43 protein-coding genes, 1 pseudogene and 1 riboswitch (2 of these 45 cut by a window edge) are annotated in these 57671 nt (G+C 71.6%); of the genes and pseudogenes, 6 read left to right on the top strand and 38 right to left on the bottom strand.

All coding sequences use genetic code 11. The features are described 5' to 3' along the window. The 25 genes from dnaE to JKJ07_RS19935 form a co-directional block, all read right to left on the bottom strand. A protein-coding gene (gene dnaE / locus JKJ07_RS20055) for a DNA polymerase III subunit alpha (RefSeq protein ID WP_202993104.1) crosses the window boundary here: on the bottom strand, positions 1-1025 show its 5' end (the start). The gene continues 2509 nt to the left of window position 1, outside the view; 1025 of the gene's 3534 nt are visible here — the first part of the coding sequence; the start codon lies at positions 1023-1025; the stop codon falls past the left edge of the window. A gap of 79 nt (positions 1026-1104) precedes the next feature. After that, complete coding sequence (locus JKJ07_RS20050; protein ID WP_202993329.1) at positions 1105-2589, bottom strand: MinD/ParA family ATP-binding protein; 1485 nt, start codon at positions 2587-2589, stop codon at positions 1105-1107. A gap of 143 nt (positions 2590-2732) precedes the next feature. Then, positions 2733-3716, bottom strand: a complete 984-nt coding sequence (locus tag JKJ07_RS20045) for a hypothetical protein (RefSeq protein WP_202993103.1) — start codon at positions 3714-3716, stop codon at positions 2733-2735. Between the two features lie 19 nt (positions 3717-3735). Continuing rightward, positions 3736-4620, bottom strand: a complete 885-nt coding sequence (locus JKJ07_RS20040; RefSeq protein WP_236029601.1) for an RluA family pseudouridine synthase — start codon at positions 4618-4620, stop codon at positions 3736-3738. Positions 4621-4661: 41 nt separating this feature from the next. Continuing rightward, positions 4662-5279 carry a signal peptidase II gene (gene lspA / locus JKJ07_RS20035; RefSeq protein ID WP_202993101.1) on the bottom strand — a complete coding sequence of 206 codons (618 nt, stop codon included), beginning with the start codon at positions 5277-5279 and terminating at the stop codon, positions 4662-4664. After that, on the bottom strand, positions 5252-5686 hold the full coding sequence (locus tag JKJ07_RS20030; RefSeq protein ID WP_202993100.1) for a TraR/DksA family transcriptional regulator: 435 nt from the start codon (positions 5684-5686) through the stop codon (positions 5252-5254). Before JKJ07_RS20030 ends, lspA begins: the two co-directional genes overlap by 28 nt. Positions 5687-5975: 289 nt before the next feature. Beyond that, the gene (locus JKJ07_RS20025) at positions 5976-7520 is read right to left on the bottom strand and encodes a potassium/proton antiporter (protein WP_202993099.1); all 1545 of its coding nucleotides are present in this window, start codon (positions 7518-7520) and stop codon (positions 5976-5978) included. Between the two features lie 166 nt (positions 7521-7686). Further along, on the bottom strand, positions 7687-8586 hold the full coding sequence (locus tag JKJ07_RS20020) for a hypothetical protein (protein ID WP_202993351.1): 900 nt from the start codon (positions 8584-8586) through the stop codon (positions 7687-7689). Positions 8587-8625: 39 nt separating this feature from the next. Next, complete coding sequence (locus JKJ07_RS20015) at positions 8626-9438, bottom strand: DivIVA domain-containing protein (protein WP_202993098.1); 813 nt, start codon at positions 9436-9438, stop codon at positions 8626-8628. A 43-nt stretch (positions 9439-9481) separates the two neighbouring features. Continuing rightward, positions 9482-9787, bottom strand: a complete 306-nt coding sequence (locus JKJ07_RS20010) for a YggT family protein (RefSeq protein WP_184952809.1) — start codon at positions 9785-9787, stop codon at positions 9482-9484. Positions 9788-9832: 45 nt separating this feature from the next. Continuing rightward, the gene (locus JKJ07_RS20005; protein ID WP_202993097.1) at positions 9833-10531 is read right to left on the bottom strand and encodes a cell division protein SepF; all 699 of its coding nucleotides are present in this window, start codon (positions 10529-10531) and stop codon (positions 9833-9835) included. 249 nt (positions 10532-10780) lie between these two features. Further along, positions 10781-11488, bottom strand: coding sequence for a YggS family pyridoxal phosphate-dependent enzyme (locus tag JKJ07_RS20000; RefSeq protein WP_202993096.1), 708 nt, complete (start codon positions 11486-11488; stop codon positions 10781-10783). Then, on the bottom strand, positions 11485-12630 hold the full coding sequence (gene ftsZ, locus JKJ07_RS19995) for a cell division protein FtsZ (protein WP_202993095.1): 1146 nt from the start codon (positions 12628-12630) through the stop codon (positions 11485-11487). Before ftsZ ends, JKJ07_RS20000 begins: the two co-directional genes overlap by 4 nt. A 297-nt stretch (positions 12631-12927) precedes the next feature. Beyond that, positions 12928-13689, bottom strand: a complete 762-nt coding sequence (locus JKJ07_RS19990) for a cell division protein FtsQ/DivIB (protein ID WP_202993094.1) — start codon at positions 13687-13689, stop codon at positions 12928-12930. 7 nt (positions 13690-13696) lie between these two features. Further along, complete coding sequence (gene murC / locus JKJ07_RS19985) at positions 13697-15124, bottom strand: UDP-N-acetylmuramate--L-alanine ligase (RefSeq protein ID WP_202993093.1); 1428 nt, start codon at positions 15122-15124, stop codon at positions 13697-13699. A gap of 22 nt (positions 15125-15146) precedes the next feature. Then, positions 15147-16259, bottom strand: a complete 1113-nt coding sequence (gene murG / locus JKJ07_RS19980) for an undecaprenyldiphospho-muramoylpentapeptide beta-N-acetylglucosaminyltransferase (protein WP_202993092.1) — start codon at positions 16257-16259, stop codon at positions 15147-15149. Further along, entirely contained in the window at positions 16259-17632 is a 1374-nt protein-coding gene (locus JKJ07_RS19975) for an FtsW/RodA/SpoVE family cell cycle protein (RefSeq protein ID WP_202993091.1), read from the bottom strand. Before JKJ07_RS19975 ends, murG begins: the two co-directional genes overlap by 1 nt. 65 nt (positions 17633-17697) lie before the next feature. Further along, positions 17698-18801: a phospho-N-acetylmuramoyl-pentapeptide-transferase gene (gene mraY, locus JKJ07_RS19970; protein WP_202993090.1), complete on the bottom strand. Its 1104-nt coding sequence runs from the start codon at positions 18799-18801 to the stop codon at positions 17698-17700. After that, the gene (locus JKJ07_RS19965) at positions 18798-20183 is read right to left on the bottom strand and encodes a UDP-N-acetylmuramoyl-tripeptide--D-alanyl-D-alanine ligase (RefSeq protein WP_202993089.1); all 1386 of its coding nucleotides are present in this window, start codon (positions 20181-20183) and stop codon (positions 18798-18800) included. Before JKJ07_RS19965 ends, mraY begins: the two co-directional genes overlap by 4 nt. After that, on the bottom strand, positions 20180-21694 hold the full coding sequence (locus JKJ07_RS19960) for a UDP-N-acetylmuramoyl-L-alanyl-D-glutamate--2,6-diaminopimelate ligase (RefSeq protein WP_202993088.1): 1515 nt from the start codon (positions 21692-21694) through the stop codon (positions 20180-20182). Before JKJ07_RS19960 ends, JKJ07_RS19965 begins: the two co-directional genes overlap by 4 nt. A 54-nt stretch (positions 21695-21748) precedes the next feature. Next, positions 21749-24055 (bottom strand): peptidoglycan D,D-transpeptidase FtsI family protein, encoded by a 2307-nt coding sequence (locus tag JKJ07_RS19955; RefSeq protein ID WP_307834327.1) that lies wholly within the window; start codon positions 24053-24055, stop codon positions 21749-21751. Positions 24056-24130: 75 nt separating this feature from the next. Then, a complete protein-coding gene (gene ftsL, locus JKJ07_RS19950; protein ID WP_202993086.1) occupies positions 24131-25048 on the bottom strand; it encodes a cell division protein FtsL in 918 nt (305 codons plus the stop codon). After that, entirely contained in the window at positions 25045-26103 is a 1059-nt protein-coding gene (gene rsmH, locus JKJ07_RS19945; protein ID WP_202993085.1) for a 16S rRNA (cytosine(1402)-N(4))-methyltransferase RsmH, read from the bottom strand. Before rsmH ends, ftsL begins: the two co-directional genes overlap by 4 nt. Before the next feature lie 346 nt (positions 26104-26449). Beyond that, the gene (mraZ, locus tag JKJ07_RS19940) at positions 26450-26881 is read right to left on the bottom strand and encodes a division/cell wall cluster transcriptional repressor MraZ (protein ID WP_202993084.1); all 432 of its coding nucleotides are present in this window, start codon (positions 26879-26881) and stop codon (positions 26450-26452) included. 934 nt (positions 26882-27815) lie between these two features. After that, positions 27816-28631, bottom strand: a complete 816-nt coding sequence (locus JKJ07_RS19935) for a C40 family peptidase (protein WP_202993083.1) — start codon at positions 28629-28631, stop codon at positions 27816-27818. 6 nt (positions 28632-28637) lie between these two features. Continuing rightward, a riboswitch (cyclic di-AMP (ydaO/yuaA leader) is annotated at positions 28638-28808 on the bottom strand. 465 nt (positions 28809-29273) lie between these two features. Here JKJ07_RS19935 and JKJ07_RS19930 point away from each other — a divergent pair. From JKJ07_RS19930 to JKJ07_RS19920, 3 genes are read left to right on the top strand one after another with little or no spacing between them, the layout of a single operon-like run. Next, on the top strand, positions 29274-30494 hold the full coding sequence (locus JKJ07_RS19930) for a MurT ligase domain-containing protein (RefSeq protein ID WP_202993328.1): 1221 nt from the start codon (positions 29274-29276) through the stop codon (positions 30492-30494). Then, the gene (locus JKJ07_RS19925; RefSeq protein ID WP_202993082.1) at positions 30484-31197 is read left to right on the top strand and encodes a type 1 glutamine amidotransferase; all 714 of its coding nucleotides are present in this window, start codon (positions 30484-30486) and stop codon (positions 31195-31197) included. Before JKJ07_RS19930 ends, JKJ07_RS19925 begins: the two co-directional genes overlap by 11 nt. A 34-nt stretch (positions 31198-31231) precedes the next feature. Next, a complete protein-coding gene (locus JKJ07_RS19920) occupies positions 31232-31963 on the top strand; it encodes a TVP38/TMEM64 family protein (protein WP_202993081.1) in 732 nt (243 codons plus the stop codon). A gap of 49 nt (positions 31964-32012) precedes the next feature. Here the strand turns inward: JKJ07_RS19920 and leuS are convergent, their stop codons facing one another. Both leuS and JKJ07_RS19910 read right to left on the bottom strand, forming a co-directional pair. Beyond that, complete coding sequence (leuS, locus tag JKJ07_RS19915; protein ID WP_202993080.1) at positions 32013-34823, bottom strand: leucine--tRNA ligase; 2811 nt, start codon at positions 34821-34823, stop codon at positions 32013-32015. Between the two features lie 183 nt (positions 34824-35006). After that, entirely contained in the window at positions 35007-37877 is a 2871-nt protein-coding gene (locus tag JKJ07_RS19910) for a M36 family metallopeptidase (protein ID WP_236029343.1), read from the bottom strand. Positions 37878-38191: 314 nt separating this feature from the next. Here JKJ07_RS19910 and JKJ07_RS19905 point away from each other — a divergent pair, with 314 nt between their 5' ends. From JKJ07_RS19905 to JKJ07_RS19895, 3 genes are read left to right on the top strand one after another with little or no spacing between them, the layout of a single operon-like run. After that, positions 38192-39241, top strand: a complete 1050-nt coding sequence (locus tag JKJ07_RS19905) for an AAA family ATPase (protein ID WP_202993079.1) — start codon at positions 38192-38194, stop codon at positions 39239-39241. A 2-nt stretch (positions 39242-39243) separates the two neighbouring features. After that, complete coding sequence (locus tag JKJ07_RS19900; protein ID WP_202993078.1) at positions 39244-40542, top strand: DUF58 domain-containing protein; 1299 nt, start codon at positions 39244-39246, stop codon at positions 40540-40542. After that, complete coding sequence (locus tag JKJ07_RS19895) at positions 40539-42980, top strand: transglutaminaseTgpA domain-containing protein (RefSeq protein ID WP_202993077.1); 2442 nt, start codon at positions 40539-40541, stop codon at positions 42978-42980. Before JKJ07_RS19900 ends, JKJ07_RS19895 begins: the two co-directional genes overlap by 4 nt. 222 nt (positions 42981-43202) lie before the next feature. On the opposite strand, the gene JKJ07_RS19890 is transcribed toward JKJ07_RS19895, so the two are convergent. The 11 genes and pseudogenes from JKJ07_RS19890 to JKJ07_RS19840 form a co-directional block, all read right to left on the bottom strand. Next, complete coding sequence (locus JKJ07_RS19890) at positions 43203-43592, bottom strand: SCO2097 family morphological protein (protein WP_202993076.1); 390 nt, start codon at positions 43590-43592, stop codon at positions 43203-43205. 100 nt (positions 43593-43692) lie between these two features. After that, on the bottom strand, positions 43693-44988 hold the full coding sequence (gene dinB, locus JKJ07_RS19885; RefSeq protein WP_202993075.1) for a DNA polymerase IV: 1296 nt from the start codon (positions 44986-44988) through the stop codon (positions 43693-43695). A gap of 810 nt (positions 44989-45798) precedes the next feature. After that, a complete protein-coding gene (locus tag JKJ07_RS19880) occupies positions 45799-46971 on the bottom strand; it encodes an alkaline phosphatase family protein (RefSeq protein WP_438871422.1) in 1173 nt (390 codons plus the stop codon). Positions 46972-47017: 46 nt separating this feature from the next. Further along, on the bottom strand, positions 47018-47764 hold the full coding sequence (locus JKJ07_RS19875) for a methyltransferase domain-containing protein (RefSeq protein WP_202993074.1): 747 nt from the start codon (positions 47762-47764) through the stop codon (positions 47018-47020). Positions 47765-47784: 20 nt separating this feature from the next. Beyond that, a complete protein-coding gene (locus JKJ07_RS19870) occupies positions 47785-48180 on the bottom strand; it encodes an SSI family serine proteinase inhibitor (protein ID WP_202993073.1) in 396 nt (131 codons plus the stop codon). 32 nt (positions 48181-48212) lie between these two features. Continuing rightward, on the bottom strand, positions 48213-51563 hold the full coding sequence (locus JKJ07_RS19865) for an error-prone DNA polymerase (RefSeq protein WP_202993072.1): 3351 nt from the start codon (positions 51561-51563) through the stop codon (positions 48213-48215). An 8-nt stretch (positions 51564-51571) separates the two neighbouring features. Further along, positions 51572-53413 (bottom strand): DNA polymerase Y family protein, encoded by a 1842-nt coding sequence (locus JKJ07_RS19860; RefSeq protein ID WP_202993325.1) that lies wholly within the window; start codon positions 53411-53413, stop codon positions 51572-51574. Between the two features lie 745 nt (positions 53414-54158). Beyond that, positions 54159-54941, bottom strand: a pseudogene (gene imuA', locus JKJ07_RS19855) (DnaE2-dependent mutagenesis accessory factor ImuA'); the annotation flags it as partial. A 168-nt stretch (positions 54942-55109) separates the two neighbouring features. Then, positions 55110-55511 carry an SAV_6107 family HEPN domain-containing protein gene (locus tag JKJ07_RS19850; RefSeq protein ID WP_202993324.1) on the bottom strand — a complete coding sequence of 134 codons (402 nt, stop codon included), beginning with the start codon at positions 55509-55511 and terminating at the stop codon, positions 55110-55112. A gap of 871 nt (positions 55512-56382) precedes the next feature. Then, the gene (locus JKJ07_RS19845; protein WP_202993071.1) at positions 56383-57498 is read right to left on the bottom strand and encodes an NAD(P)-dependent alcohol dehydrogenase; all 1116 of its coding nucleotides are present in this window, start codon (positions 57496-57498) and stop codon (positions 56383-56385) included. Between the two features lie 76 nt (positions 57499-57574). Next, positions 57575-57671, bottom strand: partial view of a response regulator gene (locus JKJ07_RS19840; RefSeq protein ID WP_202993070.1) — the final stretch only. It continues 566 nt past the right edge of the window; 97 of the gene's 663 nt are visible here — the last part of the coding sequence; the start codon falls outside the window, past its right edge; its stop codon occupies positions 57575-57577.

The raw sequence follows: 57671 nt of genomic DNA, 5'->3' as shown, positions 1-57671 counted from the left end.
TATTCCGCCTGCTTGACGTGCGTCTCGGGGATGCCGCCGGGGAACCGGTTGCGCAGGCCCTCGAACGCGACGTGGCGGAAGTACTCCTCCTCGGTGTAGCCCTCGGGGATCGGGAACCGGGGCATCAGGTTCTTGAAGGTGAACATCCCCTCGGTGTCCACCTTCTCGGCCACCAGCAGCGTGTTGCGGCAGCCCTCCTGCCAGGCCTCGGACGAGTCGACCGCGCGCATCTGGTCGGCCGACTTCACGAAGTAGCCCGCGCCGTCGAAGCGGAACCTGTTCGGGTCGGCCACGTTGCTGCCGGTCTGCACGCACAGCAGCACGTCGTGGGCGGAGGCCTGCGCCTCGTGCGTGTAGTGCGAGTCGTTGGTGACCAGCGGCGGGATGCCGAGCTTGTGGCCGATCTCGAGCAGGCCGTCGCGGACCCGCTTCTCGATGGACAGGCCGTGGTCCATGATCTCGAGGAAGTAGTTGTCCTTGCCCAGGGCTTCCTGATAGCGCGCGGCGGACTTGAGCGCCTCGTCGAACTGGCCGAGCCGCAGGCGGGTCTGCACGGCGCCGGACGGGCAGCCGGTGGTGCCCATGATGCCCTCGGCGTGCTCGGCGATGATGTCGAAGTCCATGCGCGGGTATTTGCCGAGCTGGCCCTCGATCGAGGCGCGCGAGTTGAGGCGGAACAGGTTTTTCAGGCCGACGGCGTTGCGCGCCCACATGGTCATGTGCGTGTAGGCGCCGTTGCCCGAGACGTCGTCGCTCTTCTGCTCGGGGCGGCCCCACTTGACGCGGCTCTTGTTGTCGCGCGAGTCGGGCGCCACGTAGGCCTCGACGCCGATCACCGGGATGACCTCGGCCGCCTTGGCCTGGGTGTAGAAGTCGTAGGCGCCGTGCATGTTGCCGTGGTCGGTGATGGCCGCGGCCGGCATGCCCAGCCGTCTCGCCTCGGCCAGCAGTTCCTTGACCCGGGCAGCCCCGTCGAGCATCGAATACTCGGTGTGCACGTGGAGATGCACGAACGAGTCAGACACTCCGGGCCCCCTTAAGTTGTGTGACGACCCGAGCGACTCTAGTCGGCCCCACCGACAATCCGGGAGCCCACGCGCGGGGCTACTCCGCGAATGGCTCGATCATCACAGAGGCCGCCTTGAGCCACGCCGTACGCGTCTCCTGCTGAAGATCCCCGTACTCGATCGAGGAGCCGACCTCGAGCGCCTGGTCGTAGGGCACGATCGCGACCGCGCGGGTGCGGGTGGCGAAGTGCTTGGCGAAGTCGTTGAGCAGCGGCAGCGGCCCCGGCGAGGGGCACGAGATCAGCGTCACGGCGTTGGAGACGAGGTCGCCCATGCCGCTGTCGTCGAGCACGTCGAGCATCCAGTCGGCGGTGAACGCGGCGTCCTCGCGGGGCACCGTGGTGATCACCAGCTGGTCGGCCTGGCGCATGACGGTCTGCCAGTTGACGCTCTCGACGTTGTTGCCGGTGTCGACGCAGATCACGTCGTGGGTGCGGCGCAGCAGATCCATCACCCGGCGCACGGTGGCCTGGTCGAGCCGGGCCGCGAACCGCGGATTCTCCTCGCCCGCGAGCACGTCGTAGGACCCGTCGGAGGCGTGCCGCAGATAGCCGTCGAGCTCCTGCAGCAGGCCGTCGCCGTGCAGATTCTCGATCTGCATCAGGTCGGCCAGCAGGTGCTTGATCGTGCGGGCGTGCCGGGCGCTGCCGGCCCGCAGGCCGAGGGTGCCGCGCAACTCGTTGTCGTCCCACGCGAGCACGCCGCGGCCGCGGACGCTGCCGATGGTGGCCGCGGCCAGCACGGTCGCGGTGGTCTTGTGCACGCCGCCCTTGGGGTTGGCGAACGCCAGCACGCGGGGCTTGCCGAGCTTGCGGCGCATCACCGAGATCGCGCGCTCGAGCTCGTCGTCGGTGCGGCCCTGGCGCCACTCGATGCGCGCCGGGGCGGGCGAGGTGGGCTGCGGGGCGACCGGCGGCGGCTGCACCGGCATCATGGGCGGGGGCGCGGCGGGCATGACCGGCTGTTGCAGGGGCCGCACGGGCGGCGGCTGCACGGGCATCACCGGGGCCGCGGCCGAGGCCCGCACCTGCGGATAGTCACGGCCGGGAGGCGGGGCCGCGGGCGGGCGCGACGACGGGCTGAAGAAGCTGTGCGGCTCCTCGACCGGTGGCGGGGCCGGGGCGGCGGGCGGCGGGGGCGCGGCGCGACGGCCGCCGCCGTTCGGCTCGGGTTGCCGGCCCTGCCAGCGCGGGTCGAGCGGGTTGATCGGCCGCTGCGGCATCTGCCGCTGCTCGGGCTGCGGCGCGGGCTCGGGCTGCTGCGGCTGCTCGTAGCGACCGCCGCCGTACTGCCCGCGGGCCTCGAGCGGGTTGACCGGGCGGCGGGTCGGCAGCGGCTGCCCGTACTGCTGGGCGGGCGGCTGCTGGCCCGGCGGGGCCTCGCGCTCCGGCTCCGGCTGCTCCTCGGCCTGGCGGGAACCGTGCCGGGCGCGGTCGAGCAGCGCCCGCCATCGCGGGGCTGGTTCCGCAGGCCGGCCCCAGCCGGTCTCGGTCCCGTCCACGGCTCGTCCTCCCTGCACAATGCTTTCGGTGATGCCCACGCCCGGGCCCTCGCCCCTGACAGGCTACGGAGCCAACCCCGTTCGGGCCACTGCCTGTTCGGAAGATCCGAAGCCGTCTTCGGCCACCTCACCGGCGGCCGAAGGAACTAACGTCCGGGCGGGGTTCAAGGTGCTGCCGAACGACTGGTCGCATCGTGAGCAGGAGTCGCGTCCGAGGCAGAGGGTACGGCAGAACGCTCCTCGGTGGCCGGGGTGGAAGGAGTGCTCGTGCGTCCGGCGACGCTCGATGAGGCAGATGTCACAGGCGCCCCGGGCGACGACACTATCGGCGCGGACGGGCGCGAGGCAATGCCCGGAGTCCCCATTGGCACAGCGGGCGAACGGGACGGTTCGGGCGGCACCGTGCCGTTCTGCTCGGGCTGCGGCGGCCGGAACTCCGTCCGGTCCAGGCTCCTGACCTCGGGGGCCGGGTCGACGGCGCGCACGCCGGGCCGATCGGCCAGCTCCCGCAGCGCCGACGGCGCCGCGCGCACCACGGCCGCGAAGACGCAGGAACAGCCCGACCGGTACGCCGAGGCCTCCTGGGCCGCCGTCCGGGCCGCCGTCGCGTACGCCCGCCGGGCCCGCTGCTGATTGTCGTCGTCGCCGGTCAGGCGCCGGGCCAGCTGCTCGTACTCGGCGTGCTCACGATCGCGGGCCAGGGCCGTGTCGAGCATCCCCGACATCACGTCGGCGGGCAGCCGATAGACCGGGATGCGGACCACCGGCGTGTGCGTCTCGGGCAGCGGCACCCGGGCGTACACCTGGGCCACCGCCGTGCCCGCGAGCAGGCCCGGCAGCAGCCCGGGTCCGAGATAGCCGTCCAGGCTGACCAGGGCCCACGTCTCGCCCGCGGCGGGCGCCGACGGGTCGGTCAGGGCGGCCAGCTCGCCGCGGGTCGCGTCGAGATAGCCGGGCACCGACTGCCCCTGGACGACCCCGACGCGGACCACGTCGCTGCGGTCCTCCGGCGGCACGACGTCGCGCCGGCTGACCCAGATCAGGCCGAGCAGCAGCACCCCGGCCGAGACGGCCGCGACCGTGGCGACCATGCGCACCGCGGGGGCGCCGCCCAGGATCGGCCCCCGTACTCGTTCCGCGGGCGCCACCGGTGACCGCTTCCCCTGATCAGCTCGCGTCCTGCAGCAGCGCCAGCGCGTGCTTCAGGTCGTCGGGGTAGTCGCTGACGAAGCGCACCTCGTCATGCGTGCGCGGGTGCAGGAACGACAGCTCGCGGGCGTGCAGCCACTGGCGGGACAGCCCCAGCCGGGCCGCCAGCGTCGGGTCGGCGCCGTACTGCTGGTCGCCGACGCACGGGTGCCGCAGCGCCGAGAAGTGCACCCGGATCTGGTGGGTGCGGCCGGTCTCGAGCTTGACGTCGACCAGGCTGGCCGAGCGGAACGCCTCGACCGTGTCGTAGTGGGTGACGCTCGGCTTGCCCGTCGACATCACCGCGAACTTGTAGTCGGCGGTCGGGTGCCGGTCGATCGGCGCGTCGATCGTGCCCCGCAGCGGGTCGAGGTGGCCCTGCACGACCGCGTGGTAGCGCTTGTCGACCTCGCGCTCCTTGAAGGCCCGCTTGAGCGCGCTGTACGCCACCTCGCTCTTGGCCACGACCATGATGCCGGTGGTGCCGACGTCGAGCCGGTGCACCACGCCCTGGCGCTCGGCGGCGCCGGTGGTCGCCACGTTCTGCCCCATCGCGGCCAGCCCGCCCACCACGGTCGGGCCGGTCCAGCCCGGGCTCGGGTGCGCGGCCACGCCGACCGGCTTGTTCACCACCACGATGTCGTCGTCGCTGTAGATCACCTGGAGGCCGTGCACCGGCTCGGCCACCAGCGCGGGGGCCGCCGCCGGGGCGGGCAGCGTGACCTCGAGCCAGGCGCCCGCCGAGACCTTGTCGGACTTGGGCCGCGGGATGCCGTCGACCAGCGCGTCGCCCGACTCGACCAGGGTCGCGGCGGCCGTGCGGGACAGCCCGAACAGCCGGCTCACGGCCTGGTCGAGACGCATGCCGTCGAGCCCGTCGGGCACCGGGAGGGACCGCTGCGAGCTCACTTGGCCTCGTCCTTCTTCTTCCGCACGGAGACGCGGCTGCCGTCGCGCTGCCGGCCGGTCAGCTCGAGCACCACGGCGAGCACGACGCCGACGCTGAGGCAGCTGTCCGCGATGTTGAACACGGCGAAATACTCCGCGTACGGCCCGAACAGGCTGATCATGTCGACCACGTGCCCGTGCAGCGGGCCGGGGGCGCGGAACAGCCGGTCGCCGAGGTTGCCCAGCGCGCCGCCGAGCACCAGGCCGAGCGCGACCGCCCAGGGCACCGAGCGCAGCCGGGTCGCCATGTAGCCGATCCAGCTGACCACGATGAGGGTCACCACGGGGAAGACCCACGTGTAGTCGCTGCCGAAGCTGAAGGCGGCCCCGGCGTTGCGCAGATACGACAGATAGATGAGGCCACCGAGAATGCGGACCGGGCTCCCCTCGTCCAGATTCTCGGTGGTGAGCCACTTGGTCCACTGGTCGATGGCCACCGCGATCACCGCGGTGACGCCCAGCACCGCCACAGCACGGCCGCTGAACCGGGGCCTCGGCTCCGGCGCCGGCTCGTCCACCGTGGGGGCTGCCGCCTGGTCGTCCGCGTTCAGCGTCGTTCCTCCAGCTGCTTGCATGACACACAGAGGGTCGCGGACGGGAACGCCGCCAGTCGCTCGACCGGGATCGCGTTGCCGCATCGCTCGCACCAACCGTAGTTGCCCTCGCCGAGCCGGTCGATGGCGCGTTCCACCTGTGTGATGCGCTCCAGCAGATTGTTCGCCAGGGTGATCTCCTGCTCACGCTCGAACGTCTTGGTGCCCGTGTCGGCCTGGTCGTCGCCGGCCGAGTCGTCGAGCCGGCCGCGCTGCAGCTCGGTGATCTCGGTGAGCGAGGTGTCGTACTCGGCCTGCAGCTCGTCACGCCGCTCGACCAGGGCGACCCGGATCTTCTCGGTCTCGGCGGCGCTGCGGGTCTTGCGGGCGGCGCCCGTCTGCCCGGTCTTGCTGCTCGCGGCCGCTTTGGTGCCGGTTGCCTTGGCCATCGTCGCTCCCTCAGCCGCGAGCCCCGCGGCGATCAGCGTCCCTTGAGCCGGTGACGTCCCCCTGGCGTCCGCCGGCTTTTCCTTCTTCGTTTCTGCCCACCCGGCGACCGGCTCACGCCCGATCCCGCGCGCCGCGCAGTAGATCTTGCCCCACCTGCACAAACGGCGCGGCCGAACGACCAGCCGCGCACTCTTCGAGGGTGGCAAGGATACGGAACGTATACCGCACCGACAACAGCCCGTACCGGATCATGCCCCGCAATCGGCATGAAACGCCGCGAAAGACGGGTCACATACCCGACGCGGGATGCTCGCCGCCCTCCTCGCCGAACCAGCGGGCCAGCCGGCCCCGGCGGCTCACCGCCCGCAGGCGCCGCTCGGCCACATCCCGTACGGCCGCGGTGGCCACGATCAGCAGGGCGTCACCGGTGCGCAGCCGGGTGTCCGGGCCCGGCACGAAACCGGCCCCGGCCCGCACCACCAGAGTCACCGAGGCACCCTCGGGCAGGCGCAGCTCGTCGATGTGGACGCCGGCCAGCCGGGAGCCCTCGGCCACGTCCAGCTGCAGCAGGTCGGCGTTCATCCGCTCCAGCGGCGCGGTCTCGATCCGCACCTCGGCCGCCTCGCCGGGGGCGGTCACGCCCAGCCGGCGGGCGGCCGGGCCCAGGGTGCTCGCCTGCAGCAGCGTGAAGATGATGACCAGCACGAACACGGCGTCGAAGAGGCCCCGCGCCCCCGGCGTGCCGGCCGAGAGCGGGATCGTGGCCAGCACGATCGGCACCGCGCCGCGCAGCCCCGCCCACGACAGGAACGCGCTCCCCCGCCAGCCGACCCGGTTGCCGGGCCGCCGCGGGCCGCGTACCGGGCGGGCCAGCACGGCCGAGATCACCACCGACAGCGGGCGGGCCAGCAGCACCAGGGCCACCCCGGCCACCAGCGCCGGGCCCAGCGCCTCGTCGAGCCGGCTGGGCGAGCTGAGCAGCCCCAGCAGCACGAACAGGCCGATCTGGGCGACCCAGGCCAGGCCGTCGGCGAACCCGAGGATGGCCCGGCGGTGCGGGACGCGGCCGTTGCCCAGCACCACGCCGGCCACATAGACGGCGAGGAACCCGGAGGCGTGGGCGACGGCCCCGGCGGCGTACGCGAGAACCGTGAGACCCACCGCCGCGATCGGATAGAGGCCCGCCGACGGCAGGGCCGCGTTGCGCAGCAGCCACCGCCCGGCCGCGCCGACCGCGAACCCGACGGCCGCGCCGGCCAGCAGCTCGTAGGTGACGATGCCGAGCTCGTACCACCACGGGTGCATCTCGGAGACGTCCGCGCTGAGCAGCACGACCAGCAGCACCACGGGGGCGTCGTTCATGCCGGACTCGGCCTCGAGCGTCGCCACCAGGCGCGGGGGCAGCCGCAGCCGGCGCAGGGTGGCGAAGACCGCGGCGGCGTCGGTCGAGGACAGCACGGCGCCGTAGAGCAGGGCCAGCTGCCAGGGCAGGGCGAGGATCACGTGAACGGCCAGGCCGACCACCGCGATGCTGACCGCCACCCCCACCGTGGCCAGCGAGGCGGACAGGCCCAGCACCGGCCGCAGCGTGCTCCAGCGCGCGGTCAGGCCGCCCTCGGCGATGATCACGATGAGCGCGCAGAAGCCCAGCGAGCGGGTGAGCTCGACGTCGTCGAAGCGGATGCCCAGGCCACCCTCGCCGATCACCATCCCGATCGCGAGATAGACCAGCAGGCTGGGCAGGCCGAGCCGGGTCGACACGCGGACGGCGGCCACCGCCACCAGGAGGACACCGGCGCCGATCAGCAGCGCGAAGTCCAGCCCACCGGTCACCGGCCGGCCGGACCGTCCCGCAGCGCGGTCAGGCTGTTCTCGTCGGGCGGGGGCACGCGGCGCTTGACCATGCCTCATTGTGCCGATCGGCGCCGGTCCGAGGGAGGCCCGATTTCTGTGCCCTTTTCCGCCGCTCCCGCTGCCCGTTGAAACGGAGCGCGGTGGGTCAGCGGCGGGCGGCCGCGGCGACCAGCCGGTCGACCGGGCGGCACAACCCGCACGGACTGAAGCCGAGCTCGACCGCCTCGCCCACCGGGATCGGCTCGGCGAGCCGGCCGACGAGGCTCGGGCACTCCGCCACGTGATAGCGCGGGCGCCCGTCCACCACGAGCACCTCGGCGTCGAGCCGGGCCACCCGGACGGCGTCGGCGGGCTGCACGGCCTGCGGCAACGGCTCGTCGTCGGGATCGTCGGCGTCGGCCTCGGCGAACTCGCCGGCCTCCGGCACGGTCGCTCCCGTGCCGCCGGGCTCCGCATCCTCGTGCTGCCGGCGCCACGTGTCCTCGTCCGGCGTCCCGCTGCGCGCCGCGTTGATCGCATCGGACGCGCGCTCGTAATCCGGAGTCTCGCGCTCGTACTCCGCCTCGTCGTCGGCAAGATCCCGGCGTCGGGCATCATCTGCGGACAAATCGCCCGCCGGGTCGGCGCCGGCCTGATCGGCGAACGCGGCGGGACCTTCCGAGGCCGCCGCGAAGTCGGGACCGGCCGAGGGCCGTGCCGCGGCGACGTCACCCGGGTCGAACTGGACGGTGTCGCGCCGGTCGTCGAACGACGGGTCCTCCGGGGCGGGGCGGCGCACGCCGGCCTCCTGGGCCGCGGCGGCGAACTCGGGCTCGGCCACAAAGACGGAATTTTCGTCGGCGGGGGCGGCCGGCTCCTCGTCCAGGGGAGCGGCCGGCGTCGCCCGCCGGGTCGCGGCGGCCCGACGCGCGCCGATGACCAGGAAGACCGCGGCCACGAGGCTGGCCACGATGGAACTGATGAGCAGGATGCTCGATCCGCCGGTGAGGCCCAGCACGAGCAGCGTCACCGCGACGAGGATGAGCAGCAGGCTAACAACGATCATGGCTCATCCTCGTCGAGGTGCCGGAGGGAGAGAGGAGACTCAGCGTCCGGATTCGATGGCGTTGCGGCCACCGTACGAACCGGCGAGACCGGCCGCGGCGAGACCCCCGCTTCCGCCGACGGCACGACCGGAGTCGGCGCGCGACATCTCGGCCTCGAGGCCCTGGCCCCGGCCGTCGAGGTCGCGCAGCTGGCTCTCCAGATACGCCTTCAGGCGGGTGCGGTACTCCCGCTCGAACTGCTTGAGCTCCTCGATGTGCTTCTGCAGCGCGGAGCGCTTCGCGTCGAGGCCGCCCATGGCTTCCTGGTGGCGCTGACGGGCGTCGCGCTCGAGGGCGTCGGCCTTGGCGCGGGCCTCGCGGGTGACCTCTTCGGCCTTGGAGCGGGCGTCGGAGAGAAGCTTGTCGGCCTCGCGGCGCGCGTCGGCGACGTGGTCGTCGGCGGTGCGCTGGGCCATCATCAGCACCCGCAGGGCCTGCTGCTCGCCGTCGGCGCCGGCACCGGTGGAGCCGCCGCCGACCGGGCCCTGGGCCCGGACCTGCTCGAGCTCGGCCTGCATCTGGCGCGCGGCCTGCTCGGCCTGCGACTTGTCACGCTGAACGCGGTCGAGTTGTGCCTTGACCTCGTTGAGCTCGGCCGCGAGGCGCGGGTCGGCGCTCGGACCGGCTGGCGCGCCACCCCGACCGCCGCGCTCCACCTGGGCGCGCAGCTCGTTGTTCTCCTCGATCAGACGGGCGAGCTCACGCTCGACCTCGTCCAGGAAGGCGTCAACCTCCTCCTCGTCATACCCCCGCTTGCCGATGGGGGGTTTCTTGAAGGCGACGTTATGCACGTCGGCCGGGGTCAGCGGCATCGAAACTCCTCGGGTCAGTCGCGGCCGCGGTTGGGGCTGCTGTTTAGCTGAAGTTCAGGATCAATCTTTGAAGCACGAACCTCATGAGCACGAACAGGATAACCAGCAGCACGATGGAAGCCAGGTCCAAACTCACGTTACCAATGCGCAGCGGGGGGATCACACGCCTCAACGCCTTGAGGGGCGGATCAGTGACGCTCCACACCGTTTCCAAAGCCGCCGACGCCCCACGACTGGGCTGCCACCGACGACCGTATTGGAGTACCGCACCCAGCACGAACCTGGCAAGCAGGACGAGGAAGAAGATGTAAACGACTAAATACAATATTTGGAACACGATCGAGAGCACTCGTGCGGATCCCCCATCTGGGTGGCGGGCTGCGCGCGGCCCGCCTCAGGCCTGCCCGAAGAACCCGCCCTCAGCGATCTTGGCCTTGTCCTCCGCGGTGACCTGGACATTTGCCGGTGAGAGCAGGAAAACCCGGTTGGTAACGCGCTCGATCGTACCGCGTAGGCCGAAGGCGAGTCCGGCGGCGAAGTCGACCAGCCGGCGGGCGTCACCTTCATCCATCTCAGTGAGATTGATGATGACCGGAACGCCGTCGCGGAAGTGCTCCCCGATGGTGCGCGCCTCGCGATAGGTGGTCGGGTGCAGCGTGGTGATCTGATACCGCTGCTCCTCCTCGACCGGGCGCGGACGCGTCTCCGGCTGGTGCACCGGCTGCGGCGCGAGTGCCAAGTTCTCCCGCGTGGAGTAGCTCAGCGCGGACGAGTTGTCACTGACCGTGCTCGGCCGAGTGATCGAACGGACACTCGCGCGCTCGCTCCGCTCGGCACGTTCCACCCGTTCGTGGTCGTCCACGTCAGCATGGGACGACAGCCGGTCGGACGGGCGGCTGCGCTCCGTGCGCGCCCGCGGCACCGGACGCTCCTCCTCGACGTCTTCCTCGTCGGCGAACTCGTCCTCGGCGTACCGGCTTCCCGAATACCGGCTGCGAGGACGGTAGGAGCTGTCGTCGTAATCGTTGTAACCGCGGTCGTCGTCCTCCTCGACGAGGCCCAGCCACACGCCCGCCTTACGAAGCGCGCTCATGCGACCACCCCATCACGCCACCGCGAGTTGACCCGACCAGCCATGTGCCCCCACCTTCGTCCGCTGCTGCGGAACGCACCCCCTCGGCGTTACCGCATTCCCCCTTTGCACGGTCAGAAGGTCTCGGAAGCCCCTCGTCCCGCAACGTGCCGCGCCGTCGACGCTTACCCCCCGCCGCACGAACCAGAACCCTGGTCGCGGACGGTGTCGCGTAAACAACACCCATGTAGTTTGCTGCCCGCCGCAAGGCTACCGCAGCGGGTTTCGCATTCCGAGCAAAGAAGTGCCGATTCGGACGTGTGTCGCGCCGTGCCGGACGGCCGCCTCGAGGTCGCCGCTCATGCCGGCCGAGATCGCGGTGGCGCCCGGATGGGTCTTGACCAGGCGATCCGACAGCCCGTGAAGCGCCTCGAAGGCCCGGTCGGGCGCCCAGTCCATCGGGGCCACCGCCATGATCCCGCCGAGCCGCAGCGTGTCGGCGGCCGCCACCGAGTCGGATACCCGCCACAGGTCGTCGCCGGCCGCGCCGCCACGCGCCGGATCGCCGTCGATGCTCACCTGCACCAGCACGTCGAGCGGCTCGGAGCGCCCGGCGGCGGCCCGGGCCAGCGCCTCGGCCAGGCGCACCGAGTCGACCGACTCCACGACGTCGGCGTACCGGACGACCGAGCGGGCCTTGTTGCGCTGGAGCTGACCGATGAAGTGCCACCGCGGGGTCGCCCCCTCGGCCCGGGCCAGCTCGGCCTTGGGCGCCGCGTCCTGGTCCTTGTTCTCCCCGACGTCGGTCACGCCGAGCCCGGCCAGCAGCACCACGTCGCTCGCCGGGTAGGTCTTGGTCACCGCGACGAGGGTGACCTCGGCCGCGGGCCGGCCGGCCGCCGCGCACGCGCGTTCGATCCGGTCGTTGACCTGCCGCAGGGCGGCGGCCAGCTCGGCCCGCCGCCCCTCGTCGGTCACGAGCCGTTCTTGAGGAAGTCCGGCACGTCCACGTCGTCGAAGAGCACGCGCCGCGGCGGCGGCGTGGCCTGGGCCGGCGCGGGCGGAGGCGTCGCCCCGGCCGCGGCGGTGGCGGGCGCGGGCGGCGTGACCGCCGTACGCTCGGCCGGCTGCTGCACGACCTTGCGGGCCGGCTCGGACGGCTTGTAGGAGGGTGTGCCCCCGTCGAAGCCGGCCGCGATCACGGTGACCCGCACCTCGTCGCCCAGCGCGTCGTCGATGACCGCGCCGAAGATGATGTTCGCGTCCGGGTGGGCCGCGTCGGTGACCAGCTGGGCCGCGTCATTGATCTCGAACAGGCCCAGGTCGGAGCCGCCGGCGATGGAGAGCAGCACGCCGCGGGCGCCGTCCATGCTCTGCTCGAGCAGCGGGCTCGAGATCGCCTTCTCGGCCGCCTCGACCGCGCGGTTGTCCCCGCGGGCGCTGCCGATGCCCATGAGCGCGCTGCCGGCCCCGCTCATCACGCTCTTGACGTCGGCGAAGTCGAGGTTGATCAGACCCGGGGTCGTGATCAGGTCGGTGATGCCCTGCACGCCGGAGAGCAGCACCTGGTCGGCCTGGCGGAACGCGTCCATCATGCTGATGCCGCGGTCGCCCAGCGCGAGCAGCCGGTCGTTCGGGATCACGATGAGCGTGTCGCACTGGTTGCGCAGCTCGTCGATGCCGGACTCGGCCTGCACCTGGCGGCGCTTGCCCTCGAACGAGAACGGCCGGGTGACGACGCCGATGGTGAGCGCGCCGAGCTTGCGGGCGATGTTCGCGACCACGGGCGCGCCGCCGGTTCCGGTGCCGCCGCCCTCGCCGCACGTCACGAAGACCATGTCGGCGCCCTTGAGCACCTCCTCGATCTCGTCGCGGTGGTCCTCGGCGGCGTTCTTGCCGACCTCGGGCTGCGCGCCGGCGCCGAGGCCCCGGGTCAGCTCGCGGCCGACGTCGAGCTTGACGTCGGCGTCGCTCATCAGCAGCGCCTGAGCATCGGTGTTGATCGCGATGAACTCGACGCCCTTGAGCCCGACCTCGATCATTCGGTTGACGGCGTTCACGCCGCCGCCGCCGATCCCGACGACCTTGATGACCGCCAGGTAGTTGTGGGGAGGTGTCATGGGCTCAGCCTTCCCTTCCAGGGTTAGTGGGTGTCGTGGGCCCCGTGCGGTCCGGCCAGAACGCACCTTCGCCACCCGCTGCCGTACAAGGGAGGGCGAGGAAACCCTCACCCTCTACTAGAGGGTGAGGGTTATGTCAACCACTCAACCTCTGGTGGCAACGTAAGCGGACATCCCACGTCAACCAAAGAACCGGCGCGGCGTGTCGGCGTCCGCTTACGTGGCGAAAATCCGACCGACCCGTAACCTCGACCAAAATATGGCGTTTCCGCCCCGATGTCCGCTTAGCCCCTGATATTAGCGGATCGTCACGACCGAGGGTGCGGAGACGTCGATCTCCTTGCCCGCCCGTTTCAACAAAGCGGTCGCGACCTGGCTCTTGGTGTCGCTTTGGGTGTCGTCGCCCCACACGACCGTACGTTCCTTGACCAGCTCGAGCCTGATCTGGGCCGGGGCCGCCACCGAGACGGCCACCACCTGCTCGCGCAGCTCATCGCTGAGGGCGGCCAGCACGGTCAGCGCCGACTGCGTGTTCACGTCGGAGGCGCTCGGGAAATCAACCCGGACGAGTGGCAGGTTCGCCGGCTTCTGCTTGACCGTCCGATACGCCACCCCGGCCCGGTCGATCAGCGAGAACTCCCCGCCCTGCGGCACGGCGGCCACCGGCGTACGCTCCACGACCTCGACGACCAGCGTGGACGGCCAGCTGCGCCGCACCACGACCCGCTCGACCGGCGGCAGCTCGCGCACCCGGGCCCGCACGCCGTCGAGGTCGACCCGGGCCAGCGGCTCGGCGTCGGGCACCGCGGCGGCCTGCTCGATCTGCGAGACGGCGACGAACTGGGTGCCCACGACCTTGACCTCGCGCACACTCAGCACCGACGTGCCGTAGACCAGCCAGAGCACGCCCCCGGCCACGAGCAGCACGCCCGCGGCCACGGCCCAGGGCAGCGCGGCGCGCATCCGGCGCTGGCGGGCCCGCGCCATGAACCGGCGCGCGGACGACGGCACCGCGTCGGTGTCGGCCCGCACCAGCCTCCAGTTGCGCCCGCCGCTCATGCTCCTCCTACGCCCGATCCGCCTCGTCCAGCGCGGCCAGCAGCTCGTCGCCCATCAGCGAGATCGGCGGGGCGCCCATGGTGACCACCACATCACCCGGCCGGCTGCGCCGCACGACCTCGGCCGGCACGTCCTCCCAGTCGGGGACGAAAACCTTCTGCTCGGCGGGCAGGTCGACGGCCGCCGTCAGCGCCACCCCGCCCTCGCCGGGGCCGCGCACCTCGCCCGGCCCGAAGACCTCCATGCAGATGACCTGGTCGGCGATCGCCAGCCCCTCGGCCAGCTCGGCCTGCAGGTCGCGGGTGCGATAGACCCGATACGGCTGGAAGACCACCAGCAGGCGCCCGTCGCCGGCCACCTCGCGCAGCGTGCGCAGCGCGGCCTTGACCGAGGTCGGGTGGTACGCGTATTCGTCGTAGACCCGCACGCCGGCCGCGATGCCCTTGCGCTCGAAGCGCCGCCGCACCCCGGGGAACGACGCCAGCGCCTCCACGATCTTGTCGAGCGGCAGGCCCAGGCGCAGCGCCGTCAGCACCGCGGCCGCGCTGTTGAGGCCCATGTGCCGGCCCGGCAGCGCCAGCTTGATCTCGCCCAGCGGCTTGCCGTCGAGCTCGGCGGAGTAGCGCACGCCGCTGACGGTCGAGACCACCTCGCTGATCCGCAGGTCGGCGCCGGGCGTCTCGCCGTACGTATAGACGGTCTTGCCCTTGGCCTTGAGCGCGGCGATCAGATCTTGCGTGCCGGGGTCGTCGGCGCAGGTGACCACGAAGCCGCCGGGCGCGGCGAGCTCGGCGAACTGCAGGAAGCCCGCCTTGAGCCCGTCGAGGTCGCCCCAGTTGTTGAGGTGGTCGCCCTCGATGTTGGTGACGATCGCGACGTGCGGCCGGTAGATCAGGAACGACTTGTCGCTCTCGTCGGCCTCGACCACGAAATGCGGGCCGGTGCCGTGGTGGCCGTTGGAGCCGGCCTCGCTGATCTCGCCGCCGATCACGAACGACGGGTCCTGACCCGCGTGCTGGAAGATCACCGTCATGATCGACGTCGTGGTGGTCTTGCCGTGCGTGCCGGCCACCGCGATGGCCTGCCGGTTGGTCATGGCCGCGGCGAGCGCCTCGGAGCGGTGCAGGACGCGCAGGCCGCGCCGGCGGGCCTCGGCCAGCTCGAGGTGGTCGTGCGGGATGGCGGTGGAGTAGACGACCGTGTCGACGCCGTCCAGATTTTCGGCGACGTGGGACATGTGCACCGTGCCGCCCAGCGCCCGCAGCCCGGCCAGGGCCGGCCACTCGCGCAGCTCGCTGCCCGAGACCGGGACGCCCCGGGTCAGCAGCAGGCGGGCCAGCCCGGCCATGCCCACCCCGCCGATGCCGATGAGGTGCACGCTGCCCAGATCCTCGGCGGTCAACTCGCCGGCCGGCCGCAGCTCCGCCGTGTTCACTGGTCTGCTCCCTTGGTCACGTTCACTTGGCCTTGGCCACCGCTTCGAGAACGAACTCGAGCAGCGCCTCGTCACCGTCGCGACGACCGTACCGGGAGGCCGCATGGCCCATCGCGGCGAGGCGGTGCCTGTCCCGCGCGAGCGGGATGACGTTCTGCTCGATCCACTCGGGGGTGAGATCGCCGTTGTCGACCAGGATGCCGCCGCCCGCCTGCACGACCGGCTGCGCGTTGCGCGTCTGCTCCTGGTTGCTGAACGGATAGGGCACATAGATCGCGGGGACGCCGAGCGCCGTGGTCTCGGCGACCGTGATCGCGCCGCCGCGGCACAGCATCAGGTCGGCCGCCGCGTAGCCCAGCTGCATGTCCGACAGATACGGCACCACTACATAGGGCACCGGGAGGTCGGTCGGCACCTCGAACGGGTCGTTGCGGCCGCCCTGCACGTGCAGCACCTGCACGCCGGCGTGGGCGAGGCGCTTGGCCGCGGCGGCCACGGCCAGGTTGATCGTGCGGGCGCCCGAGGAACCGCCCGAGACGAACAGCACCGGCAGGTCGGGGCGCAGGCCGAACTGGTAGAGCGCCTGCGGGCGCAGGGCCGCGCGGTCGAGATGCGTCAGGGCCGTGCGCAGCGGGACGCCGACGACCCGGGCGTCCTTGAGCGACTCGGCCATCTGTGGCTGCTGCGGGAAGCCGACGGCCACGTTCTTGGTGAACTTCATGCCCATCCGGTTGGCCACGCCCGGCGGCACGTTGACCTCGTGGATCACGATCGGCACCTCGCGCCGCCAGGCCGCCAGATAGGCCGGCACCGACACGTAGCCCCCGAAGCCGACCACCGCGTCGGCCTGAACCTCGTCGAGGATCTTGCCGGCCGCGTGGGCCGACTTCCACATCCGGTCGGGCGTGCGGATCAGGTTGAGGTTGACCGAGCGCGGCAGCTGGAAGGCGGGGATCACGCGCAGGTCGTAGCCGGCCGCCGGGATGAGCTGGTTCTCCATGCCCTGCGGGCTGCCCAGCGTGGTGATCCGGACGTCGGGGAAGTGCCGTTTGACCGCGTCGGCGAAGGCCAGCAGCGGATAGATGTGACCACCGGTGCCTCCCCCGGCGAGCACGACCGACCGCAGCGAACCCATCACCGTCTCCTCTCTGCCCCCGCGGTCTCCCGGACGGCGGGGCTGGGCCGCCGCGAAGGGGGAAGCGGCGGCAGCGGGGCCCAGACTAGCCGTACCCATCTCGCGGGCGGACGCGCGTTCAGGGCGAGTGACGCCTGCGGTTCGGCGCGGGCGAAGGAGGCCAGCATGCCGATCGCCGCCATGGTCACGACGAGGGCGCTGCCACCTGCGGAGATGAAGGGCAGCGGCAGACCGGTGATGGGCAGCGTGCCGGTCACGCCGCCCATGTTGATCACGGCCTGGGACACGAGCCACGTGGTGATCGCGGCCGCGGCGAGCCGGCGGAACGGGTCCTGCGAGCGCCGGGCGATCCGGAAGCCGGTGTAGGCCAGCACCCCGAACAGCGCCAGGATGACCGCGCAGCCGACCACCCCGAGCTCCTCGGCGACCACCGCGAAGATGAAGTCGTTGTCGGCCATCGGCAGCCAGTTCCACTTGAGCGCGCCCTTGCCCAGGCCGACCCCGAACCAGCCGCCCTCGAAGATCGCCGAGCGGGCCTGGATCAGCTGATAGCAGGGGCCGGCGAGGTCGCACTGGTCGATCGGCTGCAGGAAGTTGGTGAGCCGGGCCAGCCGGTAGTTCTCCTCGCCGGCCTGACCCGAGCCGGCGCCGCCGGACGCGGCCGCGATCAGCAGGCTGATGCCGGCCAGGCCGAGCACGCCGAGCGCGGCGAAGATCCGCAACCGGACCCCGGCCGCCCAGAGCAGGCCGACGATCAGCGCCAGCAGCACCAGCATGCTGCCCAGGTCGTTATAGCCGACCAGCACGAACAGGAGGCCGACGACCGGGAACAGCGGGCGCGACAGCTCCTTCCAGTGCCCCAGCGCCGGGCCCTTGCGGGCGATCACGTCGGCGCCCCAGAGCACCATGCCGAGCTTGGCGAACTCGGCGGGCTGCAGACCGATCGGGCCGAAGTAGAGCCAGAGCAGGTCGGCGCGGACCGGGCCGATCTTCGCGGACGGCAACAGGCCGACCGACTTCAGCGCCCCGAGCAGGTCGAGGATGATCAGCAGCACGATGGCCAGGCCGAGCACGAACTTGCCGAGGTCGCGCAGGGTGCCGGCGGGCAGGCGCTGGCAGACCCAGAAGGCGAACAGGCCGAGCAGCGCGAAGACGGCCTGGTTGGCGATCGCGCTGAAGGCGTTGCCGTTCTCCGCGTACGCCTTCACGCTGGTCGCCGAGAAGACCATGGTCAGGCCGATCAGCAGCAGCAGACCCGAGCCGGCCAGCAGCAGATAGTACGACGAGAGCGGCCGTGCCAGCAGCCCGTGCACCGCGGGCAGCAGCTGCCGGCTGAGTGACGGGCGGGGTGCCTGTTCTGTCCGTTCCGCCATTCACTCATCTTCGTCTCGGCGACACGCCAACCGGCGTATGGCGCTTGGCGTGTCGCGAGAGATATCTATCCCATGATCGCGAGGAAGTCTGAATAGAACAGTCCCAGTCCGATCGCGACGCAGATGCCCGCCACGATCCAGAACCGCACCACGATGTTGACCTCGCTCCACCCGGCCAGCTCGAAGTGGTGCTGCAGCGGCGACATCCGGAAGACGCGCTTGCCGGTGGTCTTGAACGAGATGATCTGGATGACGACGGACATCGTGATGATGACGAACAGGCCGCCGATGATGACCGACAGCAGCGTCGTGCGGGTGGCCACGGCCAGGCCGCCGATCAGGCCGCCGAGCCCGAGCGCGCCGGTGTCGCCCATGAAGATGCGGGCCGGCGACGTGTTCCACCACAGGAAGCCCACACAGGCGGCGGCCGCCGCGGCCGCGATCATCGCGATCTCCAGCGGGTCGCGCACCTGGTAGCAGTAGTCGTTGACCCGGGCGTAGTCCGAGTCGCCGCACCAGTGGCGATACTGCCAGAAGCCGATCAGCGCGTACGCCCCCAGCACGAGGATCGAGGCGCCGGTGGCCAGGCCGTCGAGGCCGTCGGTCAGGTTCACGCCGTTCGACATGGCCATGATGACGAAGACGAAGACCATGACCGAGCCGACCTTGCCCACGTCCAGCAGGTCGATGTCGCGGATGAACGAGATCTTCTCGCTGGCCACGGTCTCGCCGTTGGTGCTGGGCACGTAGAGCGCCACGACCGCGAACGCGCCGCCGACGATCAGCTGGCCGAGCAGCTTGCCCTTGGCGCTCAGACCGTCGGAGTTGCGCCGGCGCACCTTGAGGAAGTCGTCGAGGAAGCCGACCACGCCGCAGAACACGAACAGGCCGAGCAGGACCAGCGCCGTCATGGTCGGCGACTCCTGCGCGATCTGCCGCTCGGGCAGCGTCGTCAGGGCGATGTGCCCCGCCACGTACGCGAAGACCGTGGCGATGATGAAGGCGACACCACCCATCGTGGGCGTGCCCTTCTTGCCCTGGTGGGTCGCCGGCCCGAGGGTGCGGATCGGCTGACCGGCCTTGAGCGCCGTGAAGACACGGATCGCCACCGGGGTGCCGAACAGCGAGATGATGAACGCGACCGCGGCCGCGACGATGACTGCCCTCACGGGCGAACCTCCTCGGGGCGCAGCGCGTCCACCACGTCCCACGTGCGGTATCGGGAACCCTTGACCAGCACGACGTCGCCGCCGCCGAGGTCGCCAGTGAGAAGGCCGAGGGCGGCGGCCTGGTCGGGCACGACGGTGGCCACGCCCTTCCACCCCTCGACGCCCAGCGCGCCGTCCGCGATGGGCGCGGCCTCGGGGCTGACCACGATCAGCCGGTCCACGCCCAGCTCGGCGGCGAGCCGGCCGACCTCCGCGTGCCCCGGGACCTCGTGCTCGCCGAGCTCGGCCATGTAGCCGAGCACGGCGGTGGTGCGGCGCCCGCCGGCCATCGCGGCCAGCGCCTGCAGGGCGGCCGCGGTCGACGACGGGTTGGCGTTGTAGGAGTCGTCGATCACCGTCACGCCGTCGGGCCGGGTGAAGACGTCCATGCGGCGGCCGGAGACGATGCCGACCTCGCCCAGCGCGGCGGCCAGGTCGTCGAACCGCATTCCGGCCGCGAGGGCCACGGCCGCCGCCGCCAGGGTGTTCGCGACCTGGTGCCGACCCGCGACGCCGAGCGTGACTCTTGCCGAACGGCCCTCGAGGTTCAGGGTGTAGGACGCGCGGCCCCGCGGGTCGAGACCCACGTCCGTAGCTCGCAAATCGGAAATGTCGGATTCGCCGACGAGACACACCTGAGCGCGAGTCCGGGACGCCATCCCCGCCACCAGGGGGTCGTCGGCGTTGAGCACCGCGACACCGTCGGCGGGCAGCGCCTCGACCAGCTCACCCTTAGCCCGCGCGGTGCCCTCGACCGACCCGAACTCGCCGATGTGGGCCGCCCCCACGTTGAGCACGGCGCCGATCGACGGCCGGGCGATCTCGGTCAGGTAGCGGATGTGCCCGATCCCGCGGGCGCCCATCTCGAGCACCAGGAAGCGAGTCTCCTCGCCGGCCTGCAGCACCGTGTACGGGAAGCCCAGCTCGTTGTTGAGCGACCCGGCGGGCGCGATCGCGGGCCCGACCCGGGAGAGCAGCTGCCCGATGTAGTCCTTGGTCGTCGTCTTGCCCGACGATCCGGTCAGCCCCACGACGGTGAGGTCGCCCAGCCGCGAGACCACCACGCGGGCCAGCGCCGCCAGGGCCTCGAGGGGCTTCTCGACCACCACGCCCGGCTGCCCGGTGTCACGGGTGCTCAGCACGGCGGCCGCCCCGGCCTCGACCGCGGCGCCGGCGAACTTGTGGCCGTCGACCTTCTCGCCCTCGAACGCGACGAACAGGCCGCCCGGTCCGATCTTGCGGGAGTCGTACTCCACTCCCCCGGTGACCGCGAGCCCCGGTTCCGCGTTGACGACGCGGCCGCCGGTGCTCTGCGCGATCTCTTCCAGCGTCAGACGAATCACGAATTACCCCCGGCCGCGGCGGTCAGCGCCTCGGCGAGCTCGATGCGGTCGTCGAACGGCAGCATCTGGCCGTCCACCTCCTGGCCCCGCTCGTGTCCCTTGCCCAGCAGCGCGATCACGTCGCCGGGGGCGGCCAGCCGTACGGCCTCGTCGATCGCGGCCCGCCGGCCGGGGACTTCGATGATCTTCGCAGCCGCCCCGGACTCCTCCGCGCCGGCCCGCACGGCCGCCCGTACGGCCGCGGGGTCCTCGGTCCTGGGGTTGTCGTCGGTGATGATCACCAGGTCGGACCCGCGGGCCGCGGCCGCACCCATCAGCGGGCGCTTGCCCTTGTCGCGGTCGCCCCCGGCCCCGATCAGGCCGATCACCCGGCCGCCGCGCCCGTGGGCCAGCTCGCGCAGCGCGGCCAGGGCGGCCACGATCGCGTCCGGCTTGTGCGCGTAGTCGACCACGCCCAGCACCTCGCCCGGGGCGGTCACCTGCTCGAGCCGGCCGGGCACGCCGGGGCAGGCCGCGATGCCGTCGGCCGCCGTCCGGGCGTCGACCCCCGCGGCCACCAGCGCGGCCAGGGCCAGCAGGGCGTTGGCCACGTTGTGCCGCCCGGGCAGGGCCACGCCCGCCTCGACCTCGACCCCCGGCCCGTGCGCGACGAACCGCTGGCCGAACTCGGACGGGCGCACGTCGGAGGCCCACCACGTGGCCGCCGGGTCGCCGGCCGCCGAATAGCTGATCGTGGCCGGCTTGAACAGCGGGCGCAGCGCCGCCTCGTCGAGGTTGAGCACCTCGAACTGGCAGCGGCCGTCGAACAGCTTGGCCTTGGCCGCGAAGTAGTCGTCGGCGTCGGCGTGGAAGTCGAGGTGGTCGAGGCCGAAGTTGGTGTAGCCGCCGACTGTGAAGCCGATGCCGCCGACCCGGCCGACCGCGAGGGCGTGGCTGGACACCTCCATGACCACGGCGCCGACCCCGCGCTCGAGGCCCGCGGCCAGGATCGCGTGCAGGTCGGTGGCCTCGGGAGTGGTGCGCACGCTAGGCACGACCAGGTCGCCGATGCGGGTCTCGACCGTGCCGATCAGCCCGGTGGTCAGCCCGGCCGCGCGCAGGCCCGACTCCACCAGGTATGCCGTCGAGGTCTTGCCGGCCGTGCCGGTGATCCCGATCATCGTGAGCCGGCCCGACGGGTCGCCGTAGATCGCGGCCGCGGCCGTGCCGAGCACCGCCCGCGGGTCGTCGGCCACCAGCACCGGCAGCCCGGCCGCGGTGGCCGCGGCGTGCCCGGTGGCGTCGGTGAGCACGGCGGCCGCGCCGGCCGCGGCGACGTCGCCGGAGAACTCGGCGCCGTGCCGGTTGGCGCCGGGCAGCGCCGCGTAGAGATCGCCCGGACGGACCGCGCGGCTGTCGTGCGTGACCCCCGTGACCTCGGTGTCGGCGCCGGTCAGGGTGGCCGGCAACAACGCCGCCAACCGGGCCAGACGATACGGGGCAACGGTTTCGGGACGGGGAATGCCGGGCACGGCGTCAGACCCTACCCCGTGCCCGGCTCCACCCGGAAAACGCCATGCAGAGGGTCATGGATGGATCTTGAACTTCGGCGCCGGCGTCGAGGACGGCGGCACCCGGTAGTGCAGCATCGCGTACGACATCATCTCGGCGAAGGCCGGAGCGGCCACGTCGCCGCCGGTGCCCTTGGGCACGTCGGCCGACACCGCGATGACGTACCGCGGGTTCTCGGCCGGCGCCATGCCGATGAACGAGCCGTAGTTGGCGCTCGTGTACTGCCCGTCGATCAGCCGCTTGCCGGTGCCCGTCTTGCCGGCCACCCGATAGGCCGGAACCGCGGCCTGGGTGCCGGTGGCGCCCTCGCCGTCGACGACGGACTCCATCATCTCGCGCAGCTGCGCCGCCACGCCCGGGTCGAGCACCTTGTGCGACAGCGGCTGGGCCGCCCCGGTCACCTTGCCGTCCTTGCCGGAGATCATCGACTTGATCAGGTGCGGCTGGATGTACGTGCCGTCGTTGGCGATCGCCGCGTACCCGGCCGCCATCTGCACCAGCGTCGCGTCGACGCTCATGCCGATCGGCACCGACCCGTACGCCGAGCCGCTCCACTCCCCGGGCTCCAGGATGCGGCCCTCGGCCTCACCGGGCATGCCCTCGTTGGTCGACTTGCCCAGCCCGAACTTGCGCTGGTATTCGACGACCTTCTCCTTGCCGAGCATCTCGCCGATGAGGATCGTGCCCACGTTGGACGAGTAGGCCAGCAGGCCCGGCATCGTCATCTTGGTGCCCTTTTTCTGCATGTGGCTGTCCTGGAAGCGATAGCCACCACGCTCCACGGCGGGCCCGATGGTCAGCGTGGACTCCGGCGTGATCAGCCCCTCCTGCAGGGCCGCGCCGAAGATGAACGCCTTGTGCACCGAGCCGGGGTCGGCCACGATGCTGCTCGGCGCGTCCTCACGCTCGGTCGGCGTGTAGTCGCCCGGCTTGGCCGCGTTGTACATCGGGTAGCTCGCCTGGGCCAGCACCTCGCCGGTCTTCACGTCGATCACCACGGCGCCGGCCATGGTCGCCTTGGTCCGCTTCCCCTCCTCGGCCAGGATGCGCTGCACCTCGTACTGCAGCTTGCTGTCGATGGTCAGCTGCAGCGACGTGCCCGGCTGGGGCTCGGTGTACTTCTCGAACCCGCCCGGGATCGGCTTGTTGAGGTCGCCCTTGCCGATCTCGAACTGCCGCTCGCCGTCGGTGCCGCGCAGCAGCGAGTCGTAGCGGGCCTCGAGCCCCTCCAGGCCGGAGTTGTCGGCGCCGGTGAAGCCGATCAGGTTGGCCGCCAGGTTGGCGTTCGGCACGTCGCGCCGCTCGTCCTCCTTGACCACGATGCCGGGCAGCTTCATGGCCGCGATCCGGTCGCCGACCGAGATGTCGACGCCCTGGGCCAGGAACTCGAAGCGGGCGTCCATGCCGTCGGGCCGCTTGTGCGGCTTCATCAGCGGCTCGAGCTTGGACTGGGCGACGCCGATCATCGGGCTGAGGATGGCCGCGGTGTTGACCGGGTCCTCGATCAGCCCCGGGTCGGCCGCCACGAACCGGGCCTCGACGCTGTGCGCGAGCACGGAGCCGTCCCGGTCGATGATGCTGCCGCGCGGGGCCGGCAGGCGCACCTCGGCCAGCCTGTCCTTGCGCAGGGCGACCAGCCGCTGGGCCTCCTCGGGGGACGCCGCGACCTGCAGAATCACCAGCCGGATGCCGATCATCGCGAACAGGGACAGCGCGACGACGGCGCCGACCCGCAGGCGCCGGGTGCTGTTGGCGAGGCGGGGCGGTTCGGGCGCGACCGCGCGGACGGCGCGGTCGACCCGCGGTCCGCTCACGGTCCGCCGGGTGCCGGCCGCTTTCCCCGTACGAGGTGAGGCAGCCTTCCCCGTACGCGGTGAGGTCGCCTTTCCCGTACGCGGTGAGGCCGTCGAGCGGGCCGGCTTGGCCGCGGTCGTCCGGGCCGGCCGGGACGCGGTGGTGCGGGCCCGCTCGCGGTCGGCGACGATGCGCCCAGCCGGTCGGCGCGCGGGACGGACCTCGTCCTCGTCGTCGTCCTCGACCTCGGGGCGGCGGCTGCGCGGGGGCTGCTTCTTCTCCGGCGTCTTCTTCTCGGGCTTGCCGGGTGGCTCCTCCGCCGCCGGGCGGCCACGGCGGGGCGGCTGACCGCCGTCGAGCACCTGCAGCGCGGGCCGGAACGGGTCGGACGTGCGCCCGGCCCGCGGCGAGCGGGTGCGCTGGTCGCGCTCGGCCACCGTGCGGCCGCGTGGGGTGTAGGCCCGCGCGTCGCCGATGCCGCCGAACCCGCGGCTCTGCTTCGGCGTCTCGTCGCCCTCGGCGGGCACGTCACGAGACGTACCGCGCCGGGGCTGAGCGCCCCGGCGCGGTGGAGTGTCGTCGGCTCGCGGCGGCATCGCTGGCTACCGCCCCGCGCCGCCGGCGGGCGAGATGTTCTCGCCGCCCTTGTCGGTCACCGCGTCGGGCTGGGTGATCGACGGCGCGCCGTGCACCGGCTTCGGCACCCGAATGATCTTGCCGTCGGGCAGCCGCAGCTGGGCCACGTCCTGAATGTCGGCCCGCACCAGGCCGAGCCGGCGGGCCGCGGCGTCCAGGTTGCCGATGCTCGACGCCTCGACCAGCTGCTGGTCCAGATCCTGCCGCTGGTTCTCCAGCGCGCTGTTCTGCTTCTGCAGGTCGGCGATGCGGAACGAGTTCTCGTTGGTCTTCGTGTTGATCAGCAGGATGCCGAGCACCCCGACGATCACCACGCCGATGACGCCCGCGACGAACGGGGCCCGCGGTCCACCGTGGATCGGCGGCGGCGGAGCGACCCGCAGGCGTGGCGCGGCCGGCACCTCACCCGTCGTGCGCAGCGGCTCGGCCGCGGTCACCTCGAGCTGCAGCGCGGCGGCACCGTCGACCGGAGCCTCGACCGGCTTGCGGCCGCGACCCCGGTCGCGCACGCCCTCGGTGTCCCGCTTCCCGGCCCGTACGCCCTCGGTGTCGCGCGTCTTGGCCCGCGCGGCCCGCTCGCGGCTCGCGCGGCCGGCCCGCTCGTCACGACCCGGCCGGTCGTCCCGGGCCGCCCGGCGCTCCTCCCGTTCGCGGCGCGCCTCGGCCGGCGTCCGCGCCTCGTCCCTGCTGCGGGTCCCTGACCGGCGCGTGCCGGACCGGCGAACCCCGCCGTCCTCCGCTCCGGCGAACTGCCGCGCCCCCCGGCCGGCACTTCCCGGGGCGTCCGCATCGCGGCCCGACCCCGGCTGGCGCCGCCCGGTGGCCGGACGCTGCTCGTCCGCGGTCCGGCCCCCCGACCGCGGCGCGTAGGTGCGCTCGCTCATGCTTTCCCCTCCCCCTCTTCACGTTCCCCCGGGCGTAACCGCCCTTGTCCCCCGTGCGTTGTAGTCATTCGGGGCCGTTCGCGGGCGGCCCCGGGTGTTGCCTGGTGGTCGAGGCGCTCGACCGCGCGCAGCTTCACCGAAGCCGCTCGCGGGTTGGCCGCGACCTCCTGCTCGCTGGGCGGCTCCGACCCCCTTGTCAGCAGCCGCAGTGTCGGACCGGTCCCGGGCAGTTCGACCGGCAGGTCGACCGGCCCGGTGCTGCGCGACCTCGCGGCGAGGGCACGCTTGACGATCCGGTCCTCCAAGGATTGGTAGCTCATCACCACAAGGCGCCCCTTCGGCGCCAAAGCGTCCAAAGCCGCCGGGACGGCGGCCTCGAGCGTGGCGAGTTCGCCATTTACCTCAATACGTAGCGCTTGAAACGTTCTTTTTGCGGGATTTCCACCCGTTCGTCGCGCGGCGGCCGGGATCGACTCCTTGACCAGCTCGGACAGTCGCGCCGTCGAGGTGATCCGGCCCCGCTGCCGCTCCCGGACGATCGACGAGACGATCCGCTGCGCGAACTTCTCCTCGCCGTACTGCCGCAGGATCCGGACCAGCGCGCCCGGCTCGTACTCGTTCACGACCTGCTCGGCGGTGAAGCCGGAGGTCTGGTCCATCCGCATGTCGAGCGGGGCGTCCTGCGCGTACGCGAAGCCGCGATCCGCCTCGTCCAGCTGCAACGACGAGACACCCAGGTCGAACAGGCCGCTGTGGAACTCGGCCAGGTCGAGCTCGTCGAGCACCCGGGGCAACTCGTCGTAGACGGCGTGCACCAGCTGCGCCCGCTCGCCGAACCGCGCGAGCCGGTGCCGCGAGTGCGTCAGCGCCTCGGTGTCCCGGTCGAGTCCGATCAGGACGACGTCCGGATAGCGCTCGAGGACCGCCTCGGCGTGACCGCCCAGGCCCAGCGTGAAGTCGACGTGCACGGCACCCGGCAGTCGCAGCGCGGGGTCGAGCAGCTCGAGGCAGCGCTCGAGCAGCACCGGCACATGCGTGCCGCGAAGCTCCCCCATTACGACCCCCATCGCCCCACCCCGACTGTCCGCGCGCCTTGCCCGGCACCGACCTGCCGGTTGTTCGTGCCGACGCCCGCGTACGTCACCCGTTCCGCGGCATTTCCCGGACGCCCGCCCGTACCGCCAGATCCCCATCCGCTCGTGCCCGTTGCCATTCGGGCTCGCCCTAAGGCCTGTTTGACAACTGGGGTGGCAGCGAGGCCGGGTCCAGTTCTCAAACAAGCCTTAGGCCGGACACGCGCCTGGCGCCGGGGAAGAGGCGCCAGGAGCGGGAGCGGCTGGAGATCTCGCAGTACGGAAGCGGCAGCGTCCGGGCCTTCGCGGGCCCAGTCGAGTGCCGTGCCTACAGTCCGCCGGGCAGCACCCCCTCCTCGATGTCGGCGAACTCGTCTTCGCTCGCCGCGAGGTATTCCTCCCAGGACTGCTTGTCCCAGATCTCCACCCGAGTGCTCGCGCCGATGACGACGAGCTCACGATCGAGGGCCGCGTATTCCCGCAGGTGACCGGGGATGGTGACCCGCCCCTGCTTGTCGGGGACCTCGTCGTGCGCGCTGGCGAAGAAGACCCGGCTGTAAGCCCGGGCCGCCTTGTTGGTGACCGGCGCCTCGCGCAGCTGGCCGGCGATGCGCTGGAACTCCGGCATCGGGAACACGTACAAGCAGCGCTCTTGCCCCTTGGTGATCACGACACCTCCCGCCAGCTCATCACGGAACTTCGCCGGAAGGATCAGCCGCCCCTTGTCGTCGAGGCGCGGAGTATGCGTGCCGAGAAACATCGGCCCCTACCCCCTGCCCCGGGCGGTTCGCGGTCCGCCTGTCAACTCGGGCCGGCAGGCCCCTCAGGTCTAGTTCGACTTCGGCCCTGCCACTGCGCTCCACTCTACTCCACTTCCCTCCACCCGCAAGCCGAATGAGCGGCATCGCGAAGCCCATTCGCACACGAAACCGCAGCTCAACGAGGTGGGTGAGAAGTGGAGGGCGAGAGCATGATCAACGACGTCCGGTTTCCGACATCCTCCCGGCACCCCTGTCAAGAACCGTCCCAAACACGCCCAAACCTCCCAGACGACCACGATGTCAACCCCCTCCGGGGAGGAAAGTGGAGGACCTGAGGTGGTTGCCGACTGGCCGCACCCCCCTTACCCGCCCTCCCAGGGGGCCCACCGCCACCGCAGATTGTGGTCAAAACCGTGGATCTTGGGAGGAGGCCCTGTGGACAACCCGGGACTGTGGACAACGCCCTGATCTAGGGGCGGGGGTGTATGGGCCCTATATAGAGGCGCCGGACGCGGCGAACACTGGGCCACGTGAAGCCGCCCGGCTTCAGGTGCCGCAAACGGAAGCGCCGGACCACCCGGGGCCGCCGGTCACAAAAGCGGGATACGGCGAACGCCGGGCCGCGTGGGGCGGCCCGGCGTTCGAGGCGGGGACAGAACTGCGGGACGACGGCCGCGGGGTTGGGCAATGGGGATCAGCGCGGCGGCGGCGCCCACGTGGAGACGGAACAACTCTCACGGGACTGCCGTGGGGGCGATCTGAAGCGCAAGGTCACGCCCCGGCCGGAACGGGTCTACGGCCGTGAGGCACGACGGCGCGGGACTGCTCGGGCAGAGCGCGTGCCTGACGCGTACGGGAAAAAGACGCGTACGGGAAAAAGCTGACAGCGGGACGCGCCCGAACCAGGCACGTCCCGCTGAGTCAGGCTCGGCGTCAGACCAGACGGCGAACCACGTAGTTCGAGCCGATCATCTTGCGCTTCGACACCCGCGCACCGGTGTGCGGGGAGTCGTACATGTAACCGCTGCCGGCGTAGATGCCGGCGTGGTAACCGTACGAGCCGTTGCGGAAGATGATCAGGTCGCCGATCTGCTTGCTGCCCTTGGCGATCGACTTGCCGTACTTCTGCTGCGAGTTCGCCTTGTGGGGCAGGCTCTTACCGGCAGCCTTCTTGTAGACCCACATGGTGTAGCCCGAGCAGTCGAAGCGGGACGGGCCCGCCGCGCCGTACTTGTACAGCGACCCGACGTGCTTCTTGGCCTCGTTGATGATCCGCGTCCGGACGGGGGCCGTCTTGGGCTTGACGGTCACCGAGAACTGGCCGCCGGCCACCGGCTTGTAGGTCGGCGTGCCCACGTAGTACGCGCGAACCGCGCCGCTCACGTGCGGCTCACCGGTCAGCGTGACGGTGCCGGTCTTGCCCAGCGCCTTGGCCGACAGGTTGACCCACTTGCTCTTGCGGAGCGCCTGCAGGCGGACGGTCCCCGAAGTGATCACCTTGCCGTTGGCCGGGTTGATGTACTTCGCGGTGACCTTGATCTTGCCGCCGTAGGTGACGGACCGCGTGGAGATGGAGCTGCGGACCGAGGGCTTGACCTTCGCGGAGGCAGCCGCCGCCGTGACGATCGGAGCCGCACTGGCGGGCGACGGGGCGATCAGCTGGCCTGCGCAGAGGCAGAGACCCAGAGACAGTGCGATGACGCCGGCACCGGCCTTGCGGCGGCCACGGCTCGAACTGTGTTCGTGCACGGTAGAGATATCCCTCCGGCACGCCTGCGAGGTTAGCTGTCGGGTTCGGGCGGGAAGGTTGCCCGGTCGCCAAAGCGACTTCACCCCAAGGTTCTCCGAGCTCGCCACCGGAGCGGGTGGCGCGGAGTGGACCGGAAATGGTTCCCCCGTCCCTGCCCCAGTATGCCTTTGTGGTTGTTCATGGTGCGGGTGGTCGCTTCGACCGGCCCGGGGCAGGGCTCGGCGTGAACCAGGTCGTCGCGAGTCAGGCAGCGGGTGCTGCCGGCCAGACCTTGCTACACCGATTCCGGACGGCTTGGGGGAACCGGTTCAGTAACAGAGCGTGTTTGGCACATAGACCTGTGTCCGATTTGTTACTAGGCGGCAAGAATTGCCATAACGGCTCGTGGTGGGTGAATTACCGAGGGTGGAAGGTTACGCGTGAATCAGAACACATTATTGGCCGGCACCATTTGGGTGACCCAGGCCGCAATTTCACTCTTCCGCCGTTTAAACCTTTCCCACCGGCCAAAATGGCGCCCGCCCAATGGCTGATGTGAATGCCCGTCGGGAGATGGCCGGCCGGGTGTCCGGAACCGGATGCTCGGCAACTCGACGTGACAGCCCGGTCCGGTACCCTCGTGTCCCGTGACGGACGGGAAAATGCCCCTGCGGGCCAAGGTCGCGACCTCGGTGTCGAAAACGGCGGCCGCGCTCTCCAGGGCGGCGGGACGCGGCGACGGCTCGGTGATCGGCGGCTGGATCGGCCTCAAGATCGATCCTGATCTGCTGCGCAACCTCGCCGCCGGGCGCGCGATCGCGCTGGTGTCCGGCACGAACGGCAAGACCACCACGACGCGCCTGGCCGCCGCCGCGCTGGGCGTGCTCGGCCCGGTCGCCACCAACTCCTTCGGCGCCAACATGCCCACCGGGCACACGTCGGCGCTGGCCAAGGCCGGTTCGACGCCGTTCGCGGTGCTCGAGGTCGACGAGCACTACCTGGCCCGGGTGATCGACGAGACCAACCCGCGCGTGGTGGCGCTGCTCAACCTCTCGCGCGACCAGCTCGACCGGGCCAAAGAGGTCGCGATGATGGCCCAGATGTGGCGCACCGCGCTGGCCGGGCATCCCGACATCTCGGTCGTCGCCAACGCCGACGACCCGATGGTGGTGTGGGCGGCCCGCGGCTCGTCGCACATCACCTGGTTCAGCGCCGGCCAGCGCTGGACCGACGACTCGTGGGTGTGCCCCGAGAGCGGCGACCCGATCGAGCGGGCCAACGGCGACTGGTGGTGCACCGGGTGCTCGCTGCGCCGCCCGCAGGCCCAGTGGCGCGTCGAGGACGACGGTGTCATCGACCCACGCGGCGACTGGCACCTGGTCAAGCTGCAGCTCCCGGGCACGGTCAACCTGGGCAACGCGGCCACCGCGCTGGCCGTGGCGGCCGAGTTCGGCGTCCGCCCCATCGAGGCGCTCCCCCGGCTGAGCACGGTGGCCTCGATCGCCGGGCGTTACGCGCAGGTCGACCGGGACGGCCGCAACATCCGGCTGCTGCTGGCGAAGAACCCGGCCAGCTGGCTCGAGGCGTTCGACATGGCCGAGCAGGCGCCCACACTGCTCTCCATCAACGCCCGCGACCCCGACGGTTTCGACACCTCGTGGCTCTACGACGTCGACTTCTCGCCCCTGCACGACCGGCCGGTGCTGATCACCGGCGAGCGGGCGTTCGACCTCGCGGTGCGGCTCGAGGTGAACGGAATCCCCTTCCGGCACGTGTTGAGTTTCGACGAGGTCGTCCGGTCGGTGCCGCCGGGCCGCCTCGAGGTGATCGCCAACTACACGGCGTTCCAGGACATCCGAGCGGAGTTGGACCGTGTCAACTGAGAGCGTCCTGCGCATCGTCTGGATCTATCCGGACCTGCTCTCCACCTACGGCGACCGGGGCAACCTGCTGATCCTGGCCCGGCGTGCGGCCCTGCGGGGCATCCCGGTCGAGACCTATTCCGTGCGCTCCGACCAGCCCATGCCCTCGACCGCCGACATCTACTTGATCGGCGGCGGCGAGGACGGCCCGCAGGCCCTCGCGGCCCAGCGCCTGATCAACGACGGCGGCCTGCACCGGGCGGTCAACCAGGGCGCGGCCGTCCTGGCCATCTGCGCGGGTTACCAGTTGTTCGGTCACTCGTTCTTCGCCAAGGGGGCCAAGTGCCCCGGCCTGGGGCTGCTCGACCTGCACTCCGACCGCGGCGAGAGCCGTGCGGTGGGTGAGATCCGGGGCGACATCGACCCGCGGCTGGGCCTGCCCCCGCTGTCCGGTTTCGAGAACCACGGCGGGCGTACGCACCTGGGCCCCGGGGTCGCGCCCCTCGCCCGGGTGACGGCCGGAGTTGGCAATGACGGGCAAACCGAGGGAGCCTGGCACGGGAAGATCCTGGGCACCTACTCGCACGGCCCGGCTTTGGCTCGCAACCCAGCTATAGCCGATCTGCTACTGCGTTGGGCGATCGGCGCGGATAGTCTTTCCCCGGTCGACGACACCTGGCCCGACAAACTGCGAGCGGAACGGCTCGCCGCAGCCGGCTCCTGAAACAGACCCGACGAGCAAGGGACGGTACGCCTGCATGACTGACATCCTGATCGCCCCGCGGGGCGTGAATCTCGCGGCGGACACTCAGGTTTCTCAGCCCACGCAGACCCCGGCCTCGTCTCTGGGGTGGAAGCGCCGACTTGTCCGGTTCGGCATCCTCGGCGCTGTTGTCGGCGGCGTTGCCGTTGCCGCCGCCACCCTGCCGATCCGCGAGATCGCCGACACCGTCGCCGCCCTCGGCCCGGCGGCCGCCGTCGGCATCGCGGTCATCGGCGGCCTCCTGCTCTCGGTGCTCGTCCCCCGCACGGCGATCACGCTGGCCTGCGGCGCCCTGCTGGGTGCGGCCACCGGCGCCGCGACCGCCCTGGCCGCGGCCGTGATCGCCGCCGCCGCCACCTACTACGCCGGCCGCTGGGTCGGCCGGGGCGCCCTGGCCGCCCGCTCCGGCGGCAAGCTCGACCGCCTCGACGGCTGGCTCAACCGTCGCGGCCTGTCGGCCGTGCTGCTCGTCCGGTTCCTGCCGCTGGCCCCGTTCGGCCTGGTCGGCTACGCCTACGGCACCACCAGCGTCTGCCGCAAGCGTTACCTGCTGGGCACCACGCTCGCCTCGATCCCGTCGGCCATCTCGTACGCGGTGATCGGCGCGGCCGTGGTCAAGCCGGGCGAGATGAGCCCGTTGTCGCTGGCCCCGGCCCTGATCGGCTTCACCCTGACGACGTCGATCGTCTTCTGGTGGAAGCGCTCGGCCAAGAAGGCCGCCGCCTGACATAAGAAAGGCCCACCTCGTACGAGGTGGGCCTTTCTCTGTTCTGAGCTCAGACGACGACGCTGACCAGGCGGCCGGCGACGACGATGACCTTCTTGGGCGTGCGGCCGGCCAGCGCCTCGGCCACGGCGGCCAGCGCCTGTTCGCGTACGTCCGCCTCGGGGGCCGTGGGTGAGACCTCGACGCGGGCCTTGACCTTGCCGTTGACCTGCACCGGATACGTGATCGACTCGGCCACCAGCTGCGCCGGGTCGGCCACCGGGAAGTCGGCGTAGGCCAGCGTGCCCGCGTGCCCCAGCTTGCCCCACAGCTCCTCGGCCAGGTGCGGAGCGAACGGCGACAGCATCAGCAGCAGCGGCTCGACCGCCTCGCGCGACGCCGACGGCAGCGGGGTCAGCGTGTTGGTCAGCTCGATCAGCTTCGCGATGGCGGTGTTGAAGCGCAGCTCGTCCAGGTCCTCGCGGACGCCCTCGATGGTGCGGTGCAGCGTCTTGCGCACCGCGGGCTCCAGGGGCTCGTCCCCCACCCGTACGGCTCCGGTCTCCTCATCGACCACCAGGCGCCACACCCGCTGCAGGAAGCGCTGCGACCCCACGACCGCGCGGGTCTCCCACGGACGGGAGACGTCCAGCGGGCCCATCGCCATCTCGTAGACCCGGAACGTGTCGGCGCCGTACTGCTCGCACATCTCGTCGGGTGTGACGACGTTCTTCAGCGACTTGCCCATCTTGCCGTACTCGCGGACGACCTCCTGGCCGTCGTAGAAGTACTTGCCGTCGCGCTCGACGACCTCCTCGGCGGGCACGATGACGCCGCGGGAGTCACGGAACGCGTACGCCTGGATGTAGCCCTGGTTGAACAGGCGGCGGAACGGCTCGAACGACGAGACGTGGCCCAGGTCGTACAGGACCTTGTGCCAGAACCGGGCGTACAGCAGGTGCAGGACGGCGTGCTCGACGCCGCCGACGTACAGGTCGACACCGCCGCAGTCGCCGTCGCGCTGCGGGCCCATCCAGTACGCCTCGTTGTCCTTGTCGACCAGGGCCTTGTCGTTCTTCGGGTCCAGGTAACGCAGCTCGTACCAGCAGGAACCGGCCCACTGCGGCATGGTGTTGGTCTCGCGGGTGTACGACTTGGGGCCGTCACCCAGGTCCAGCTCGACGTTGACCCAGTCCTTCTTGCGCGACAGCGGGGTCTCGGGCTCGCTGTCCGCGTCGTCCGGGTCGAACGTGCGCGGCGAGAAGTCGTCGACGTCGGGCAGCACGACCGGCAGCATCGACTCGGGCAGCGCCACCGGCAGGCCGGTCTCGTCGTAGACGATCGGGAACGGCTCGCCCCAGTAGCGCTGCCGGCTGAACAGCCAGTCGCGCAGGCGCCACGTGGTCGCGCCCTTGCCGTGGCCCTGCTGCTCCAGCCAGGCGATCATCTCGGCCTTGGCCTCGACGACGCCCTTGCCATCCAGCCAGTCGCTGTTGATCGCCACGCCCTCGCCGGTGAACGCGCCTTCGAAGCCCTCCGGCGCCTGCACCGTACGGATGATCGGCAGCTCGAAGACCTCGGCGAACTCCCAGTCGCGGGTGTCCTGGCCGGGCACCGCCATGATCGCGCCGGTGCCGTAGCCGGCCAGCACGTAGTCGGCGATGAACACCGGCACGTCCTTGCCGTTGACCGGGTTGGTCGCGTACGCGCCGGTGAAGACGCCGGTCTTCTCCTTGCCCTCGGTGCGCTGCTCCTCGGTCTTGGCCGCGGCCTCCGCCCGGTAGGCCGCGATCGCCGCGCGCGGGGTGTCATGCTTTTGGCTCCAGGCGGCTTTTGTCCCATTCGGCCATGCCGCGGGGGTGATCTTGTCGACCAGCTCGTGCTCGGGCGCCAGCACCATGTAGGTGGCGCCGAACAGGGTGTCGGGCCGGGTGGTGAAGACGGTGATCTTGTCTGCTCCGACGGTGAAGTCGACGTGAGCGCCGCGCGACCGGCCGATCCAGTTGCGCTGCATCAGCTTGACCGGCTCCGGCCAGTCCAGCGTGTCCAGGTCCTCGACCAGGCGATCCCCGTACGCGGTGATCCGCATCATCCACTGCTTCAGGCTGCGCTTGAAGACCGGGAAGTTGCCGCGCTCGCTGCGCCCGTCCGGCGTGACCTCCTCGTTGGCCAGCACCGTGCCCAGCCCGGGGCACCAGTTGACCGGGGCCTCGCTGACGTAGGCCAGGCGGTGGTCGTCGATCAGCTGCCGGCGCTCGACCGGCGACAGCTCGGCCCAGGCCCTGCCGTCCGGCGTGGGCTTCGACCCTTCCTCGTACGCGGAGATCAGCGTGTCGATCGGGCGGGCCTTGCGCACCGCGGGGTCGAACCAGGAGTTGAAGACCTGCAGGAAGATCCACTGCGTCCACCGGTAGTACTCCGGGTCGGTGGTCGCGAACGAGCGCCGGTCGTCGTAGGCCAGGCCCAGGCGGCGCAGCTGGGTCTTGTAGCGCTCGACGTTGGCCGCCGTGGTGACCGCCGGGTGGGTGCCGGTCTGCACCGCGTACTGCTCGGCGGGCAGGCCGAAGGCGTCGAAGCCCATCGGGTGCAGCACATTGAAGCCGGCCATCCGCTTGTAGCGGGTGTAGCTGTCGGTGCCGATGTAGCCGAGCGGGTGCCCGACGTGCAGGCCCGCACCGGAGGGGTACGGGAACATGTCCTGCACGTGCAGCTTCGGCGCGCCGGCCCGCGGGTGGGCGGGGTCGGCCAGCTCGCCGGCCGGGTTGGGCGCCTGGAACGTCCCGTTCTCGGCCCAGTAGGCCTGCCAGCGCGGCTCGATCTCGTTGGCCAGCGCGGCGGTGTAACGGAACTTCGGGGTCTCTGACTCGCTCATCGTCGGCATCCGTCTTCTCGTCTAAGGGCGGCTCTGGGCATGAAAAAACCCCTCACGCAGGAGGGGTCGCCGTGCTGGGCCGCTTTTAACAGCGGAATCAGCACGGCCGGCTAAGAAGCAGGAAACGCCGAGCCATGCGTTGCATGATACCGGTCGCCACCCGTGAGCGGCGACCGGTATCAGTCTTGCTGGTTAAGCGGCCGGGCCGTAGACCGCCAGTTCGGTGCTGTCGATGAACACGCAGCCGCTGACCGTCGGCGGCTGGCCGGCCGGGCAGAGGCCCGCGTCCTGACCCTGCGTGGTCAGCATCGTGAACCGGACGAACTGGACGCCGTCGCCCGTGCCCGCGGCCAGTGCGACCGGGGTCGGGGTGACGGTGCCGTTCGGGAACGTGCCGCTCGCGGCGACGGCCCAGGTCGTGCCGTCGGCCGAGGTCTCGACGCGGTAGCCACCGGTCGAGGCGGTCTCGTCGTCACCGCAGATGGCGGACGGGTTGATCACCAGTTCGGACACGTCGACCGCGCCGGAGAGCCGGATCACGGCGTTCTGCCCGGCCTCGGTCTCGACCTCCGAGCCCCAGCCCGCGGTCTGCGACTGGTCGATCAGCTCGTTCGGCCCACACCCGTACGGGGTGTAGTCGACACCGGTGAAGCTGACGATCGAGGCGCCGCCCGAGGAGGCCGCCCAGTCCTTGCGGACCGACCAGTTCTCGGTCTTGGTGCCGGAGTTGATCGACAGCGTCTTGACGACCTGGTCGAAGCCGGCGCCGCGCGCGAACACCTTGGCGTACGTGCCCGGAATGATCCCGGAGATCGTGTACGTGCCGTCCGCGCCGGTGGTGGCCCGGTAGTCCCCGGCGAAGCCGGAGGCGTGCCCGCCGAACGCGACCGTCAGGCCGGCCACCGCGGCGCCGGTGTCCGAGTCGGTCGCCTTGCCCTTGAGGGTGCCCCTCGGCGTGTTCGCCGACGGCGGCGTCGAGAAGTCCTCGACCGGCTGCGTGTCGTCGCCGTCGATGGCGGCGGCGAAGTAGCCCATGCCCCGCTTGGCGAAGACCTTCCAGATCGTCTTGGCGTTCTTGCCCTTGTTGACGACCAGGTCGGCGGCGAGGATCGAGTTGCGCATGTCCAGGAAGGACGGGTTGGCCGGCGAGAGCTCCATGCCGCGCGTCACGATCGACTGCGCGGTCTTGCTGCCGACCGCCTGCCGCAGGTCCCACAGGGTCTGCGCCCAGATCTCCCCGTCGGCGTGCACCTCGGGGCCCCCGGCGTAGATCTTGCCGAAGTCGCCGTAGGTGAAGCCGCCGGGACCGGCGCCCGGGGTGCCCGCGCACTGCGTCGCGGTCGAGCCGACCGGGCAGTCCAGGGCCTCGTAGCGGATCGTCCCGCCCGCGGTCCAGTACTTGCCGACCAGCACCTCGCCCGGCTTGGCGGTGTCCTTCTCGAGGCCCTTGGCCACCAGGTAGTCCCAGGCGTAGAAGTCGCTCCACGCCTCACCCATCGCGCCGCCCTGGTAGTCGCTGAGCGTCGAGTTGCCGTCCGCGTCGACCACCAGGCGGTTGGACAGGCCGTGGGTGTATTCGTGGAACACCACGTCGGCCTCGTCGCCGGTGTTGGCGGCGACCGAGGCCGGCCCCGGGTTCAGCAGATACATCTGCATGACCGGCGGGATGCCGTCGGGCGGGGTGTTCATGTTGGCGTTGTCGCTGTGGTTGGGGTCGGGCAGGCCGTCCGCCGTGTTGGCGCCGTCCATCGCCTGGCCCTGCACGGCGTCGCCGTCACGCGCCTCGAAGTTGCCGGCGGCCCGGGTGAAGCCGATCGGCGAGTCCTTGAGGTGATCGTGGAAGGTGCCCAGGAACGCGAACAGCTGCACCGCGTTCTGCTTGCGGTTGGTCTGCCACGAGTTGGGCGTCTCCGGGTCCCACGAGCAGGGGTACGCGGCCGAGCAGAGGCCACCGACCTCGTCGTTGAAGTCGACGAAGGGGTAGTTCCACGAGCGCACACCGGAGGGGCCGACCTCTTCGGAGGCGTCCGGCAGGTCGTTGTCGTTGACGTCCGAGTAGACGTGCGCGACGTTGCCGCTCAGCACGCGCGCGTTGTTCGGCAGCCAGCCCTTGGCGGTCAGGTCGACCGGCTGCTGCGTGCCGCCCTTGGCCGCGCCCGGGTAGTTCTGCCACACGTCGGCCCGGTCGTTGGCGATCGTGCTCTTGCGGTAGAGCACCTCGCCGCTGGCCGCGTCGACGACGTGCACGTAGCCCTCGTCGACGGCGATCGTCTGCCAGGCCAGGCGCGGGCCCGACGCGGTCTGGAACCAGACCTGCTTGACGTTGCCGTTGTCGCTGAACGTGGTCTTGCCGCCCGCGGTCTTGGTGACCTTGGCGGTGGAGGTGCCGAACACGTCCTTGACGGCGGCGGCACGGGCGGCCGTGGCCGAGACCTTCGCGGCGCCGGCGCTCGACGGCAGCGACCGCAGCGGCGAGCCGTCGACCTGCACCAGGCGGCCGTCCTTGGCGACGTGCGCCTTCAGGCCGTTGCCGAAGACCGGCACGCCGTCGGCCACCTGCACCCAGCTGAGGTGGTGGGTGCCCTCGACGTCGACGTAGTCCTGCCGCAGCACGAGCGTCGCGATGTCGGCCGCGTCGATGCCGAACACGTCGGTGTGGGCCTTGACGTAGTCGAGCGCGATCTTGGCCGGCTTCTTGCTGCTGGGCCCGGTGAGGAAGCCGTCGAGCTTCGCCACCCGGCGCGGGGTGCCCGTCGTCCGGTCGACGTCGACGATGCCCTGCACCCCGAGCGAGTCGCGCAGGGCCTTCACCGCGTTGCCGGTGGGCGCCGGAACGACGGCGCGGCTCAGGGCGGCGGTCGGTTGCGCGGCGGCCGCGGCGGCCAGGTTCTGCCGGCTGTCGTAGTCGGCTCGGCGCTGCGACTTGCTGTCGGTCGCTCCGGTCGCGGCCCCGGGCGGCGGCGCGGCCTGTGCCTGCGCCGGCAGCAGCGATGCCAGCAGGACGATACCTGCGGCGGCCGCCCCCACCCGCCGGGTCGCGGACGGTACGGATAACGGTCTCAATTCAGCCCCTCTCGACCGGGCTCAGATGCGGCCGCGAGCAGGGCAGAACCCCCACCGGCCCGCACCTCACTTGTGTGGCCCGTCGATGGCTGATGCTCTTGAACATCGGCAAATATAACTAGAGCGATGTCTGATTCTTTACCTATCTGATACTCATGTCCGGTTGACGGTTGTCGAATCAGGCCGACGGCCGACCTCGGCGAGTTGCTGTGATCGGGCTAACCTGTGGGTGACGGGGCGGCGCGCTCAGCTTTTCGCTGCCCTTTCGCCCCGGCTGCGCAAGATTGGCGCGCACACCAACTTGGAGGAGGCCCGTGACAACCCCGACCTGGGACGAGCCCGGTGGACCTATGCCGAACGAGGACTTCCGCGCCGCCGCGCAAGCCATCATGGCCAACATCGAACAGGTCATCGAGGGCAAAAGCGCCACGGTCCGGCTCGCTCTGGCGGTCCTGCTGGCCGAGGGTCACCTGCTCATCGAGGACGTGCCCGGCGTGGGCAAGACCAAGCTGGCCAAGGCGCTCGCCCGTTCCATCGACTGCTCGGTCCGGCGCATCCAGTTCACGCCCGACCTGCTGCCCAGCGATGTGACCGGCGTCAGCGTCTACAACCAGGAGCAGCGCGACTTCGAGTTCAAGCCCGGCGCCGTGTTCGCGAACCTGGTGGTCGGCGACGAGATCAACCGCGCGTCGCCCAAGACCCAGTCCGCCCTCCTCGAATGCATGGAGGAGAGGCAGGTCACCGTCGACGGCACGACGTACGAACTGCAGGCGCCGTTCATGGTGATCGCGACGCAGAACCCGATCGAGATGGAGGGCACCTACCCCCTCCCCGAGGCGCAACGTGACCGGTTCACCGCGCGTATCGCGATGGGCTACCCCGACCCGCGGGCCGAGCTGGCCATGCTGGGCGGGCACGGCGCGCACGACCCGCTGAACGACCTGCGGGCCGTCGCCGACGCCGCCATGGTCCGCCGGCTGATCGCCACGGCCCGTGACGTGCACGCCGCCGAGGCCGTCCAGCAGTACGCGATCGCCCTGGTCACCGCGACCCGGGAGGCACCCGAGATCCGTCTCGGCGCGTCCCCCCGGTCGACGCTGCAGCTGCTGCGTACGGCGAAGGCCGTGGCGGCGCTCGAGGGCCGCGATTACGTGCTCCCGGACGACCTGCAGGCGCTGGCCGTGCCGGTGCTCGCGCACCGCATCATCCCGACGGCGGACGCGCAGCTCAACCGGCGCACAACGGACGCCATCGTGTCCGAGATCGTGCACCGGCTGCCGCTGCCGCACGACCGCAACCGCTCGCCGTACGACACCCGCAGCAACAACGCCGGCGGCAACCAGTACGAGCCTCGGGGGCGCTGACCATGCGGGAGGCCTTGCGAGGGCTGACCACCCGCGGTCGCTCGTTCCTCGCGGCGGCCGCGGCGGCGGGCATCTCCGCGATCATTCTCGGCGAGCGTGACCTGCTGCGGGTGGCGATCCTGCTCGCCGCCCTGCCGCTGCTCGCCGCGGCGTACGTGGGCCGCAGCCGCTACAAGCTGGCCTGCACCCGCTCGCTCGACCCGGGCCGCGCGCCGGTCGGGTCGAGCGCGCGGGTAATCCTGCGCCTGCAGAACATGTCGCGCCTGCCCACCGGCACCCTGCTCCTGGAGGACAGGCTGCCGTACGCGCTGGGCAGCCGCCCCCGGGTCGTGCTCGAGCGGCTCGGCTCGCACCAGGCCAGCAGCGTGGCGTACACGGTGCGGGCCGACGTGCGAGGCCGCTATCCGATCGGCCCGCTGGTGATCCGGCTGACCGACCCGTTCGGCCTGTGCGAGCTGACCCGCTCGTTCCCCAGCGTCGACAAGCTCACCGTCATCCCCCAGGTGGTCACGCTCCCCTCGGTCCGGCTCGCGGGCGAATACGCCGGCACCGGCGACAGCCGCGCCCGGTCGGTGGCCGTGCACGGCGAGGACGACGCGGCCACCCGGGAATACCGCCGCGGCGACGACCTGCGGCGCGTGCACTGGCGGTCCACCGCCCGTACGGGTGAGCTGATGGTGCGCCGCGAGGAGCAGCCCTGGGAGAGCCGGGCCACGGTCGTGCTCGACACCCGGGTCTACGCCCACCGCGGCGAGGGCCCGACGGCCAGCTTCGAGTGGGCCGTGTCGGCCGCCGCCAGCATCGCCATGCACCTGCGGCAGCAGGGCTACAAGCTGCGCCTGGTGACCGGCTCGGGCGTCGACATCGACGCCGCCGAGGCCACCGGCGAGGGCGTCATCCTCGACACCCTGGCCGACGTGAAGCTGGCCCAGAACGGCGACATCTCGGTGCTCGTCGAGCAGGTGCGCCGTCGCTCCGACGGCGGCCTGGTGATCGGCATCTTCGGCGCGCTGACCGTGCCCGAGGCCGAGCTGCTGGCCGGCCTGCGCGGCAACGGCGCCACCTGCATCGGCTTCGCCATCGACAGCTCGACCTGGGTCAACATGTCGGCCGGCGAGCGGTCGGAATCCGACCGTGAGCACTCGGCGGCCGCGCTGGCCCTGGTACACAGCGGCTGGCGCTCGGTGCCGGTCGTGCACGGGTCGACGCTGCCCGCGCTGTGGCCGGCGGCCGCGCGCGGCTCCAGCGGCTTCGCGTGGCGGGCCGCGATGGCCGAGACCGTGGGCGGGGTGATCCGATGAGCGGCCGGCGACGGCTCGGGCTCGTCGCGGCGGGGGCCACCCTGCTCGCGTCCGCGCCCATCGTCTCGATCTTCGACAGCTACACGTGGCTGATGCAGTGCCTGCTCACGGTGGGCCTGATCGCCGGGGCCGCGGTCGGCGCCCGCACGCTGCGGTTCCCCTCGTGGGCCCAGGCGCTCAGCATGATCCTGGTGCTGCTGCTCACCCTGACCTGGCTCTTCGGAAGCGGCGAGGAATTCCTGATCCCGACCCCGAGCACGTTCGGCCACTTCGCCGATCTGTTCACCCAGGCCGGGCAGGACACCAGGTCGTACGGGGTGCCTGTGCCCGACCGGGACGGCCTGCTGTTCGTCACCGTGCTCGGCATCGGCTCGGTCGCGATCGTGGTCGACCTGCTGACCGTGGTCGCGCGCCGGCCCGCCCTGGCCGGCCTGCCGATGCTGGCGATCTATTCGGTGCCGGTCGCGGTCTACGTCGACAGCGTGCCGGTGCTGCCGTTCATCATCGGGGCCTTCGGCTTCCTCTGGCTCCTGGTCAGCGACAACATCGACCGCGTACGGCGGTTCGGCCGCCGGTTCACCGGCGACGGGCGCGACGTCGACGTGTGGGAGCCGTCGCCGCTGGCCGCGGCCGGGCGCCGCCTCGGGGTCGTCGGCGTGGTCGCGGCCGTCCTGCTGCCGCTGCTCGTGCCCACGATCAACGGCGGGCTGCTGTCCCGGCTGACCCAGACCGGTTCCGGGGTCGGCGTCGGCACGGGCAACGGCACCGGCGGGCGGATCAACCTGTTCGCCTCGCTCAGCGGCCAGCTGACCCGTACGGACGTGGTCGACCTGGTGCGGCTCAAGACCGACGAGCAGACGCCCTACTACCTGCGGTTCGGCGTGGCCGACCAGCTCACCACCAACGGGTTCGGCAGCCGTACGCCCAACGGCGAGAGCGTCAACCAGGGCCTGCCCGACCCGCGCACCTCGACGGCGACCCGCAACTTCACCGAGCACCGGGCCGAGGTGCAGGTCAGCGACAGCCTGCAGCAGGGCATGCTGCCGGTCTACCAGAACACGGTGGGGGTCGACGGGCTGCAGAGCGGCTGGAACTTCGACGACAACCAGCAGGTCGTCTTCTCCAACCGCCGGTCCACCAAGGGCCTGTCATACACCTTCGACTACGTGCGGGCCCGGCCGACCGCCGCCCAGCTGCGGCAGGCCGAGCCGCTGAGCCCGGACGACCCGATCGTACGGCTCAACACGGCGCACCCGGACGACGCCGCGGTCACCGACCTGGTCAACGGGCTGGTTGCCAACAAGCGCACCGAGTACGACAAGGTGCTGGCGCTCTACGAGTACTTCTCCTCCAAGAACGGCTTCACGTATCGGCTGTCGACGCAGCCGGTCGGGGCCAGCTCCGAGATCGCGGCGTTCCTCAACACCAAGGTCGGCTACTGCCAGCAGTACGCGGCGGCGCTGGCCTGGATGGCCCGCGAGGCCGGGATCCCGGCCCGGGTGGCGTTCGGCTTCACCCGCGGCGAGCGCGAGGAGGACGGCACCTACAAGATCACCAACCGCAACGCCCACGCGTGGACCGAGGTCTACATGCGCGGCTTCGGCTGGATCCCGTTCGACGCCACCCCGGCGGCGAGCGTGACCGGCGCGGCCCGCTCGGACTACGCCCCCGACGTCGACCTGCCCACGCAGGCCCCGACGGCCACGGAGTCGCAGGCGGCGCCGGGTGCCGGCCCGTCCTCGACCGACGGGCTGGAGCGGCCCGACCGGCCCGACCTCAACGACTCGGGCGCGGTCGGCACGATCGACGACGGCACCACGGGCGGCATCTCCGGCACGGCCGTGCTGATCATCGGCCTGGCCGCCCTGTTGCTGGCGTTGCTGCTGGTGCCGATGCTGCGCCGGGTGCTGCTGCGACGGCACCGGCACGCGGCCACGGTGCCCAAGGATCCGAAGGTGACCACGCTGAGCGGCCCGTCCGACCTCGTGGTCACGTCCGACACCGTGCAGGCCCGAGCCGACGCGCACGCCGCGTGGGACGAGCTGATGGACACGATGGTCGACTTCCGGATCCCGATCGACCCGACCGAGACGCCCCGGGTCACGGCCCAGCGGCTGGTCCGGGACGCCGTGCTGCTCGAGGAGCCCGCCTCGGCGGCGACGCTGCTCGGGTCGGCGGAGGAGCGGGCCCGCTATGCGCGCAAGCCGCTGCAGGGTGGCGAGCTGACTACGGCGCTGCACCAGGTGCGCAAGGGGCTGGCGCGGTCGGCCACCCGGCGTACGCGGATCACTGCGGTGCTGCTGCCGCCGTCGGTGCTGATGCGGTGGCGGCTGGGGATCGCCGAGGGGTCGGCTCGGCTCGTCGGGGCCAGTGGCCGGCTGCGGGACGCCATGGTCAAGTTCAGTCCGCGGCGGTTGCTTCCGCACAAGAGCCGCTGACGGTTCCCCCCGTACGACGAAGTGCCGCTCCCCTTGGTGGGGGGCGGCACTTTTGCTGGGGCTGCGCCTTGCTTGGGCTGCCCCTTGGGCGCTTTGTGGCGCTTTCTGGCGCACAGGAAAGACCGATGGCGGCCTCGGTGGCCGCCATCGTCGGTGGTCTGTCTCCAGGTTGTGCCGAGATCCGCGGCTGCCGTCGCCGTCAGCCGCGGGTCTGCGGGACCGTCAGCGATGACCCTCGGGACGCTGACGCCAGCGGTCCTCCAGCCGGTCGATGAAACCGGACTTGCGGGTCTGGCGGGTGCGCCGCGTGGCGGTGCCGCCCACGGCGTGCAGGTCGGTCGGGGCCGAGCTCTTGCGGCGGGACTGCATCGCGAAAGCGGCGGAACCCAGCATGACCACGAAGCCCGCCACGCCCAGCGGCGTGTTGCTGCTGACCGTGCCATAGACGACCAGCGCTAGGCCAAGGACGATGACGAACGCGGCGACCAGCAGCCGGCGCCGTGCGTGAAAACGCGGGTCGCTGGCCCGCACAGCCGAGGCGAACTTAGGATCCTCGGCAAGCGACCGCTCGATCTGATCGAACAGCCGCTGCTCGTGCTCCGAGAGCGGCACGGCATTCCTCCCCGGGCGCAAATCCAACCCCCCAGGCGGGGTCGGGGTGTCACTAAGGTAAGTGGCGCGGGACAGCCGTCGGCTGCCTTACCGAGCAAGTCTACGAGGGGGTTGGCGGGTCGGAAAGCGGGACGACCGTCGAGTGCGGGTGATTTTCGGTTCTTCGTAGATCGCTTCGTCCCAAAAGACTGGCCGGACCGACGCTGGCTCGACCGAAACGGGCGATTACTGCATCCTTGGCCGCTTCGGCCTCGCGCCAGCCATGCTCGGGTTCACCCAGGCTGAGCTGCCGCGATGTGGTGGCGGCGGGAGTCAGCCCCTCGACCCGCACGCCGACGAGGCGGATGTGGTCGCTCGCCCCGAGGGCGGTGAACAGCGACCAGGAGATCTCAAAAATCTCATGGGACACATCGGTGCTCGTGGGCATCGTGCGTGACCGGTTGACCGTGCGGAAGTCGGCCAGCCGCACCTTGATCGCCACCGTGCGCCCGACGAAGCCGCTCCCCCGCAGCCGGGCGCCCACCTTGTCGGCCAGCGCGAGCATGCTCTTGCGCAGCACCTCGGGATCGGCCACGTCGACGTCGAAGGTCATCTCGGCGCCGATCGACTTCTCCTCCCGCTCGGGACTGACCCGCCGCGGATCGCGCCCCCACGAGAGCTCGTGCAGGTGAACGGCGGCGGCGTCACCCAGGGCGCCACGCAGCATGCCGGCCGGGGCGTGCGCGATCTCGCCGACCGTGGTCAGGCCGAGCCGGCGCAGGGTCTCGGCCGCCCGCTCGCCGACTCCCCACAGCGCGTCAACCGGCAGCGGATGCAGAAAATCGAGCACGAGACCGCCCGGAACGACGATCAGGCCGTCGGGCTTGGCCCGGGTGGACCCGAGCTTGGCCACGAACTTGGTCGGCGCGACCCCTACCGAACAGGTCAGCCGCTGCTCCTCCTGCATGCGGCGCCGGATCAGCCGGGCGATCTCGACGGGCCGGCCGAGCAGCCGCTGAGCACCCGCCACGTCGAGAAAGGCCTCGTCGGACGAGAGCGGCTCGACCAGCGGGGTGACGTCACGGAAGATCGCCATGACGGCCTCGGAGGCCTCGGCGATGGCCGGGCCGTCGACGGGCAGGAAGATGCCCCGCGGGCAGAGCGCACGAGCCCGGGCGGTCGGCATGGCACTACGCACCCCGAACCGGCGGGCCTCATAACTGGCCGAGCTGACCACACCGCGCGGCCCGACCCCGCCGACAATCACCGGCTTGCCCCGAAGATCGGGCCGGGAGCGGACGGCCACCGAGGCGAAGAAGGCATCCATGTCGACGTGCAGAATCGTGCAGCCCGCGTCGTCGGCGTCCGGCCCGAAACGCGGGTCACGGCCCTTCGGCACCGCCTGGCTACGTCCCACGATCAGAGGCTAGCCCGACCCTCTGACAAGATCGGCCAGCCATATCGAGGTCATGGACATTTGCCGCAAATCTCCGGCCGGGGTCGACCTCGTGCAGACACCGCCGGAGCCTGTGAGGGGTCGGCTTTCTGCGGCCACTGCGCTTGGTCGTTGGCAAAGAGCGGCTTTCCAGGCGTGCGGGCGGGTGGTCAGGCTCCCTGCCGCCGCTGACGCCGGGCGCGTTGCCGGGCTATGTCGGCGGCCTGCCATCGCGCAACCGGCTGCTGCGGCCGGTTGCGGTTGGTCGGTGGCGAAGAGCGGCCGCCCAGGCGGTGGGCGTCGTGGTCAGGCTCCCTGCCGCCACTCACGCCGGGCGACATCGGCTACCCGCCGTTGCGCAACCGGCTACTGCGGCCGGTGCGGCTGGTCGGTGCGTAAGAGCGGCTTCCCAGGCGTGCCGGCGGGTGGTCAGGCTCCCTGCCGCCGCTCACGCCGGGCGCGTTGCCGGGCTACGTCGGCGGCCTGCCGTTGTGCGATTGGCTGCTGCGGCCGGTTTCGCTCGAGACGACGCCCGCCGCAACCGGCGGCACTCAGCCTGACCACGACGCCCACCGCCTGGGAAGCCGCTTTTGCCGCCAACCAACCGCGAGTGGCCGCGGATAGCTCAACCCTCCAGCAAGATCGTCCGAATATTCGGGCATTAACGACATTAGCCACAAATTACCTGTACGGCCATCCCAAGCCCCCACCCGCCTCGGGGAGATGGGTGGGGAGACTACCGGGTTGTCAAGGCGGTGGGTGGGTTGTCCACAATGGCGGGCTGTCCACAGGTCAGGTGGCGATCAACAGCGGAACCTGCATCTCGGCTGCGGTTACTGAGGCGTGGTAGGCGATCAAGCGGCCCACCGGAGGTGGTTCCCAGCCACCCGCCACGGCGATCGTGCGGCCCTGGCAGATGACCACTACCTCGCCGATGCGGTCGCGGTGATCGTCCGGCACCGGGCCGAACCAGCCGGCGGCGATCGCTTCCTCGCGGGGCAGCACCCACGCCTGGTCGCCGAAGACGCCGCGCCAGGTGGCCACCACGTCGTCGAGGGCGCCGGGCGACGTGTAGAGGTAGCGGACCCGCGGCTCTCCCGCCACGCCGGTCACGCCGGCGCGGAGGTCCGGGATGTCGGCCATGTCGATACGGGCGTCGGCGGGGACGTTGAGCTGGCCGTGGTCGGCGATCACCAGCAGGGCCGAGTGGGGTGGCAGCGCGTGCACGATGCGGTCGATCAGGGCCTCGACGCCGCGGGCGGCTTCGCGCCAGGACGGGGAGTCGACACCGTCCTCGTGGCCCTTCTTGTCGAGGTCGGGGTGGTAGCCGTAGACCAAGGCGGGCCCGGGAGCGGCGGACAGGGCGGCGATCATGTCGGCCGCGAGGTCGTTCTGGCTGAGGAAGCGGGCGCCGCCGTAGGCGGAGACGGTCAGGCCGCTGCCCTCGAACTCCGGCCGGACGACGGCGGTCGCGGCCACCCCGGCCGCGGCGGCGGTGGTGAAGCGGGTCGGCGCCGGCTGCCAGGCCGCCGGGTCGGGGTCGTGTTTCCAGTGCACGTGGTTGAGCGTGCGCCCGTCGGGCCGCCGTACGGTGAAGCCGAGGACGCCGTGCACGCCGGGTGGCACCCCCGTGCCCACGGTGACCAGGCTGGTCGGGGTGGTCGAGGGAAACCCGGCGGTCAGTGTGCGCCCCTTCGTGGCCAGGTCGGCGACCGTGGGGGCGTACGGGGAAAGCACCGGGATCTGATGCGCGCCGAGCCCGTCGACCAGCAGCACGCCGATGCGGGTCACGCCGTCGAGGCGGTCGCGCAGGCCCAGCGTGTCGGCTGCGCCGGGGACGCCGAGGACGGCGCACACGCTGGGCAGGACGTCGGCCAGGCTGTTCGAGCCGTACGCGGGCCGCACCGGCTCGAACGCGGCGGCGGGCAGATGGTCGGCGGGCACCACGAGCGGCTCGGTGGTCACAGCCGCTATCCGATCACGCCGTCCGCGCGGCCGCGACCGGAAAACGTCACGGCTTGCGGGCGAACAAGTGCAGCTGGGAGGCGATGTCACGGAACGGCGGGCGGGACGACAGCTCGAGCTCCAGGTCGAGCAGCGCCTGCGGATCCTCCTCGACGACGGCCGCCGGCAAAAGATCGGCCAGGACCCGTACGCCGTGGGTCTGCTCGACGGTCAGCCCGGCCACCTCGAGCAGCGTCGCCGCGCCCTCCGCGTCGTAGCGCCGCCGCAGGGTGTCGCGCGCGCCGGCCCGGCCCTCGGGGTCGGCCGCGACCGCCGTGGCCGACCGCAGCTGCCCGTTGATCGCGCGGCCCAGCACGGCCGCGGCCCGGCTCGCCACCAGCACGCTGGCCGCGCCGCCGGGGCGCAGCGCGGCGGCGATGGCGGCGACCACGCCGGCCGGGTCGTCGACGACCTCGAGCACGGCGTGGCAGAGGATCAGGTCGGCGCTCGCCGGCTCGACCAGGCCGGCCAGCGCGTCGCCGTCGCCCTGCACGGCCCGCACCCGGTCGGCGACCCCGGCGTCGGCGGCGCGGCGGGTCAGCGCGGCCAGCGCGTCGGGGCTGGCGTCGACGACGGTGACGGTGTGTCCCGCCTCGGCCAGCGGCACGGCGAACCCGCCGGTGCCGCCGCCGACGTCCAGGACGGTCAGCTCGCGGCCGGCGTGCCGTTCCAGCTCGCGCCGCAGCACGGCCCAGACGGCGGCGGTGCGGGCGGAGACGAGCGGGCGCGCTGTCCGTGTCGATGCGATTTCCACACGGGCAGCGTAACGGCCGTTCAGAACCGGAACAGCACTCCCGTGGCGCGGCGCATCTCGCAGGTGTTGCCGAAGCGGTGCTGCCAGCTCACCTCGCGCCCCTGCCAGGTGCCGCTGAGCGTGGCTGTGACCGGCTTGTAGAGCAGGATGCAGGCGCCGGTGCCGGGCTTGATCCGGTCCGGGTCGGCGCCGGTGGCGGCCAGGGTGGCGCAGGCCTGCGCGGGCAGCGGGTGGCCGCCGCCGGGCGGGTCGCAGGTCAGCTTGACCGCCATCGCGAACCCGGCGTCGGCGACGTAACTCAGCGTGAGCTCCTGCTGGGCGCCCGGGCGCGGCGGACCGCCGTACGTGGGCTTGGGGTCGGGGAGGGGGCCGAGGACGGCGGTGACGGCGACTGCGGCGAGAGCGACGGGGAGCATGTCGTTAACGGTACAAAATAGGGCAACTCGAATCAGCGGAAGTCCCGGGAGCTCGGCGAGACCGGCGGGGTGACCGCCTCGAGCCGGTCGGCCACCAGGTTGAGCACGGCCCCCTCGGCGGCCTTCTCGAGGCGTCCGCGCACGATCAGGGCCGTGCTGGTGCGGGCGACCCGCCGATAGCGCTGCCACAGCCCGGGTGAGCAGGTCACGTTGAGCATCCCGGTCTCGTCCTCGAGGTTGATGAACGTGACCCCGCCCGCGGTCGCCGGTCGCTGCCGGTGCGTGACGATCCCGCCGACCCGGATGCGGGTGCCCGCCTCGACCCGGCCCAGCCGGTTGATCGGGATCGCGCCCGCCCGGTCGAGGTCGGCCCGGATGAACTGGGCCGGGTGCGAGTCGGGTGACAGGCCGGTGGCCCACACGTCGGCGACCAGCTCGTCGACCTCGCTCATGCCGGGCAGCATCGGCGCGTCGGTGCCGGTCACCGTGCCGGGCAGGCGGTCGGGGCGGTCCTGCGCGGCGGCCCCGGCGGCCCACAACGCCTCACGCCGGGTCAGGCCGAAACCCGCGAAAGCGTCGGCGGTCGCCAGCGCCTCCAGGTGAGCGGTGGAGCAGCCGGTCCGCCGGGCCAGATCGGTCATTCCCCCGTACGGGCCGTGGGCGCGCCGCTCCTCCTCGATGCGCTCGGCCAGGCCCTCACCCAGCGAGCGGATGCTGCCCAGCCCCTGCCGCACGGCCGGCCCGCCCAGCCCCCACGCATGCGGCGGCTCTCCTTTCAACGCTCCCCAGCGGGTCTGGGGCATCGATTCCAGCGTGGCCTGCGCGTTGCTCAGGTTGATGTCGGGCCGGCGCACCTCGACCCCGTGCCGGCGGGCATCGTCGACCAATGACTGCGGCGAATAGAACCCCATCGGCTGGGCGTTGAGCAGCGCCGCGCAGAAGGCGGCCGGGTGATAGCGCTTCAGCCACGCGCTGGCGTAGACGAGATAGGCGAAGCTCATCGAATGGCTCTCCGGGAAGCCGTAGTTGGCGAAGGCGGAAAGCTTCACGAACAGGTCGTCGGCCAGCTCGCCGGTGATGCCGTTGCCGGCCATCCCCTCGTACAGGCGCTTCTTGATTTTCTCCATTTTCTCGATCGACCTTTTCGAGCCCATGGCCCGGCGCAGCTGATCGGCCTCGGCCGGGTCGAAGCCGGCCACGTCGATCGCCAGCTGCATGAGTTGTTCCTGGAAGAGCGGCACGCCGAGCGTCTTCTCGAGGGCGTTGCGCATCAGCGGATGCGGATAGGTGACTTCTTCCAGACCGTTCTTGCGCCGGATGAACGGGTGCACCGAGCCGCCCTGGATCGGGCCGGGGCGAATCAGCGCCACCTCGACCACCAGGTCGTAGAACTCGCGCGGTTTGAGGCGGGGCAGGGTCGCCATCTGGGCCCGGCTCTCGACCTGGAAAACGCCCACCGAGTCGGCCCGGCGGAGCATTTCGTAGACCTCGTCGTCGGTCAGGTCCATGGTGGAGATGTCCAGATCAGATTCGATCATCTCGTACGCGTACCGCAGCGCCGACAGCATGCCCAGCCCCAGCAGGTCGAACTTGACCAGCTCGATCGCCGCGCAGTCGTCCTTGTCCCACTGCAGCACCGTGCGGCCCGGCATGCGGCCCCACTCGACCGGGCACACCTCGATGATCGGGCGGTCGCAGATCACCATGCCGCCCGAGTGGATGCCCAGGTGGCGGGGGAAATCCTGCACCTGGTTGGCGAACTCGACGACCTGCGGCGGGATGTCCTCGACGTCGACCGTGGCCACGCTCCCCCACCGGTCGATCTGCTTGCTCCACGCGTCCTGCTGGCCCGGCGAGAAGCCGAACGCCTTGGCCATGTCCCGCACCGCCGACCGCGGCCGGTACGAGATGACGTTCGCGACCTGGGCCGTGTGCTCGCGGCCGTACTTGCGGTAGACGTGCTGGATGACCTCCTCGCGCCGGTCCGACTCGATGTCGACGTCGATGTCGGGCGGGCCGTCGCGCTCCGGGGCCAGGAACCGCTCGAACAGCAGGTTGTGGGCGACGGCGTCCACATTGGTTATCCGTAGCGCGTAGCAGACCGCCGAGTTGGCCGCGCTGCCCCGGCCCTGGGCGTAGATCCTGTTGTCCCGGCAGAACTTGACGATGTCGTACACGACCAGGAAGTAGCCCGGGAAACCGAGCTCCTCGATCATCCCCAGCTCGTACTCGATCTGCTGGTACGCCTTGGGGTGCGCCGCGGGCGGGCCGTAGCGGTCGAGGGCACCCCGCATGGTCAGCTCGCGCAGCCAGCTCATCTCGTTGTGTCCCGGTTCCGGGATCGGGAAATCGGGCAACTTGGGCGCGACCAGGTCGATGTCGAACGCGAGGCCCTCGCCGAACATCGCGGCCGCCTCGACCGCGCCCGGATAGGCGGCGAACCGGCGGGCCATCTCGTCGCCGCTGCGCAGGTGGGCGGCGCCGGCCGCGGGCAGCCAGCCGTCGATCTCGTCGAGCCCGCGGCGCGACCGCACGGCGGCCAGGGCGGTGGCCAGCCGGCGCCGGGCCGGGGTCGCGTAGTGCACGTTGTTGGTGGCCACGACCTCCAGGCGGCGGCTCTTGGCCAGCGCGAACAGGATGTCGTTGCGATCATCGTCGTACGGGTCGCCGTGCGAGGTCAGCTCGACGGCCACGTTGGGCCGGCCGAACAGGGAGACCAGCCGATCGAGCTCGTACGCGGCGGCCTCCACCCCCTCGGTGGCCAGCGCGAGCGGCACCGGGCCCTTGCGGCAGCCGGTGAGGATCAGCACGTGGTCGCGCAGGTCGGCCGCGATGTCCTCCAGCTCCCCGTATTCGGGTTTGCCTTTCTCCCCGCCGGCGAGCTGGCCGCGGGACAGGGTGGTGGCCAGCCGCGCGTACCCCTCGTGCCCGTGGGCCAGGGCCAGCAGGTGGCGGCCCTCCGGATCGGCCTCGCCGTTCTGCGGCTTCGTCAGATCGAGGGAGAGCTCGGCGCCGAAGATCGTGGGCAGGCCCAGCTCGCGGGCGGCCTGCGAGAAACGGACCACGCCGTAGAAGCCGTCGTGGTCGGTGACGGCCAGCCCGTTCAGGCCCAGGCGGGCGGCCTCCTCGGCGAGCTCCTCGGGGTGGCTGGCGCCGTCGAGGAAGCTGAAATTCGTGTGGCAGTGGAGTTCCGCGTACGGGGTGTGGCTCTCCCGCCGGATCAGGGCCGGCGCCTCGTACGCCTGCCGTTTGCGCGACCACGCGGGCGAGTCGCCGCCGTCCCCGTCGACGGCCAGCGGGTCGACGACGTACTCCTCCTGCTTCTTGCTGGAGAGCGTCTTCTCGAGATCCGACCACGAGATCTTGGGGTTATGAAAGCCCACGGGAGCTCCTAGTCATAGATCGCCTCGATGGCCCAGTGCCCGCCGGACAGGCCGAGCAGGAACGCGCGCCCGTCCTCGAGCACCACTTGGAAACGGGCCCGCCGGCGCGACTCGTTCGCGTCCCACCAGCGCTCGTCCACCGGCCAGGGACCGGCCCAGCCCGTGATGGGCACCGGGCGGGCGCGCTCGATGATCAGGGCCGCCGGGCTGCCGGTGAGCTCGAGGCGAGCGCTGACTCCTACCGGGTCGCCTTGGTCGTCGAGCACCACCGCGGGTAGCGCTCGTACTGGCACGATGGCGGGCGCGGGTTTGGGCAGCTTTCCTGGCCAGGGTGGCTCTTTTTGCTGCTTTTTCCGGCCCTTCCCGGCGTTCACCCGCTCCTGGGCCGCGTCCACTCCTGCCTCTTTATCCGCTTTTCCCTCCCCTGGGGCGCATTCGGACATTTCGCCCATCGGGTCCCGCTCCCGCGTCGGCTGGCCGCCCGTCACCAACCCGAGCACCGGGCGGCGGGGGCGCGCGTCGACGGCGGGGCCAGGCTCATCCCGTACGGGAAATGGGGTCTCCGGGGAAGGCAGGGCGAGCTCGGGCTGGATGTGGTGGGACAGCACGGGAACGGTTTTGATGCCGGGGATCGGGTCGGTGTGCGGGGCCGCGGGCCGGTGCGGGGCACGCTCGTCACCCCACGGGACCAGGCGGATCTGGTCGTCGGCGTTGCGGCCGCCGCCCAGCACGGGAGTGACCACCGACTCGGGGCCGAGCAGGCCCTGCACCCGGCTGAACGCGCGATGCGCCCGCTCCCGGTCGGCCCCGGCGTCGCCCCACAGGCCCGGCTGCAGTCCGAGATGGACGAGCACGCCGTCGGGGATCAGGCGCAGCCGCACCAGGCCGGCGGTCGGACGGGCCGGGGCGCCGCGACGGGCGCCGGTCAGCCAGCCGTCGAGCTGCCAGCGAACCCGTTCGGCGATGGCGGCCGAGGTCAGCGTGCCGTCGTGCCGCCACACCCGGTGCAGCTCCTGGCCGTTCGCGGTGACCGCCTCGATGCCCAGGCGGGTGCAAGCCAGCCCGTACGCGGCGAGTTTGTCGTGCAGCCGCTCGGCCAGCGCGCGCCCGGCGAACGCGGCCACATCCACCCGTTCCAGCGGCTCGTCGTACGTCTCGGACACCTCCAGATCGGGCGGCGGCCGGCGCACCGCGAGCGGCCGATGATCGAACCCGGCCGCGAGCCGGTGCGCCAACGCCCCGTCGAAGCCGAACCGGGTCAGCACGTCCCCCGCCGGCAGCGCCGCGAACTCGCCCAGCGTCTTGAGCCCGAGCCGCTTGAGCAGGTCGGTCAGCTCGGGCCGTTCGATCGCCTCGATCGGCTGCGCCCGAAGGAAAGCGGCCGTCTCACCGGGCTCGATCACCCGCCCGGCGCGGGCCGCGAGCCCCGCCGCGAACACCCCCTCGGCGATGCCGACCTGACTCTCCACCTCGCACGACTCGGCAACCTGCTCGACAAGCCGCTCGGCCGCGGCCTCCTCCCCACCGAAGTAGCGCGACGGCCCACGGGCGGCGACCGCACACGCCCCCGGCCGGATCACCTCGACCCCCGCCGCCACCTCCTCGACGGCCGCCACGACCGGCTCGAACGCCCGCGCATCCCGCCCCGGATCATGCTCGACCGCCTCGACCTGCGGGCATCGGCTCTGCGCCTCCCGCCGCCGCAAACCCCGCCGTACGCCCTCCCGCCGGGCCGCCTCCGAACACGCGATCACCCGATTGCCGTGCAACACAATGACCGGTTTCGCAGCAGACACCCCAAGCACGATCTCGGCCGCCATAACCGGCCAATCAGGACACCAGAGCAACATGGTCCGCGCCCCGACAGTGCCCGCCACAACCCGGCTGCCCGCCTCCTTGGTCCCCACGTCACATCACAGCCGTCACTCGGTGGTCGCTCTTCTTCCCCCGAAGAGCCACCACCCGCCCGTCCCCAGCCTCTACTTCCGCTTCCTCCTCGCCACCCGCTTCCCTCCCGGGCCGCTCTCCAGCGCGCTTCCGCTTCCCCGCCGGGGCCTCCCTCGCGGCTCCCTCTCCAACGCGCCTCTGCATCCCCGCGCTCTCCCCTGCCTCGGCCTCCCCTGCGGCGTGCCCTTTCCCTCCCGCACACCTCTCTCCTCCAGCGCGCCCCTCTCCTCCGATGTAGAGCTCCGTTTCAGCTCCCCTCGGTTCGCTTTGCTCGGGTGGAGGCACCAGAGACAGCCGGGGCGAATGGGCAGCGCTCGCAGCGGAGGACGGCTTCGGGACGGCGGGCGAGGTGACGGCGACCGTAGCCGGGAACGGCCTCGCAGCAGTGGGTGAGGGCGTGGCGCCTATAGCGGCGGACGGCTTCGGGGCGGTGGCGTTCGCAGCGGGGGACGGCTTCGGGACGGCGGACGAGGTAACGGCGACCGCGGCTGGAAACGACCTCACAGCAGCGGGTGACGGCGTAACGGCCGCAGCCGGGGACGGCTTCGGGACGGCGGGCAAGGGAGTGGCGGCCGCAGCCGGGAACGGCTTCACAGAGGCAGGTGACGGCGTGGCGGGCGTATCCGGGGACGGCCTCGTAGCAGCGGGTGAGGGCGTGGTGGTCGCGGCCGGGGATGGTTTTGGGGTGGTGGGTGAGGGGACGGCGGTGAGGTGCGGGCGGGGCTGACGGTCCAGGGTGGAGTCAGTTTGGCCGGGGGCCGGGGGCAGTGGCAGGCGGCGGATCGTGACGCCCGGCATCCACATGGTGATCTCTTTGGGGCGGGCCGCCGCGCCGCGGCCGCGGGCCAGTACTCGTACTTCTCGGCGGCGTAGGCGGCCGTGGCCCTCGTCGAGGCCTTCCCAGCGGGCCTCGAGGACGCTCAGGGTCACGTCGGCGCCGGACCAGTCCCCGTACGGGACCAGCACGCTGCCCCGCTGGCGGGCCCGGGCCACCAGGCGGGAGGCGATCGAGGCGGAGACGCCGCCGGGGACGGCCAGCACTATGACGTCCACGCCGTCGATCAGGGCGGCGACGACGGTCGGCCATTCCGGTCCGGGGTCGGGCACCAGCGCCAGCCGGTCGAGGGCGATGCCGCTCTCGGCGGCGGCTGTCGCACCCAGCGAGGGCACGCCGACCACGGCACACCACGAGCCCGTACGGGAGGCCTCGGCCAGCAACGCCAGCACCAGGGACGTCCCGCCCGCGGCGGTGGCGGACCGGCCCGCGGCCACCGCGACCGTGCTGCCCCGGCGCAGTCCGCGCCCGGGCAGCAGCGCACTCAACTCGGGCGCGACCGGCAACGTCCGGTCGACACCCGACGTCTCGGTCTCACCCGCCGCCCGAACCAGTTCAGCAAGGGCGGCCGCACCGCTGATCATGCGTCCCGCCATGTGTTGCCTCACTCTTGGTACCAGTTCTTCCGGCCTCGCTCGTCACTGCGGCCAACGGGCATGACTGTTCAGCGGCCTCTCGAAAGAGGTCGCCGAGCAGCGGGGAAGAACCGCCCGGAAGCATCCGGGTCACAACAATCGCCGAGGGCCGGCTCCGGCCGGCTTCGGTCAGGCGGCCAGCGGGGGCTGATAGGTCAGGCCCAGCGAGGACTCGACCACGGCCACGAACTGTTCGGCGGCTCGCAGCAGGTCGTCGGCCTCACGGGGGCTCACGACGCGCGGGATGCCGGCCTCGGCCGCCGCGCGTTTGGAGGCGCCGAGGGCGAAATAGTTGGCCCACTCGCCGAAGTCGGGCGCGACCAGCACCAGCAGCGACCAGACGCTGGTCACCTTGCTGCGGCGGCTGGCCGGCGCGGGCCGGGCCCGGGCCGCGAGCACGGCCGCCGCGGCTCGCAGGGCGGCCAGGTGAGCCGTCGCGTAACGAATGCCGTCAGGCTGCGTGCGCGCCGCCTCGGCCAGTCCGTCGCGGGCGATGGCCAGCAGCTGCGCGGGGGTGCGCTGCGGAAGCATGTGAGCGGGAACGGTGGGGGCGTCGGCCCGGGCGGCCGCCGTCGGCGCGTGCGCCAGACCGGGCACGGTCAGCCCGGAAACATCCACACCGGACGAACCCCGCCGAGAAGCCCCAGCGGAAGAACCGGGCGCAGCGGCCTGACGAAGTGCAGCCGAACCGGGCGCAGTGGCCTGGCGGGGCGCGGCCGGACCTGACGTGGTGGCTTGGGGGTGTGCGGCCGGGCCGGAGGGGTCCTGGCGGGCCGGCGGCGTGGCTGCGGCGGCCGGTGTCGGATCGGGCGCGGGCTGGCGGGGGACGACCCAGCCGGAGGCGCGGGCCATGACCGAACCGGAGGGCTCCTCATGGGCTGCGCGGGATGTCCGCGCGCCGGTGAAGGCCGACGGGTCGATGAGAGCCGGCTGAGCTGCCGGCCGGCCGGTATGGGCCAGGTCGGGAGCCGGCAAAAGGCTTGGCGCCGTGTGGCTCGCCATGTGTCTCTCCTCGCGTGTCTCGCATCCGACGTGCCGGGTCGAACCGAGGCGCTGCGGAGAGGAAGGAGCAGCAGCCCCGTGGTGGTGACCGGCCGGGTGTGAAGCTTCCCCACACCACACCCGGCCGGACCTGCCGGCGGGTCCGTCGCCCGCCACCCGGGGGTCGGGGGCAGCGGACGACGGTCCTGCCTTGTCTGAAGGCCCCGGACCCGCGAATGCCCGGAACCTCATGCGCGGCACTTCGCGGGTGCCGCACTGTGGGAGCCGCGCCGCGAAACACGGCCCCCGGTGTCAGCTCGGACGTTCGAGTAGTTCGAACACCCGTTCTAACTACGGAGAAGACTAGCACTGACGTACGACAAAAATGCAAGACGACGAGAGTGAGCCGAGCCGGAAGAGTTCACACTGTGATGACGACCTTGGCCCGTACGTGCTCGGTCTCCATGTAACGGACGGCCTCGGGCACCTCGGCCAGCGGATATGTGCGGTCGATCACCGAAGTGACCCGGCCCGCCTCGACGAGCTCGCGCAGCCCCGCCAGCAGCGCACGGCTGGGCGGCACCGACAGCACGACCATCCGCAGCCGGCTGAACCGCGCCGCTAGCTGCGCCCCGATGATCAGCTTCATGGGCCCGACCAGCGTGGGCCGACCGCTGAAGGTGCCGCCGCCGGAGAGCACCAGCGTGCCGCCCGGGGCCAGCACCCGCCGCAGATCCCGCAACGACCGATTGCCCACGAGGTCGAACACCACGTCGTAGGGAGCAGAGGAGGGGGAAGCGGTCGTGGAGGAAGCGGAGGAGGGGCCGGCCGTGGAGGCGGAGGAGGAGGGAACGGTCGTGGAGGAAGCGGAGGAGGGAGCGGCCGTGGGGGCGGAGGAGGAGGGAGCGGCCGTAGGGGCGGAGGCCTGCGCGAAGTCTTGGGACTTGTAGTCGATGACCTCGTCGGCGCCCAGGGAGCGGACCAGGTCGACGTTGCGGGTGCTGCAGACCGCGGTCACGTGGGCGCCCAGGGCCTTCGCGATCTGGACGGCGTACGTGCCCACCCCGCCGGAGGCGCCGTTGATCAGCACTCGGCTGCCGGGGCGTACGCGGCCCACGTCGCGCAGGCCCATCAGCGCCGTGCTGCCGGCCAGGGGCAGGGCCGCGGCCTCGGCGAAGCTGATTCCGGCCGGCTTGAACTCGATCGTCGTGGCCGGGGCGCACACCCGGGACGCGAATGCCCCGTGCGCGTCGCCCAGGTCGCCGAAGACCTCGTCGCCGGGCTGGAAACGGTCGACGCCGGCGCCGACCGCCTCGACCGTACCGGCGAAGTCTGTGCCCCGGATCCGGGTGCGCGGCCGCCGTGCGCCCATCATCGTGAGCCGGGCCAGATAGGGGTCGCCGCGCAGCATGTGCCAGTCGCGGGCGTTGATCGAGGCCGCCCGCACCCGGACGAGGACCGTCCCCGGCTCGCAGACCGGCGGTTCGATCTCGGTGAGCGCCATGACGCCGTACTTCTCTTGCGTGATCGCCTTCATGCCCCGATCGTCGGCCGCACCGGGGGCCGGAATCATCCCACCGCGGGACAGCGCGGAACCGGCCGGAGGAACGAGGCTAGACCCGGCCTGAAGTACGGCCCGTCTCGTACGCCCACATCGCGATCTCCACCCTGTTCCGCACCACCAGCTTGGCCATCAGGCTCGTCACGTGG

The sequence above is a fragment of the Paractinoplanes lichenicola genome (assembly GCF_016785085.1).
Lineage (GTDB): Bacteria > Actinomycetota > Actinomycetes > Mycobacteriales > Micromonosporaceae > Actinoplanes > Actinoplanes lichenicola.
The sequence above is the reverse complement of the archived record's forward strand: the minus strand, read 5'-3'. Positions and strand labels throughout refer to the sequence as shown.

Coding starts and splice junctions, on each gene's coding strand:
- mraZ (WP_202993084.1), bottom strand. CDS start 26,881: ATGTTTCTCGGCACGCATACTCCGCGCCTCGACGACAAGGGGCGGCTG.
- JKJ07_RS20015 (WP_202993098.1), bottom strand. CDS start 9,438: ATGCCGCTGACCCCGGCCGACGTGCATAACGTCGCCTTCAAGAAACCC.
- JKJ07_RS19990 (WP_202993094.1), bottom strand. CDS start 13,689: ATGAGCGGCGGGCGCAACTGGAGGCTGGTGCGGGCCGACACCGACGCG.
- JKJ07_RS20030 (WP_202993100.1), bottom strand. CDS start 5,686: ATGGCCAAGGCAACCGGCACCAAAGCGGCCGCGAGCAGCAAGACCGGG.
- JKJ07_RS19975 (WP_202993091.1), bottom strand. CDS start 17,632: ATGGCGGAACGGACAGAACAGGCACCCCGCCCGTCACTCAGCCGGCAG.
- JKJ07_RS19860 (WP_202993325.1), bottom strand. CDS start 53,413: ATGTTGCTCTGGTGTCCTGATTGGCCGGTTATGGCGGCCGAGATCGTG.
- JKJ07_RS19870 (WP_202993073.1), bottom strand. CDS start 48,180: ATGCTCCCCGTCGCTCTCGCCGCAGTCGCCGTCACCGCCGTCCTCGGC.
- lspA (WP_202993101.1), bottom strand. CDS start 5,279: ATGCAAGCAGCTGGAGGAACGACGCTGAACGCGGACGACCAGGCGGCA.
- JKJ07_RS19930 (WP_202993328.1), top strand. CDS start 29,274: ATGCCCCTGCGGGCCAAGGTCGCGACCTCGGTGTCGAAAACGGCGGCC.
- ftsL (WP_202993086.1), bottom strand. CDS start 25,048: ATGAGCGAGCGCACCTACGCGCCGCGGTCGGGGGGCCGGACCGCGGAC.
- JKJ07_RS19850 (WP_202993324.1), bottom strand. CDS start 55,511: ATGCTTCCGCAGCGCACCCCCGCGCAGCTGCTGGCCATCGCCCGCGAC.
- murG (WP_202993092.1), bottom strand. CDS start 16,259: ATGGGTTCGCTGCGGTCGGTCGTGCTCGCCGGGGGAGGCACCGGTGGT.
- JKJ07_RS20005 (WP_202993097.1), bottom strand. CDS start 10,531: ATGAGCGCGCTTCGTAAGGCGGGCGTGTGGCTGGGCCTCGTCGAGGAG.
- JKJ07_RS19920 (WP_202993081.1), top strand. CDS start 31,232: ATGACTGACATCCTGATCGCCCCGCGGGGCGTGAATCTCGCGGCGGAC.
- ftsZ (WP_202993095.1), bottom strand. CDS start 12,630: ATGACACCTCCCCACAACTACCTGGCGGTCATCAAGGTCGTCGGGATC.
- leuS (WP_202993080.1), bottom strand. CDS start 34,823: ATGCCGACGATGAGCGAGTCAGAGACCCCGAAGTTCCGTTACACCGCC.
- JKJ07_RS20040 (WP_236029601.1), bottom strand. CDS start 4,620: ATGCGTCTCGACCAGGCCGTGAGCCGGCTGTTCGGGCTGTCCCGCACG.
- JKJ07_RS19900 (WP_202993078.1), top strand. CDS start 39,244: ATGCGGGAGGCCTTGCGAGGGCTGACCACCCGCGGTCGCTCGTTCCTC.
- JKJ07_RS19895 (WP_202993077.1), top strand. CDS start 40,539: ATGAGCGGCCGGCGACGGCTCGGGCTCGTCGCGGCGGGGGCCACCCTG.
- JKJ07_RS20020 (WP_202993351.1), bottom strand. CDS start 8,586: ATGATCGTTGTTAGCCTGCTGCTCATCCTCGTCGCGGTGACGCTGCTC.
- rsmH (WP_202993085.1), bottom strand. CDS start 26,103: ATGGGGGAGCTTCGCGGCACGCATGTGCCGGTGCTGCTCGAGCGCTGC.
- JKJ07_RS19845 (WP_202993071.1), bottom strand. CDS start 57,498: ATGAAGGCGATCACGCAAGAGAAGTACGGCGTCATGGCGCTCACCGAG.